The 57671-nt window shown below is 62.9% G+C and carries 51 protein-coding genes (1 of these 51 running past the window's edge); 25 read left to right on the top strand and 26 right to left on the bottom strand.

Features of this window, described 5'->3' with window-relative positions; all coding sequences use genetic code 11:
• The 7 genes from CQ12_RS21400 to CQ12_RS21365 form a co-directional block, all read right to left on the bottom strand.
• Positions 1-434 carry the beginning of a hypothetical protein gene (locus tag CQ12_RS21400; RefSeq protein WP_245310057.1) on the bottom strand. 976 nt of this gene lie to the left of the window's left edge, so only the first 434 of its 1410 coding nucleotides appear in the window; its start codon is at positions 432-434; its stop codon lies beyond the left edge, outside the window.
• Positions 435-765: 331 nt separating this feature from the next.
• Positions 766-2076, bottom strand: a complete 1311-nt coding sequence (locus tag CQ12_RS21395) for a cytochrome P450 (protein WP_057837271.1) — start codon at positions 2074-2076, stop codon at positions 766-768.
• Positions 2073-5096 (bottom strand): ATP-binding protein, encoded by a 3024-nt coding sequence (locus tag CQ12_RS21390; RefSeq protein ID WP_245310056.1) that lies wholly within the window; start codon positions 5094-5096, stop codon positions 2073-2075. Before CQ12_RS21390 ends, CQ12_RS21395 begins: the two co-directional genes overlap by 4 nt.
• Before the next feature lie 1006 nt (positions 5097-6102).
• Positions 6103-6732, bottom strand: a complete 630-nt coding sequence (locus CQ12_RS21380) for a transglutaminase-like cysteine peptidase (protein WP_057837268.1) — start codon at positions 6730-6732, stop codon at positions 6103-6105.
• Positions 6733-7062: 330 nt separating this feature from the next.
• Positions 7063-7680, bottom strand: a complete 618-nt coding sequence (locus tag CQ12_RS21375) for a PilZ domain-containing protein (protein WP_057837294.1) — start codon at positions 7678-7680, stop codon at positions 7063-7065.
• 162 nt (positions 7681-7842) lie between these two features.
• Positions 7843-8775 carry an acyl-CoA desaturase gene (locus CQ12_RS21370; RefSeq protein WP_057837293.1) on the bottom strand — a complete coding sequence of 311 codons (933 nt, stop codon included), beginning with the start codon at positions 8773-8775 and terminating at the stop codon, positions 7843-7845.
• Between the two features lie 14 nt (positions 8776-8789).
• Positions 8790-9920, bottom strand: coding sequence for an MFS transporter (locus CQ12_RS21365; RefSeq protein ID WP_245310059.1), 1131 nt, complete (start codon positions 9918-9920; stop codon positions 8790-8792).
• Between the two features lie 190 nt (positions 9921-10110).
• On the opposite strand from CQ12_RS21365, the gene CQ12_RS21360 reads away from it, so the two are divergent.
• Complete coding sequence (locus CQ12_RS21360) at positions 10111-10884, top strand: enoyl-CoA hydratase-related protein (protein WP_057837266.1); 774 nt, start codon at positions 10111-10113, stop codon at positions 10882-10884.
• Positions 10885-10973: 89 nt separating this feature from the next.
• On the top strand, positions 10974-12380 hold the full coding sequence (locus tag CQ12_RS21355; RefSeq protein WP_057837265.1) for an adenylate/guanylate cyclase domain-containing protein: 1407 nt from the start codon (positions 10974-10976) through the stop codon (positions 12378-12380).
• Between the two features lie 47 nt (positions 12381-12427).
• On the opposite strand, the gene CQ12_RS21350 is transcribed toward CQ12_RS21355, so the two are convergent.
• Positions 12428-12982, bottom strand: coding sequence for a PAS domain-containing protein (locus CQ12_RS21350; RefSeq protein WP_057837264.1), 555 nt, complete (start codon positions 12980-12982; stop codon positions 12428-12430).
• Between the two features lie 495 nt (positions 12983-13477).
• Between CQ12_RS21350 and CQ12_RS21345 the strand changes: the two genes are divergently transcribed.
• Positions 13478-14275: a rhomboid family intramembrane serine protease gene (locus tag CQ12_RS21345; protein WP_057837263.1), complete on the top strand. Its 798-nt coding sequence runs from the start codon at positions 13478-13480 to the stop codon at positions 14273-14275.
• A 190-nt stretch (positions 14276-14465) separates the two neighbouring features.
• Positions 14466-14894 carry a CBS domain-containing protein gene (locus CQ12_RS21340; protein ID WP_057837262.1) on the top strand — a complete coding sequence of 143 codons (429 nt, stop codon included), beginning with the start codon at positions 14466-14468 and terminating at the stop codon, positions 14892-14894.
• 3 nt (positions 14895-14897) lie between these two features.
• Here the strand turns inward: CQ12_RS21340 and CQ12_RS21335 are convergent, their stop codons facing one another.
• Positions 14898-15986 carry a patatin-like phospholipase family protein gene (locus CQ12_RS21335; protein ID WP_245310054.1) on the bottom strand — a complete coding sequence of 363 codons (1089 nt, stop codon included), beginning with the start codon at positions 15984-15986 and terminating at the stop codon, positions 14898-14900.
• A gap of 233 nt (positions 15987-16219) precedes the next feature.
• On the opposite strand from CQ12_RS21335, the gene CQ12_RS21330 reads away from it, so the two are divergent.
• The 3 genes from CQ12_RS21330 to CQ12_RS21320 all read left to right on the top strand — a co-directional run bounded on the left by CQ12_RS21330 (position 16220) and on the right by CQ12_RS21320 (position 21098).
• Positions 16220-17293: a hypothetical protein gene (locus CQ12_RS21330; RefSeq protein WP_057837292.1), complete on the top strand. Its 1074-nt coding sequence runs from the start codon at positions 16220-16222 to the stop codon at positions 17291-17293.
• 166 nt (positions 17294-17459) lie between these two features.
• Positions 17460-19940, top strand: a complete 2481-nt coding sequence (locus CQ12_RS21325) for a putative bifunctional diguanylate cyclase/phosphodiesterase (RefSeq protein ID WP_057837260.1) — start codon at positions 17460-17462, stop codon at positions 19938-19940.
• A 306-nt stretch (positions 19941-20246) separates the two neighbouring features.
• Positions 20247-21098, top strand: a complete 852-nt coding sequence (locus CQ12_RS21320; protein WP_157088373.1) for a matrixin family metalloprotease — start codon at positions 20247-20249, stop codon at positions 21096-21098.
• A 152-nt stretch (positions 21099-21250) separates the two neighbouring features.
• On the opposite strand, the gene CQ12_RS21315 is transcribed toward CQ12_RS21320, so the two are convergent.
• The gene (locus tag CQ12_RS21315; protein ID WP_057837258.1) at positions 21251-21814 is read right to left on the bottom strand and encodes a nitroreductase family protein; all 564 of its coding nucleotides are present in this window, start codon (positions 21812-21814) and stop codon (positions 21251-21253) included.
• 82 nt (positions 21815-21896) lie between these two features.
• The gene (gene thrS, locus CQ12_RS21310) at positions 21897-23942 is read right to left on the bottom strand and encodes a threonine--tRNA ligase (protein WP_057837257.1); all 2046 of its coding nucleotides are present in this window, start codon (positions 23940-23942) and stop codon (positions 21897-21899) included.
• 255 nt (positions 23943-24197) lie between these two features.
• Between thrS and CQ12_RS21305 the strand changes: the two genes are divergently transcribed.
• Positions 24198-25460, top strand: a complete 1263-nt coding sequence (locus CQ12_RS21305; protein WP_057837256.1) for a hypothetical protein — start codon at positions 24198-24200, stop codon at positions 25458-25460.
• A 107-nt stretch (positions 25461-25567) separates the two neighbouring features.
• Positions 25568-26683: an MFS transporter gene (locus tag CQ12_RS21300; protein ID WP_057837291.1), complete on the top strand. Its 1116-nt coding sequence runs from the start codon at positions 25568-25570 to the stop codon at positions 26681-26683.
• Positions 26684-26698: 15 nt separating this feature from the next.
• Here the strand turns inward: CQ12_RS21300 and CQ12_RS21295 are convergent, their stop codons facing one another.
• The gene (locus CQ12_RS21295) at positions 26699-27997 is read right to left on the bottom strand and encodes an alpha/beta hydrolase (RefSeq protein WP_057837255.1); all 1299 of its coding nucleotides are present in this window, start codon (positions 27995-27997) and stop codon (positions 26699-26701) included.
• A gap of 293 nt (positions 27998-28290) precedes the next feature.
• Between CQ12_RS21295 and CQ12_RS21290 the strand changes: the two genes are divergently transcribed.
• The gene (locus CQ12_RS21290) at positions 28291-29664 is read left to right on the top strand and encodes an APC family permease (RefSeq protein WP_057837290.1); all 1374 of its coding nucleotides are present in this window, start codon (positions 28291-28293) and stop codon (positions 29662-29664) included.
• Positions 29665-29666: 2 nt separating this feature from the next.
• On the top strand, positions 29667-30899 hold the full coding sequence (locus CQ12_RS21285; RefSeq protein WP_245310053.1) for a hypothetical protein: 1233 nt from the start codon (positions 29667-29669) through the stop codon (positions 30897-30899).
• 118 nt (positions 30900-31017) lie between these two features.
• Here CQ12_RS21285 and yidD read toward each other — a convergent pair whose 3' ends face one another.
• Positions 31018-31371: a membrane protein insertion efficiency factor YidD gene (yidD, locus tag CQ12_RS21280; protein ID WP_083519404.1), complete on the bottom strand. Its 354-nt coding sequence runs from the start codon at positions 31369-31371 to the stop codon at positions 31018-31020.
• 236 nt (positions 31372-31607) lie between these two features.
• Between yidD and CQ12_RS21275 the strand changes: the two genes are divergently transcribed.
• Positions 31608-32531, top strand: coding sequence for a COG3904 family protein (locus CQ12_RS21275; RefSeq protein WP_057837287.1), 924 nt, complete (start codon positions 31608-31610; stop codon positions 32529-32531).
• A gap of 120 nt (positions 32532-32651) precedes the next feature.
• On the opposite strand, the gene CQ12_RS21270 is transcribed toward CQ12_RS21275, so the two are convergent.
• Complete coding sequence (locus CQ12_RS21270; protein WP_057837254.1) at positions 32652-33101, bottom strand: iron-sulfur cluster assembly scaffold protein; 450 nt, start codon at positions 33099-33101, stop codon at positions 32652-32654.
• Between the two features lie 232 nt (positions 33102-33333).
• Between CQ12_RS21270 and folE the strand changes: the two genes are divergently transcribed.
• Both folE and hisI read left to right on the top strand, forming a co-directional pair.
• Positions 33334-34056 carry a GTP cyclohydrolase I FolE gene (gene folE / locus CQ12_RS21265; protein WP_057837253.1) on the top strand — a complete coding sequence of 241 codons (723 nt, stop codon included), beginning with the start codon at positions 33334-33336 and terminating at the stop codon, positions 34054-34056.
• 28 nt (positions 34057-34084) lie between these two features.
• Positions 34085-34513 carry a phosphoribosyl-AMP cyclohydrolase gene (hisI, locus tag CQ12_RS21260; protein ID WP_057837252.1) on the top strand — a complete coding sequence of 143 codons (429 nt, stop codon included), beginning with the start codon at positions 34085-34087 and terminating at the stop codon, positions 34511-34513.
• 21 nt (positions 34514-34534) lie between these two features.
• Here hisI and CQ12_RS21255 read toward each other — a convergent pair whose 3' ends face one another.
• The 3 genes from CQ12_RS21255 to mddA all read right to left on the bottom strand — a co-directional run bounded on the left by CQ12_RS21255 (position 34535) and on the right by mddA (position 38188).
• Positions 34535-36652, bottom strand: coding sequence for an alpha/beta hydrolase (locus CQ12_RS21255; protein ID WP_057837251.1), 2118 nt, complete (start codon positions 36650-36652; stop codon positions 34535-34537).
• A gap of 3 nt (positions 36653-36655) precedes the next feature.
• The gene (locus CQ12_RS21250) at positions 36656-37273 is read right to left on the bottom strand and encodes a TetR/AcrR family transcriptional regulator (RefSeq protein ID WP_057837250.1); all 618 of its coding nucleotides are present in this window, start codon (positions 37271-37273) and stop codon (positions 36656-36658) included.
• Positions 37274-37402: 129 nt separating this feature from the next.
• The gene (gene mddA / locus CQ12_RS21245; protein WP_157088371.1) at positions 37403-38188 is read right to left on the bottom strand and encodes a methanethiol S-methyltransferase; all 786 of its coding nucleotides are present in this window, start codon (positions 38186-38188) and stop codon (positions 37403-37405) included.
• A gap of 270 nt (positions 38189-38458) precedes the next feature.
• On the opposite strand from mddA, the gene CQ12_RS21240 reads away from it, so the two are divergent.
• On the top strand, positions 38459-39478 hold the full coding sequence (locus CQ12_RS21240; RefSeq protein WP_057837249.1) for a transglycosylase SLT domain-containing protein: 1020 nt from the start codon (positions 38459-38461) through the stop codon (positions 39476-39478).
• Between the two features lie 364 nt (positions 39479-39842).
• Entirely contained in the window at positions 39843-41018 is a 1176-nt protein-coding gene (locus CQ12_RS21235) for a DUF2336 domain-containing protein (protein WP_057837248.1), read from the top strand.
• A gap of 232 nt (positions 41019-41250) precedes the next feature.
• On the opposite strand, the gene CQ12_RS21230 is transcribed toward CQ12_RS21235, so the two are convergent.
• The 5 genes from CQ12_RS21230 to CQ12_RS21210 form a co-directional block, all read right to left on the bottom strand.
• Entirely contained in the window at positions 41251-41829 is a 579-nt protein-coding gene (locus CQ12_RS21230; RefSeq protein ID WP_057837247.1) for an Hpt domain-containing protein, read from the bottom strand.
• Positions 41830-41850: 21 nt separating this feature from the next.
• Positions 41851-42396: a response regulator gene (locus CQ12_RS21225; RefSeq protein WP_057837246.1), complete on the bottom strand. Its 546-nt coding sequence runs from the start codon at positions 42394-42396 to the stop codon at positions 41851-41853.
• Positions 42397-42534: 138 nt separating this feature from the next.
• Positions 42535-43314, bottom strand: a complete 780-nt coding sequence (locus CQ12_RS21220) for an NAD kinase (RefSeq protein WP_057837245.1) — start codon at positions 43312-43314, stop codon at positions 42535-42537.
• Positions 43315-43437: 123 nt separating this feature from the next.
• Positions 43438-45567: an adenylate/guanylate cyclase domain-containing protein gene (locus CQ12_RS21215; protein ID WP_245310052.1), complete on the bottom strand. Its 2130-nt coding sequence runs from the start codon at positions 45565-45567 to the stop codon at positions 43438-43440.
• 49 nt (positions 45568-45616) lie between these two features.
• The gene (locus CQ12_RS21210) at positions 45617-46288 is read right to left on the bottom strand and encodes a hypothetical protein (protein ID WP_057837244.1); all 672 of its coding nucleotides are present in this window, start codon (positions 46286-46288) and stop codon (positions 45617-45619) included.
• Positions 46289-46580: 292 nt separating this feature from the next.
• On the opposite strand from CQ12_RS21210, the gene CQ12_RS21205 reads away from it, so the two are divergent.
• Positions 46581-48167, top strand: a complete 1587-nt coding sequence (locus tag CQ12_RS21205) for a S10 family peptidase (RefSeq protein ID WP_083519402.1) — start codon at positions 46581-46583, stop codon at positions 48165-48167.
• Positions 48168-48318: 151 nt separating this feature from the next.
• Here the strand turns inward: CQ12_RS21205 and CQ12_RS21200 are convergent, their stop codons facing one another.
• Positions 48319-48852 carry a tetratricopeptide repeat protein gene (locus CQ12_RS21200; RefSeq protein ID WP_057837243.1) on the bottom strand — a complete coding sequence of 178 codons (534 nt, stop codon included), beginning with the start codon at positions 48850-48852 and terminating at the stop codon, positions 48319-48321.
• Positions 48853-49140: 288 nt separating this feature from the next.
• On the opposite strand from CQ12_RS21200, the gene CQ12_RS21195 reads away from it, so the two are divergent.
• The 5 genes from CQ12_RS21195 to CQ12_RS47735 all read left to right on the top strand — a co-directional run bounded on the left by CQ12_RS21195 (position 49141) and on the right by CQ12_RS47735 (position 52732).
• Positions 49141-49407 (top strand): His-rich protein BRANT, encoded by a 267-nt coding sequence (locus CQ12_RS21195; RefSeq protein WP_063799787.1) that lies wholly within the window; start codon positions 49141-49143, stop codon positions 49405-49407.
• Between the two features lie 219 nt (positions 49408-49626).
• On the top strand, positions 49627-50049 hold the full coding sequence (locus CQ12_RS21190) for a hypothetical protein (RefSeq protein ID WP_157088369.1): 423 nt from the start codon (positions 49627-49629) through the stop codon (positions 50047-50049).
• Between the two features lie 194 nt (positions 50050-50243).
• A complete protein-coding gene (locus CQ12_RS21185) occupies positions 50244-51296 on the top strand; it encodes an alpha/beta fold hydrolase (protein ID WP_057837282.1) in 1053 nt (350 codons plus the stop codon).
• Positions 51297-51597: 301 nt separating this feature from the next.
• The gene (locus CQ12_RS21180) at positions 51598-52311 is read left to right on the top strand and encodes an outer membrane protein (RefSeq protein ID WP_057837242.1); all 714 of its coding nucleotides are present in this window, start codon (positions 51598-51600) and stop codon (positions 52309-52311) included.
• 19 nt (positions 52312-52330) lie between these two features.
• The gene (locus CQ12_RS47735; protein WP_157088368.1) at positions 52331-52732 is read left to right on the top strand and encodes a hypothetical protein; all 402 of its coding nucleotides are present in this window, start codon (positions 52331-52333) and stop codon (positions 52730-52732) included.
• A gap of 98 nt (positions 52733-52830) precedes the next feature.
• On the opposite strand, the gene CQ12_RS21170 is transcribed toward CQ12_RS47735, so the two are convergent.
• Complete coding sequence (locus tag CQ12_RS21170) at positions 52831-53085, bottom strand: hypothetical protein (protein ID WP_057837241.1); 255 nt, start codon at positions 53083-53085, stop codon at positions 52831-52833.
• A gap of 571 nt (positions 53086-53656) precedes the next feature.
• Between CQ12_RS21170 and CQ12_RS43985 the strand changes: the two genes are divergently transcribed.
• Positions 53657-54046: a hypothetical protein gene (locus tag CQ12_RS43985; protein ID WP_157088367.1), complete on the top strand. Its 390-nt coding sequence runs from the start codon at positions 53657-53659 to the stop codon at positions 54044-54046.
• A gap of 87 nt (positions 54047-54133) precedes the next feature.
• On the opposite strand, the gene CQ12_RS21160 is transcribed toward CQ12_RS43985, so the two are convergent.
• Complete coding sequence (locus CQ12_RS21160; RefSeq protein ID WP_245310049.1) at positions 54134-54352, bottom strand: hypothetical protein; 219 nt, start codon at positions 54350-54352, stop codon at positions 54134-54136.
• A gap of 179 nt (positions 54353-54531) precedes the next feature.
• Between CQ12_RS21160 and CQ12_RS21155 the strand changes: the two genes are divergently transcribed.
• A complete protein-coding gene (locus tag CQ12_RS21155; protein WP_245310047.1) occupies positions 54532-55782 on the top strand; it encodes an alpha/beta hydrolase family protein in 1251 nt (416 codons plus the stop codon).
• 81 nt (positions 55783-55863) lie between these two features.
• Here the strand turns inward: CQ12_RS21155 and CQ12_RS21150 are convergent, their stop codons facing one another.
• A complete protein-coding gene (locus tag CQ12_RS21150; RefSeq protein ID WP_083519408.1) occupies positions 55864-56403 on the bottom strand; it encodes a MarR family winged helix-turn-helix transcriptional regulator in 540 nt (179 codons plus the stop codon).
• Between the two features lie 374 nt (positions 56404-56777).
• Here CQ12_RS21150 and CQ12_RS46480 point away from each other — a divergent pair.
• The coding region (locus CQ12_RS46480; protein ID WP_245310046.1) for a porin at positions 56778-57671 on the top strand (894 nt) is incomplete at its 3' end.

Raw genomic sequence — 57671 nt, 5'->3', positions numbered from 1 at the left:
TTTTGCACCCAGTAACTCGCGTCCAGCACGGAATGTGCGGCGGAGCACGGAGCGCCGAGGAACCAGGCGCCAATGCAGACGGGGCCCCAGAGCAGCGCACCCGCCAGCCAGACCGCAGCCAGCCACAAGCAGAACACCACCAGCACATAGCCGACCTTCGCGGAAATACTCGCACCGCTCCCACGCCAATAGGATCGCGGCGCCGGCTCGAGCGCCCATTCGAACTGCGGATCCTGGTATGCCCGCCGGGCGAGCGCGAGCGCGAACGACGCGCGGTCCGCACCGTGTTGGTTCGCCGCCTTCAGGGCACGCGCCTCGCGTCGTGTCCATTTAAGGAGGTCCTGCTCCTTTTGGATCTGCCGGGCCGTTCGGTCGCGGGCGCCGATGAAGCCGCCCGCGGCGATGCTGAGCCACTCCATCAGTCTGTCGAGCAATTGCCTGTTGCACTCGCTCTCGAGGGCAGGACCGCCTTCGGGCCAGTACGACCTGAAGAGCGACCACATCGCGCCGCGCGGATGATTGACGAGCCGGTACAGCATGTCGCGCGGATTGATGCCTTCCTCGACAGCAAGCTCGAGCATCAATGACGGCCGCTGGTCCGGCGAATCTGCCCGTGCTGGCAACAGCGCGATAGAGGCGAACTGAACCACCTCGACATCTCTGAAGAGAGCCTCCAACGCGGGGTATAAGTCCCCTGAATCCGAAAAGTCGATGACGTCGCTCCAGCGCGGCGCAATGATGCAGATCAGTTGCTGCCGGACCATCTTAAGCATCTCTGTCCTTTCCCGCCGGCGAGGTGAAGCGTACGCGCATGCCTGACATCAGCGCGCCGTCGTACGTGATGGCCTTGCGCTTGCGGCCCGCCAGCTGCAATTCAGGCAAGATGAGCAAGCCGATCAGGGCACTGGTCAAAATATCGACCGCGTAATCCTTGGCAGGACATTGCCGGGTGCCGTAACCGAACATCAGCCACCGCAGGCTCTGCTGATTGCCCCAATTGCGCGAGGGACAGAACTGCCGGCTGTGGCGGACTGCGTGCGGATCAAACATGGCCGCGATCGACAAAACCGTCATCCTTCCACCGCCGGAGCACGGCGCGTTCCGTCGCCCGCCCGTCTCGAATTCCGTATCGCGGGGCACGTCGCGCGCCAGCAGCGGAAAAATCGGCCGGAAGCGCATGAGTTCGAGCACATGGTCCCGCACCCTGTCGCGGAAGTTGGCGTCCTGCCAGACTGCGGGAGTCCCGAGCCGCTGGGCTTCGGCCCGCAGAGCCTTGTGAGCCTCGGGGCGTCGCAGAAGCTCCTGTACGATCAGGGCTCCCGATTGCACCGTCACCGGATGCGAAATCCAGGCTAGTCCCACCGCGTTTCGCTCAATGAATTTGAGGGAAGCCGGTACTTGCCACGCTTGTCGAATGTCATCGCTTACGCCAGAGATACGGGCACGTAGCGCATCCGCACAAAGCTCCGCCCTTCGCTGGACCCGCAATGTTGCTGAACTGCCGGCCAGCAATTGCCCCGCGACATAGCGGATCTCCATGAGATATTGCCGTTGTAGTCCGGGATCGTTGACGGCGCCATGCGCGCCCGCCGCCACCCTGTCGGTGGCCGAGTCGAACAGCGGATACATGGCGCGAAACACGATCCACATCAGGTAATCCTCAATGAGATCGAACGGTTTGTTGGTCCCTTGCTTTCTCAGATGCGCGACAAGTCGTTTGACTTCCTGATCGGCGGCGGCCGGCAGCGTCGGCGCCAGTGCGGCCAGCCGCGCGTCGAGCACGACCTTGTCGGCAGTGTAGGTGGAGCCGGGATCCATGCCGATCAGATATTCGCCGGATGCCAGGTTGGGCGCGTGTGCAGTGTTCGAAAAGCTTTGCGGTCTTGTCAGCACGCCTGTGACGGCGCTGGCGCGCGCCGCCACACCGAACCACCCGCCCACGAAAGGAAAGCGTCGAAAAATTGCGCCAAGGCCGCGCAAGACGATGATGTTACGATTCAGCCAGCAGAACAGACCATAAGAGAAGCGGCGTATGCCCGGCGGCAAAGCATCGGGTTTGGGTGCGGGGACTTTCATGCTCGATGCCGATCGTCGCGGCGATGCGCGACTGCTGCTGCCGCGCGCCTCTGGTAATAGGGCATTCCCAGACGCCGCGCCGCCTCGTAGGTTTCGATGAAGCAATCCTCCGCATCCGATGCATTGCCGGCACAGCGCAGCGTCTCGGCCAGTTCGAAAAGGGCTTCGGTCCTGTGTCCGTACTCCTCGCCGGCCTGGTCGACGGCCCTGCGTCCGACGCGGATCGCATCTTCCAGCCTTCCAAGGTTGCGATAGGCGACACCGAGGCCGACGCGCATGAAGATCTGGGCGTAGGGGCCGGCTGCATCGCAGATGCGGTCAGCAAAACCCTTTTCGAGCAGGGACGCAGCCTCGGACGCCTTGCCGTTGCGCGCAAGCGCACTACCCAGCGCCCCGGTGGAAACACCAAGCATGGTGGGCACGTTGTGCGTCATGCATTGCTGCACGGCCTCGCGCATCAAGGCCTCCGCCTTGTCGAGCTCCTCTTTCTCGATCCAGATCTGCCCTTGGACGAGGTCGATCAACAGACGTGAGTACGGGTGGTTGACCTTGGACAGAATCTCATAGGCCAGGGCGCAGACCTCTTCCCCGGCTTCGTAATCACCAAGGCGCCACAGCGTGCTGGCATGGAAGGAGTACAAGTTGATGATGGGGATGGCAGCCCATCCGGGTTGGACATAGTGCTCAGCCAACTCGGGCCCGTGGTCGGCGAGCAGGACGCGGCCTTCCGCGGCTGCCTCGGAATACCGCCCGAGCGCGTGAAAGTTCATGAGGCGTGTCTGATGCGCTCCCATCATCATGTGGCGCCGTTGCGCAAGGCGAGCCGCGTCCAGGCCCCGTGAAGCGTGCTGCAGACTTTGGCTGAATCGCCCGCGCATCCAGAGAAACACCGCCGTCTGGTTCGAAACCGATGCACGTGCGCGTTGGTCGTTCAGTTGCGCCGCGATGGTTTCGGCGCGTTCCATGTTCTTGAAGATTTCGTCGATGTGTCCGAGAGCCATCATTGCGCCGATCGCTTCCAGTCGAAGCGCGAGTTCCAGGGCCTGTGCAGCGGACTCGCTATCGGCATGGCGGGACGCTTCAATGCCCATCTCGAATAGTTGCAGGGCCTCCTGATTGGCTGAGCGCGAGATGGCGCGCGCCATCGACTTGACCGCGAATCTTGCCGCATGCTCCCATTCCTCACCCTTGAAGGCGTGATGAGCGAGCGCTGGCGCAGCATCCGCGTCGCCAGCACCTGGCTGCGAATGCAAGGCCAGGAAGGCAAGTCGATGCAACGCCTTGAGGCGGCCGCGGGTGAGGGTTCCCAGCACGACATCCCGCACCAGCGCGTGCCGGAACGCGAACGCGCGCGACTCAAGTGAACTACGCTCCTGATCGGGTGTCGTCAGCAACCCGGATGAGAGGCAAAGGACCAGCAATTCTTCCGCACGCGCAAGATCTACCCCCTGCATGGCGGCGATCAATTCTCGCGTGATGGGGTCGCCCAGAACGCTGGCGGCCTCCAGCGCCGACTTCGCGGCGTCAGGCAGCCTGTCGACACGCGCACTGATCACGGCCGCGATGGAGCCCGGGACCCGCAACTCTCCCAGCGGCTTCTGCAAACGATACGCGCCCGGGATACCTTCGAGTGATCCGTCATCGATCAGCGTGATGACGAGCTGCTCCAGGAAGAAGGGATTGCCGTCGGCGCGACGGACCAGTTCGCTCCTGACGCCATGCACGGAAGGATCATCGCCAAGCAAGGCTCGCGCGAGAGCGAGCATCTCACTGTCCCGCAGCGGCCCCACTACGTGCTCCGCGAACCACGCAGCCTGTTTCCATTGGTGTTCGAAATTCGGCCGATAACTGACACAAATCAAGACCGGCAGCCCCTGGAGCTTGGGAAGCAAGGCCTCGAACATCCGATGGCTCTCGCGATCGGCCAGGAAGACATCCTCGAGCACCAGCACGAAGGGACCCGCCTGCAGACGCCTGCGTACGAGCCACAGCAGGGCCTCGCCAATCCGACGTCGCCTTTGTGCCGGATTCAATGCCAGCCATGCTTTTGTCGGCGCGGCCAGTCCGAGCAGATCACTCACCGCTGCCAGATGTTCTGCGCCGTCGGCAGGCCACTTCGACACCAGGGCCTGCATTGCCATTTGCTTCGCTTCGGTCACGCCAGTGCGAGGCAGGCCCACCATGCTTGCGATCAGGTCAGCGGCGGTGCTGTAAGCTCTCGTGCTGGCATACCCCCAGGCCTGGGTAATGCATACGTCCAAGCCCTGGCTCAGGAGAACGCCTGTCCAATCGGCGATCAAACGGGATTTCCCGATCCCGGCATCGCCCCGTAGCCCGATCATGCACATTGTGCCTTTTCGAGAGGTACCGACGGCCGCCTCCAGCACCTGCAATGAATCTTCGCGTCCGACGAGAGGCGCCCATCGCTGCTTTCTCGTCAAAGGCGCGGCCGCCGAGCTTTCCGTCTCGACCATGATTTCGTGGAGTTCGATCCGCTCGGTCAATCCACGCACGGCGCGCGCCCCGACCGGCCGCGTGTCGATCTGCCGCGCTACCAAGCGCTGCGTCGAAGCGCTGATCAATATGCCCCCTGGGGGCGCCATCTTCTCCAGCCTCGATGCAATGTGGATAGTCTTGCCGTCCGCTCCGTAGTGCGACCACTGGTACTGTCCGACAATGCCTACCAGCACCTCACCGGAGTTGACGCCGATGCGGAACGTGGGACTGGCAATGCCACGAGCTTCGTGACCGGGTAGGGTTGCCCTCTGCATCTTGAGAGCAGCCATGCAAGCTCGCAGGGCGTGATCTTCCTGTGCCAAGGGGGCTCCGAACAATGCAACAAGACCGTCCCCGAGCAACTGGCTGATGGTGCCGCCAAAGGTTTCGACCGCGTCGACGAGATGGTCCAGCGCCTTGCCGAGATAGTCCCGTGCCTCCTCCGGGTCCACATGCTGCAACAGTGAGGTCGAGTTGCAAAGATCGACGAACAGGACGCTCACCTGTTTGTTCTCGGTCAACATCTGCGCCGTCTGCAACTTGGCGCGATGCTGTCGTCGAACGGGTGGCGCACCGCGAGCCGGTCCGCTGGGAGGCGGGAGCGGAGAAGGCGAAGGCCTGTCGGCGGCGCCGTTGAGACTGGCGCTGCATTGCGGGCAGTACTTGTGCTTGCGAGCAACGCGGGCCGAGCAAACGGGACACAAGGTCATGGCAGGGCACACTGATCGAGGGATTCAACGAAAAAACCGACGCTCATGGACATGATCATCGTCTCCTCCAGAAGATTCTCGGTCGCGTAGTCTTCTAGTTGAGATTCATCGGTAGCCTAGACGTCAAAGCGCAATCACGCGATCTCTCAACGTTCCCCGATCCTCAAACCGGATAGTGCGTTTCGGACTTCATGAGCGCGACTTCCGCATGTGAAATGGGGAAAGCTGAGGGCGTTTCCATTCGACGAAATTCGAGATGCTATTAATGAGGGTGTCTAAATTTCTATACGAACTCCGATGCCGCTAAGTGCAAGTGGACAAACAGTCCTTCTCCTTTCGCGGGTCGAGCAAGAGCCTCGCCGATGAACGTGTCTGATGAGACTGCCGTAGGCCCCTATTCCGACCGCAATACCGCCGACCATTGGCGGGTGGGGTTTGATCCGAACATGAAAGGTCCCTTGGATCAACCATCGTCAATATACGCTTCTACCAAGAATTGAAAAGAGTAAGCTGCTTGGTTGAAAAATGCCACAAGACCGATCGGTCGGGGACACCCGGGCGGTGAGTGAAAACCCAATCGGCCGGCCTTATAGCCCTTAGCCGCGGCCTCCGCCTCCTTGAGGGCCCTCCGGAACGCCGCTGCGCCCATCAAATTCGTCATTCCGCGGGCATTGATTGGCCCGCCCGTCGCGAGTCCGGTGCTAGCGGGCCCAAAAAAGTTGCGGCCAGGCTTTGGGGGAAGCCTGGCCGCGCGCGAACCGGTCTGGGACGGGGAGGGGTGGGGATGTGACCGGGTCGCGGGTTCGTAAATCCTTGTTCGTTATCGATCGCGTGACGAGGCGGTGGCGACCGCCGGGCGGCTGTCACCGAGCGAGACCCACACGTTCGGGTCGCTCTGCGACTGACGCTTGACGAAGCGGTATCCGGTCTCGGTCCAGGCCAGGACGTTTTCGTTCTGATTGTCGAGAACGAACTCGCCCTTGTCGCTCTTCACCGTCAGCACCGCGTGGCCTTCGCCCTTCTTGTCGCGCACCACCGTGATCAGCAGCGCCTCGCGCGGCCATCCGGCGTCGATCAGCATCTTGCGCTTCAGAAGCACATAGTCCTCGCAGTCACCGTAACCGTCCGTCGGCAACGACCACTTTTCGATCACACCCCAATGATCCATGTCGGTGATCGGCTTGATGGTCTCGTTGACCCACTTGTTGACCCGCAGCAGATCGCGCCACGCCGTCTGCGACATCACGATGTCGCGCGGCTGGGACGTGCCGCCGCGGCATTCGCCGGCGTTGTCGGCGCAGAATTCGACCCAGCCGATCGGCGAACGCGCGGTCTCGCCCAGGCTGGCGTAGAGGGCGTCGCCGGCCTTCGCCGAGACGCTCATCGAAGCGTTTATCCCTAACAGGATGGCGATGACCGCCAGCCCTTTCCCCTGTCCCCTGAACAACATCGTGACCCCCGTTTCTTGTTGGGACCACGTTTCGCACAAAGAATTTGCGCCGCCGCTAAGTCAGGCAAGTACATTTGACGCGAATACTAGTAAAAGGCGCGGCGAATTCGATCTATACTTGAATCGAATTCGACTAAAATTTGAAACAACTGCAATTGATTCAAATTTTACGGATTAACTCCTGTGACGCTGCAAATCGCAGGGATTGCGCCGGCAAAGGCGCCGCGCGTTAACCGACTTTGGCCGGCGCCGAACAGCTAAAAGGCGGTATCCGGCAACGCGGATACCGCCTTTGAGGCTGAAAAATCAGGGTTTTTGCCGATTGGCGCTTTACCGCGCGGTAACCGCGTCTTCGAGCGTCTCGCCAACCTGCTCGTGGACGAACTCCAGCGCGAAGCCTTCCTCGAGGTTTCGCACCACGCGGGACTGCACCTTGCCGAGCATGACCAGGGATTTCAGCGGCGGGCGGTTCTCCGCGGCGATGGCAGCACCCGACAGCGACAGGTCGATGATGCGGCAGGTCATCTTGCTGCCGTCCTCGAGCGTGAGCAGGGCGATCGGGTTGCGCGGCACGATACGATCGTGGCGGCGGTCTTCCGGCAGGTTGAGGATATCGCGGTTGGCGAGCCAGGTGAGCTGGGCGGCGAGCTTGTCGCGCTTTCGCGCGGTGGCGCCGACCGTCATGGCAAAGCCATTGTCGATGATGCGGGTGATTTTGCCCTCGACCCGGCCGATATGGTCGAGATAGGCGATCACGCGGTCGCCGACATTGCCGATGCCGGGCGCCAGCAGCGCCAGTCCGCCCGGCGACATGTTGATAATCTGGCAAGGAAATTCGCGCCGATCCGGCAGCATGTAGCGGCCGAGCAGGTGGACCTTGACGCGCTGGAAGCGCCGTCGCTCCTCGGCGGACGGGACAGTAACGGTTTTCTTTTGCGCAAACGACATCTTCGCCACCAGACAGCCGGTCCTTCGGCGTCGCAAAGACCCTAAGGCCGACAGGGTTAACGATGTGTTAGCGGTGGTTGCAGGAAGTGCGGGCATTCACGCGGCCCGCGGTCGCGGCGCGACGGTTCCGAGGTTTTTCCGCTGTCATCGCTTTTCAGGGGACTAGCCGCCGGGCGCGAACGCTGCAACGCCTTCTGCATTCGCCAAACGCCGCAATCCTGGACGGCGGGGGAGGTCGTCCGGTGTTTTGATGTTGCTCGCGAGGCCAATGGCTCCGAGAGTCTTGATCAACCACCAGCCGAGATCGATCTGACCAGGAAAGAGGCCGAGCTTCGCCGAGCCCGGAAATGCGTGGTGATTGTTGTGCCAGCTTTCGCCCATGCTGATCAGCCCGGCGATGCCGACGTTGTAGCCCTGCGCCGCCACGCCATCGATAACCCAGCTCTGTCCGCCGCTGCGATGAGAGAAGTGCCCGATCAGCCAATGACCGGTAACGCAGACGCTTACACGAACGAAGATGCCCCAGACCAGCCAACTCCAGCCGCCAATCGCGAAAAACAGAATTGCCCACGGCAATTGCTGCCACATCCACGTCCGCTCGACGAATGCATAAAATCGGTCGCCGGCGAGGCGTGGTTCGAGCCGAAATTCCGGCGGATGCTTCAGTGCCAGCCTGCAATGCATTTGCCACCACGCGTCGCGCCAGAAACCGGCACGGTGACAGGAATAATCATGGCAAGTGGACTGACGCTGCGCCCAGTCGCGAAAATCGTGCAGCCGGACCATGCCGTAGGGACCCGCCATTCCAACCAGCGTCCCGAGATAAACGCACAAATGCTCGACCCAGAGCGGGCAGTCGAAGCTGGAATGAATCAGCCGCCGGTGCATGCCGACGGAGTGCCCGAAGCAAAGGGTTACGCCGCTGGCCACGACAAACAGAATAATCGCGCTCCAGGAAATGAAGATCGGCGCAAGGATGATCGCCATTGCGGTCATGCTGCCGATCCAAAGCGACTTCACCGGCGCCCACTGCACGATACCGTCGAGCGGGTCGGTATTGTCGTCGGCAAAGATGCGTTCGGAGCCCGGCTGCAGTTGCAAGATCGTGCCTACTTCGGCGAATCCTGCTGGTTCATTAGCACAATCCGGTTGTATCCCCATAACAATACCAGACAGGCAAGCAGGGCCGCCGTCCCGACATCGAATGCCCCCGCCGCGCTGCCGGTCCATTTGGCGATGGCGCCGCCGATCGCCGGTCCAAGCATCATCACGACGAAAAAGACGGTGAAGAAAATACCCATCCCGATCGCACGCGTCTGAAGCTGCAACACGCGCGCGGGCAGGCTCATGATCGGCCCTGCGGGCAGGGCGCTGATTGCGCCGATCGCAATCACAATGGGAATCACCGCCGCGCTGCGAGGCAACATCAGCATCAATAGCGCGAACAGGACGCACCCTGTGACAAGTACCGACTGCGGCCGCCCGGTCCAATCAGCCAGAAATCCGCCGGCTATTCCGCCCAACGCCGCGAGCCACAGCACGATGCTGATGGCCGAGCCGGCCGCCGTGATCGACCAGCCGCGTTCGACCAGCAGCGTCGGGCCGAAACTGAAAATCATCGTGAAGCCGATATTGAAGACACCCCAGATCAGACCCGCGGTGATCACGGCGAAGAGGGCGCTGCGGTCGAGCCGTGAGGCGGCTGAAGCCGCGGTTGCAGCAATTGACGGCGATCGATAGCCCACAACAAGAAGCGGGATGCCGAGGCCGATCAGCGCGGCAACCGAAAGATAGGCAGCGCTGACACCATAGACGGCGCCGATCATGGGCAGGGTCAAAAGCGAGGTTGCGATGCCGACCGGCCACGAAGTGACGAAGATGGCCATCGCGGTCGCGATTTCCTTGCCGGCAAACCAGTCGGTGACCATTTTCGTCAAGATGACGCCGAGCAAGACGGCGCCACTGCCGGCGATTATCCGTCCTGCAATTTGCCAGCCCCAGGAATCCGAGACCACCATGGTGAGTTGGCCGATCAACATCACCACCAGCGCACCTGATCCGGCACCTTTGTCGCCGATCCTTTTTCCGACCGCGCCGCCCGGCAGCGACAGCGCAACACCCGGCGTGAAATAGATACCGATCAGGAGTCCGATATCGGCCAGGCTGGCATCGAATTTGGCGCCGAGCAGCGGGGCAACTGCAGCGACGCTCTGAAACTGGAGCGCTATGGTCAGCCGCACGATGAACAGCACGGCCAGAATACCCCAGCGATTGCTCAACGCTCGCTCCTCTCAGGGTAAACAATCACTGTGCCGATATTGGCACAGAGATGGCGTTTCTGTACCAGTTGATGGAGGTCCTTCGGTACCATTAGGATTACCCGTCGCGCCCGGCCGGGCCGGCCAAAATGCCTGTGAACGGAGGTACGAAATGCCGGGAGTGAAGCGTGAGCGTGATGGCAACGTCAGCCTGCTGACGTTGGATGGGCCTGAAACGCTGAACGCGATGACGCCTGATCTGTTGGGCGATCTCGCCATTGCCATCGGTGAAGTTAATGACGATCCGCAGGTGAGGGCGCTGGTGCTGACGGGCGAGGGTCGCGGCTTCTGCTCGGGGCAGAACCTCAAGGCCGCGCAGATCCTCGGCGACGACATCGCGGCCGGCGTGATGAAGTATTACTGGCCGACGTTCAAGGCGATGCGTGAGTGCCGCGTGCCGATCGTGGTCGCCGTCAACGGCGTGGCGGCGGGCGGCGGGTTCAGCCTGGCGATGGCGGGTGACATGATCGTTGCCGCGCGATCGGCGCGATTCATCCAGGTGTTCAGCCGCATCGCGCTGGTGCCCGATCTCGGCTCGACCTGGCTGTTGCCGCGTCTGGTCGGCCGGCAGCGCGCGCTCGAACTGATGATGACCAATGAGCCGCTCTCGGCCGAGCAGGCGAAAGAATGGGGACTGGTCCGCGACATCTTCGACGACGCGGCGCTGCGCGACGGCGCGCTCGAACTGGCGCGCAAACTCGCTGAAGGTCCGACGCGTGCGCTCGTCGCGACGCGCCGCCTGATCGACGAGAGCGAGCACGCCAGCTATGCCGACCAGTTCCGCCGCGAGATCGAGACTCAGGCGGAGATCCGCCTGAGCGCCGATGCGGTGGAAGGGCGCAACGCATTTCTCGAGAAGCGGGCGGCCGTATTCAGCGGCCGCTGATGTCCCTGGAGGTTATTGTCACGAGTCGTTGTTGAAGGTGTGGGGCCGAAGCAGTTTCCGCCCCGCACTCTTTCAGGTAGTATTGGCGCATGAGCGAAGCTGAGACCTTGTTTGCCGCCCTGCGTCAGTCGGCGAATGGCGACGTGGTTGAAATGCTCGAGCGTATGGTGCGGGACGCCCCGGATCATGCCTTGAACAAGATGAACGCGCTTGACCTCGCTGCCAGGGAAGGCCTCGCCGAGGAACGGGTCGTCGCGGCGCTATTGAATGCGGTGGCGCTTGGCATCTTCGAGATGACATGGAATGTCATGTGTCTGAGCTGCGCAGGTGTTCTTTCCGCCAACAAGAGCCTGAAGACGCTGGACAGGCGGCAGTATAGTTGTGCTTTCTGCGCCGCCGGCTATGAGACGACGCTCGACAACCTCGTCGAGGTAACCTTCACGGTGAGCCCGCGCGTGCGCAGGATAGCGGCCCACAGCCCCGATGGTTTGTCCGTGGCCGAATATTATCGACAGGTCTTTTGGAGTTCGGCCATCGATCTTCCGGCGGATCTGGAGAAGGTGCTGGACGAGGTCACGCTGGAAAGCGTCGACTTGCCGCCGGGAGAGAGGGCCATCCTCTCCCTGAATTTACCGGCGGGCACATTGATTGTGTTCGATCCCGTGACACATACGGCACAATTCCTCGACGTCAGCGGCGGGGAGACGAACGAACGCCAGAACCTGTCCGTGATCTTCAACAAGGTGCAGGTCCCGGTCGAAACCATCGCTTTGCATCCCGGGCCACTGCGGCTGACCCTGGAGAACCGTACCGATAGCCGTGTGCTGCCGGCGGTATGGATGGCGAACCAGGTGCTGGACAATCTCCTCAGCCGCCGCAAGCCCATTCTCACCGCGAAACGTCTCCTCACCAATCAGACCTTCCGCGACCTTTACCGGACCGACACGCTTGCCATCGGCCAACGTCTCAAGATTTTGAGCCTGACTTTCCTGTTCAGCGATCTGAAGGGCTCGACGGAGCTCTATGAGCGCGTCGGTGACCTCGTCGCCTTCGATCTCGTCGACGAGCATTTCCGGTTGCTGCAGGAGATTATCGTCTCTGAACGGGGCGCCGTCGTGAAGACCATCGGCGATGCCGTGATGGCGACCTTCGAGACGCCCGACCGCGCCATTGCCGCCGCGATCCGCATGCGCGAGGCGATGAGTGATCTCGGCGCCCAGCGTCAGCATCAGAGTTTGCGTCTGAAGATCGGCATCCATGAAGGATCATGCCTTGCTGTCACGCTCAATGCCCAGCAGGATTATTTTGGCCAGACCGTCAATATTGCTTCGCGCGTACAGAGCCTTGCGGCCTCGCGCTCGATCGTCGTGACGAAGTCGGTGGTGGACAATGCACAAACTCAGGCACTGCTGGCTTCCAACGGGCTAAAGCCGGCACTCAAACGCGTTGCGTTGAGTGGCATCGAGGACGAGGTGTCGGTCTACGAGATTTCTTGACGCTGCGGTCGCTGCGCTGGTGGTGCTGGCGAACCCGCGGTTGCCGCTTACCGCAGCCCTTCATACACCATGAAGCCGCGCGCGATCGCGAGCTTGCGCAGGGCGCGCGGGACGAACTTCTCGGGGCGGTGCAGATAGCGCCACGACGTCACCTTGAAGTCGCTGATGGTGCCGAGGTCGTTTTCGAATGGCGCCAGCAATCCGGTCAGGCTGATCGGCGCGTGCGCCCGGTTGTTGAACGGCAGCAGCAGCAACTCCAGATGCGCCGTCGTGCCGTCTTCGGACGTCGCGGTGATGCCGGCAATGGCCGCCAGCATTTCTTCCGCGACGTAAGTAACGATGTCCTCGATGTCGCGACGGCTGTCGGGGGTGAACAGCGCGGAGAAGCTCGTGTCCTTGAGGTCACGGCCGAGCAGGGCGCAGACTCGCGTCCCGGCAACACGAAACGGGTAGCCGGCGTCGTTGTCGTAGGACAGCACGAAAATGTCGCCGAGCAGCTCGCGTACCGCCCCGGGTTCGATCTCGCTGCGGTCGGGCGCCCGCGCATCGCCGCGTTTCGCATCCCAATAAGCGAAAAACTCGCGGCTCGATGGGTGTTTCATATCCTTGTCCTCGCCCCCCGGGTTGCCTGGCGAGACACTTCTGTCTCGCTTTTGCGCAACACGCCTTCCCTCGGCTGTTGTGCAGGACAGGCTTTGCAGCGTCCATGCCGCCAACGCGATTTGGCCGCGCCCGGCGCGGCTTTGCGTTGTTAACGTTAAATTAACTATGAGGTTGGCGAAGGCACGGCGGCGCGCGTAGGGTGGAACGCATCAGTCGGCGCCGGCTTATCTCTGAATTCTCGGCGCAGTTGGTACACGGGCCGCGTCAAACAGTTTGGTCATCGCGCGGGGAGGGGTGGGGATCTGATCCTTAGCTCCTGGGGCGCGAAAAGATCAACGAGACAAGGGAGGATGTTCTCAGCATCCTCCCTTTTTCTTTTGCGGTCGTGCCGCGTCCGGGGCACGGATAGGTGTGATTGTGCACTTGCACAGGGCGGGCAAAGCCGCCTATCTGAGCCAATACGCCGCGAAGCACCAGCTAAGGTCCTGGCCCCTTTGGAATCCCAGTCTTACTCATCCCCGGTCGAGCCGCCGGACGCCCCGCGTGAGCCGATCCTGACGCTGCCCGGCGCGCTGACGGCCTACATTGCGCTGATCGCGGCGATTCACTTGCGGGTGCTGCTGCCGGTGGATCTGGAGAACTGGACCATCGACGTCTTCGGTTTCATCCCGAAGCGCTACGACTCCACGCTGCTCAATATCACCTTTCCCGGCGGGGCCGGCGCCAAGGTCTGGACCTTCGTCACCTATTCACTGCTGCATGCCAATCTCAGCCATATCGGTTTCAACATACTGTGGTTGCTGCCGTTCGGCAGCGCACTGGCGCGCCGGTTTGGCCCGGTCAGGTTCTTCGTATTCATGGCGGTGACGGCGGCGGCGGGCGCTTTGGCGCATCTCGTCACCCATGAGCACGCCATCGCGCCGATGATCGGCGCCTCGACCTCGGTGTCCGGCGCCATGGCCGCCGCCATCCGCTTCGCCTTCGTGAAGGGGAGCTTTCTTTCGTTCCATCGGGGCGATGCCGATGCCGCGGCGAAAGTTCCGGCACTGTCGCTTTCCCGCGCGCTGCGCAACGGGCGTGTGCTCGGATTTCTGGCAGTGTGGTTCGGCGTCAACATCATCTTCGGCCTCGGCTCGATTTCGATCGGGTCCGAAGGCGCCAGTGTCGCCTGGCAGGCACATATCGGCGGATTCCTCGCCGGCCTGATGTTGTTCTCGCTGTTCGATCCGGTGCCGCGTGCGATGCCGCATGCCGCGGATGCTTCGTCGCCGGATGAACCTGGCCGCGTCTGATCGCCGCTTGCGGCGACGAGCGATTTAATCCATCATCCACGCAAGGTTTCAATGCAAGCTAAAGCCGCTGCCGCATAGGACAGCCGCGCTTGCCAACTGCGCCCGAAACGAAAGCGGCGCGGAACTGTTGATTGAAGACTCGCGAACAAGTCGGGCTCTCGGGGGCACGACAGGGATTCAGGAGGCGACAATGACGGTACGCACAATTCTCGATACCAAAGGCCATCACATCCTGAGCGTCGAACCGGACGCCAAGGTTTCAGCCGCGATCAAGCTCCTCGGTGAGCGCAAGATCGGCGCCGTGCTGGTGATGAACCAGGGACGTCTCGAGGGCATCATTTCGGAGCGCGACATTGTGCGGGTGCTGGGCGAGCGCGGCGCCAGGATTCTCGAGGAGCCGGTCAGCGCCGTCATGACGCGCAAGGTCGTGAGTTGCCGGGAGTCCGACACCGTCGCCGGCATCATGGAAATGATGACGATCGGCAAGTTCAGGCATCTGCCCGTGGTCGAGGACGGCAAGGTCGTCGGGCTGATCTCGATCGGCGACATCGTCAAGAGCCGCGTCCAGGAATACGAGGCCGAGCAGGAAGCGCTGCGCGACTACATCAAGACGGCCTGATCGCTATTCCTTCTCGGCCTTTTCCGCCGCCGCGGCTTCGCTCGCTGTCGTCGGCGGCACCAGAATGTGGATCGCTTCCTGGATCGAATCGATGGCGCGCTCGGCAGCGCGCGCACCATGGGCGATCAGATCGTCGGCGCGATGAAAATCGAACCAGCCGATCTTGCCGACGCGGGGTGAGATCAGAAGATCCGGCGGATCGCCGGCAAGCCGTGCGCGGGTGATGCGGTCCTGCATGATGTTGAAGGCATCGACCATCACCGAGGAGATGCCGGGCCGTCCGCCGCCGCCGAAGAACTCACGCTTCATCGTGCGCTCCGCGGAGAAGAATTTTCCGATACCGCGTTTCCGCGGCTCGGGTTCAGCCATCGCTTCCGGCATCACCGAGACCGACACGCCGGGTGTCGGGCCGTGGGAATAGATCGTCGTGGAATGCGCAAAGACGTCGCTGGAAAGATTGGCGGCGATGACGATTTCCGCGCCAAGCGCGCGTGCCGCCGACACCGGCACCGGATTGACCAGCGCGCCGTCGACCAGCCAGCGGTCTCCGACCAGGATCGGCGAGAAGATGCCGGGCAGCGCGTAGGAGGCGCGCATCGCATCCACCATCGGGCCATGCGTCAGCCAGATCTCGTGACCGGTGCGTACCTCGGTCGCGACGGTCGCGAATTTTACCGGCAGGTCCTCGATCAGGTTCTGGCCCATCGCCGCCTCGATTTCGGCCGCGAGCTTGGCGCCGCCGATCAGGCCGGAACCGTTCAGGCGGATGTCGAGATAGGAGAGGACGGTTCGCGGCTGCAGGCTGCGCGCCCATTCTTCCAGCGTATCGAGATGTCCGGCGGCATAGGCGCCGCCGACCACGGCGCCGATCGACGTTCCGACCACGACATTGGGAATGATTCCATGGGCCACCAGCGTCCGGACGATGCCGATATGGGCAAAGCCGCGGGCGGCGCCGCCGCCGAGCGCCAGTCCGATCACCGGCCGGCGGATGCTGCCGAGCCCTACCTTGTCTTTGTCTTGGGCCTTATCTTGGGCCTTGTCTTGGGCATCGGAGCCCTTTTGGCCGCGCCCCATCCAGCTGTCCAACACGCAAACTCTCCTGCGGCTGCCACGATATTCGCCACAGCGCGGCTGCGCCAGAATAGACTATCTCGATCCCGATGCATGGTTTATGCCCCGGCAAAGCTGGCCTAGGCAGGGAATGTGACTGGACCGCGACCGCAGCATCAACATGACGTGCTCGCACGGTTCCGCCATGACCGGCGGCCGGACTTTCGCCACCAAGGCTTGAATTTGCCGCGTTTTCGGTGAAAAGCATGGCCATGATTTCGGGCGGCAACGGCATCGCTGGAAACGGGCAGGGCGGACGGCCTTTCCCGGCGTTGGCGCTTGCAGTGGCGCTCGTCGCGGCGCTTTCGGTCCCGGCTTCGGCCCAGATGTTTTCAGACCGCCCGCCACCGGTACCGCCGGCCGCGGTTCCGGATGTTCAGACCGGGCCGGCCATGAACCTGGCGCCGCCCTCGGGGACCGGCGCTATCCCGACCGTTCCGCCATCGCTGAACCAGCCGACCATCGTGCCCCCCTCGATCGCCACGACCCCGCCGGCGGCCGCGCCGCAGGGGGCCTCGCCCGCAAACCAGGGGGTGCTGTCGCTGACGGCGCGTTACGGCAAGGACCTGCCGGTCATCAATGGCGGGCTGGTGTGGCGGGTGTTCGCCGACAAGCCCGACGATACCGGCACGTTCAAGCTGATTCGCGAGGAGCGCGGCGCGACCCCGAACATCGTGCTGCCGCCCGGCAATTACGTCGTCCACGTCGCCCTCGGCCTCGTCAGCGCGGTGCGGGCGGTGAGCCTGAAGGCGGAGACGGACCGCGTCGCCTTCGTGCTGCCGGCCGGAGGCCTGCGAATCGAAGGCCGCGTCGGCTCCAGCAAGATTCCGCCGAACCAGATTTCGTTCGCGTTGTACAAGGGCAGCCAGTTCGAAGGCGGCGCCGAGCGCAGCCCGCTGCTGCCGAGCGTTCCCGCCACCGACGTCGCGCTGCTCCCTGAAGGGACCTACTACATCATCTCCAACTACGGCGACGCCAACTCGGTGGTGCGCTCCGACATCCGGGTGCAGGCCGGCAAGCTGACCGACGTCACCGTCAGTCACCGCGCGGCGGTGATTACGCTGAAACTCGTCGGCGACAGGGGCGGCGAGGCGCTCGCCAACACCGCGTGGTCTGTCATCACGCCGGGCGGCGACGTCATCAAGGAATCGATCGGCGCGTTTCCCCGCGTCGTCCTGTCCGAAGGCGAATACCGGGCCATTGCCAAGAACGAAGGCAAGGTGTTCGAGCGTCCATTCAACGTCGTCAACGGCGTCGATACCGAGGTCGAGGTCATCGCGCGCTGAACGTCTACGCGTTGGACTGTCATAGTCTCTAACGCGCACTAACCATCGCACAGCTTAAAACTGTCATAATCGCCATATCGGCGTACCGCTGCCGCATTTTTTACACAGCCTTAAACCCGGCTGCATTGGATGCCCCGGGATTGAGTGCGCGTAAGCGGGGCAGGGCATGGTTGCGGCCAACAGATCATCGAGAAAATCGTCAGAGAAATTCAACACCGAGATGTTCACCGACGTCGCGGTCTTGCAGCGCAAATGGCAGGCGGCGTTGCGCCCGGGCGAGTATTTGCCTCGCTACGAAGACGTCATGCTTGGCAGTCTCGGCCGGCTTGCGGACCATGTGGTGTTGCTTCGCAACGACGACGACACGTTCGCCGTCTCGCACAGCGGCCGCTATATCCAGCAATGGCTCAATGATGATCGCTGGGACATTCCCTTGAGCGCGCTGCCGCCGGATTGCGCGACGGCGCTCGGCGAAGCCGCATCTCACGCGTTGCAGACCGGCCGCCCGTATCTCGCGGCGGCGCATTGCGTGCGCGACGGGCTGGTTCGAACTTATGATGTGCTGGCACTGCCGACGTCTTCGCGTTGGGGCGCCACCCTGGTCGGCGCCTATGTCAACGAGCGCGACGCACAATTCAATCTGCTGGATACGATCTTCTCGGCGACCGACGAGGGCGTATTGTCGCTGGCCGCGATTCGCGACGTTAATGGCAATCCGTCCGATTTTCAGATCGTTCATCTCAATCAGGGTGCGGCGCGGCTGCTGCGGAAACCGTCGACGGAATTGCTGTGGCACCGGCTCGCCACTGGAGGAAATCTGCTGTGCGGACCGGAGGTGCTCCGCCGTCTACGAGACATCATCGGCGGCGGCCACGGCGGTCAGATCGAGATCGACAGCGAGGACCGCTGTCTGCGGCTGGGCGTGACGGCGTTCGGCGACATGCTGTCGCTGACGGTTTCCGACGTCACGGCGCTGAAGCGGAGCGAAGTTTCATTCCGCCTGCTGTTCGACAACAATCCAATGCCAATGTGGGTGTTCGATGCCGAAACGACGCAATTCCTGAACGTCAACGACGCGGCCGTCCGGCATTATGGCTATCCCCGTGAAACCTTTCTGCAGATGCAACTTCGCCAGATCTGGCCGGCGGACGAATGGGCAAGCCACAGCCAGGCGCTGCAGCAGCTGGGCCACGTCTATAATTCGAGTCGCGACTGGCGGCATCTCAAGGCCGATGGCAGCGAAATCCATGTGCTGACGTTTGGACGGCGCGTCGCCTTCGACGGACGCGACGGCTATCTGGTAGCCGTCGTCGACATTACCGAACGCCGCAAGGCGGAAGCGCGGATTGTGCACATGGCCCATCATGACGGCCTGACCGACCTGCCGAACCGCGACTTCTATCAGGACGGCCTTCGCCAGGCGCTGGAGCGCGCGTCCGGCAACAGGCGCGTCGCAGTACTTTGTGTCGATCTCGATCTGTTCAAGAAAGTCAACGATTCATTCGGTCACCCGATGGGCGATCGCTTGTTGAAGTCGGTGGCCGAGCGGCTGAAGTCCGAGGTTCGCGGCGACAATCTCGTCGCCCGGCTCGGCGGTGACGAATTCGCCATCGTGCTGGCCTCCGAGGTGTCGCCGAACGAGGTGAGCGATTTTGCCGACCGGCTGATTGGCGCGTTGAGCGCGCGCTACGACCTCGACGGCATCGAGGTTATCGTCGGCGCCAGCGTCGGTATTGCGCTCTCGCCCGGCGATGGCGCGACCTGCGAGGAATTGATGCGCAATGCCGACATGGCGCTCTACCGGGCAAAATCCGATGGCGGTGGCGTCCACCGCTTCTTCGAGCCCGAGATGGACCGCCAGGCACAGAAGCGCCGCGACATGGAGCGCGACCTGCGCCGCGCGTTCGCCAGTGGTGAATTCGAACTGCACTATCAGCCGCTGGTCGATATTGCCGCCAACCGGATCAGCGGGTTCGAATCGCTGTTGCGCTGGCGCAATCCGGAAAAGGGCATGATCTCGCCGGCAGAGTTCATTCCGGTCGCCGAGGACATTGGATTGATCGTGGCGCTCGGCGAGTGGGTGCTGCGAGAGGCTTGCTCGGAAGCGGCGAACTGGCCGGACGACATCAAGGTCGCGGTCAATCTGTCGCCGGTCCAGTTTCGCAGCCGCAACCTGGTTCAGGCGGTGATTTCGGCGTTGGCGCATTCCGGCCTGTCGCCGAGGCGGCTCGAACTTGAAATCACCGAGTCGGTGTTCCTGGCCGAGACCGAAGCCAACCTGGCGATCCTGCATCAGTTGCGAGAGCTCGGCGTCAGCATATCGATGGACGATTTCGGCACCGGCTATTCGAGCCTCAGCTATCTTCGCAGTTTTCCGTTCGACAAGATCAAGATCGACCGCTCTTTCGTGAAGGACCTTGTCGAGCGCACCGATTGCGTCGCGATCGTGCGCGCGATCTCCGGCCTTGGCCGCAGCCTCAACATCACCACCACGGCCGAAGGTGTCGAGACGACCGACCAACTCGACTGGTTGCGCGCCGAAGGCTGTAACCAGGTGCAGGGCTTCCTGTTCAGCGCAGCGAAGCCGGCGTCGGAGATCGCGGAATTACTGGCTCGTTTTGGTGCGCGGGTCTCGCAGGCAGCGTAAGTGGTCGCGGGTTCAGACGAGGCCGTGCTCATCTGCGTGTAAAACAGCACAGCTCTTGCTGTTCGGCCAATCAGGCCGCAACGCACCGAAGCACGGCTTCGGCCTCGTTGGTCGCGATTCCCGCATGGGCCATCTTGTTTGATGCTCGACGCTGCAAAGCTGCGTCGGCTCGTCGCATTATTGCTTATCATTCAATGAGCGTTGTATCGCCCCACTCTCGCCAACGAGAGCCTCAGTCTCGTCAACCAGACAGCTTACGTCTCCGACACTGCGATCTTGATCTACGTCAACAGTGAAGGAGATACCATGGCGGTCGATTTCAGCCTCGAAGGCGCAAAATGGGGCTCACCCGAACTGGGCACTGCGGGTGGGACGGTCACCTGGGCCGTTGATAACAGTATCTCCCAGGCAGAACTGCAATCGATCAATGCCGCATTCGCTGAATGGTCCGAGGTTGCCAATATCCAATTCCAGCAAGTCTCGTCCACGGCCAATGCGGACATCGATTTTTCGAACAGTGCGCTCGATGGCGCCGGCAACGTCCTGGGGGTCACGGGCTTCAGCTTTACAGGAGGCCAACTTCAGAGTGCGGACATCCGGTTCGATAGCGGCGACAATCTGAGTGGCTCGGAATTTAGCCTCGTCGCGATCCACGAGATCGGACATGCGATTGGACTGGGTCACTTCAACGACGATCCCGCGGTAATGAACTCGACCGCCAATTTCGATCTCACCGGTTTGGCTCAATCCGACATCGACGGCATCGTGGCGCTCTATGGCGCCAACACCACCGACATGTCGGATGCGGGCACGGGGACCACGCCGCCCGACACCGCGACTGACACGCCGACAACGCCGACCGCAGGTGCGGACAATGGCGGCGCCGGCGGCTGTGGCGGAACCCAGACGGCTGCGGGCGATGGCGCCACGGGCACCACCATCGGCACCGGTGCAGATGCCGGCACGGGCGATGGCGCCACGGCCCATGCCTTCGGCGGTGACCTTGGCGGCCGCTTCGCCGATCTCGCATCTCTGCTGCATTCAATCCAGGGTGACCGCAGCGATGCAGCCGCCGCATCGGGCGCTGATTTGCACAGCGCGCAGCTCGCCGAATTGAGCAACGTGGCGCACCAGCATTTCGACCATCTGTGGGGTTGATCGTGCGCGCGATGGTCGCATGTCGTGACGACGCGACAATTTCCGGCGCAGAACGAGAGTTTTGCGCCGGGCATCCCGTTGAATGAAGATCAAGAGAGCTGTCTAAAGTCGCAAACAGCGAATGTGACGAACCCAAGTCTAGAACCGCACGTCTAGAACCGCGTCACGATCTCGGACAATACCGGGCGCGGACGATCCTCGGCGGGCTTTGCCGGGGTGCCGATATGAATGAAGCCGGCAAGCCTTTCGTCCGCCTTCAAGCCGAGCCCGTCGAGCACGTCGCGGTCGAATGCGAACCAGCCGGTGAGCCAGTTGGCACCGTAGCCCAGCGCGGTGGCGGCGGTGACGATGTTCATGGCGCTGGCGCCGGCGGATAGTTCCTGCTCCCAGGCCGGCACCTTGGGGTGCGGCCGGATAAAGCTCACCACGGCGATCACCAGCGGCGCGTCCATCAGCCGCCGCTTTTCAACCTCGATATCGGCGGCCGGCGCGGACGGGTTCTTCTTGGCAAACACCCGCGCGATGATGTCGCCGGCGCGCGCCCGGGCGTCGCCCTCAAACACGATGAAGCGCCACGGCGTCAGCTTGCCGTGATCGGGTACCCGCGCACCGATGGTCAGGATGGTATCGAGTTCGCTGGCAGTGGGGCCAGGGCCGCTCATCTCGCGCGGCTTTACCGAGCGGCGGATCTTCAGCAGTTCAATAGCATCGGGCACAAGGATGTCTCTCGTCGGAAATGGCTGCGCCAGAGATAGGGGCGCAGCCGGTCCAGCGGAAGCCATTTTAGATCGATTATGATCAGACGGCCACCCGCGCCCGCTTGACGTCCGGCGGGGTTGCTTCCTCGACCAGCGCGGCGAGCGCCTCGTCGGTCGGCATTACCTTCTGGCCATCGCTGCCGAGCCGGCGGATCGAAACCGAATGGGTCTCGGCTTCCTTCTTGCCGACGACGAGCAGGGCTGGGATCTTCGCCAGCGAGTGTTCGCGGACCTTGTAGTTGATCTTCTCGTTGCGCAGGTCGATCTCGACGCGCAGGCCGGCGCGCCGCGCGGCGGCGGCGACCACCTTGGCGTACTCATCGCCCTCGGAGGTGATGGTCGTGACCACGACCTGAGTCGGCGCCAGCCAGAGCGGGAAGTTGCCGGCGAAGTGCTCGATCAGGATACCGATGAAGCGCTCCATCGAGCCGCAGATCGCGCGATGGACCATCACCGGCGCCTTCTTCGAGCCGTCGGCGTCGATGTAGAACGCGCCGAAACGTTCCGGCAGGTTGAAGTCGACCTGCGTGGTGCCGCATTGCCAGTCACGGCCGATGGCGTCACGCAGCACATATTCGAACTTCGGCCCGTAGAACGCGCCTTCGCCCGGATTGATCTCGGTCTTGATGCGGTTGTTGCCGCTGGCCTGGATTTCCGCCAGCACGGTCGCCATCACGCGCTCGGCGTGATCCCACATCTCGTCGGTGCCGACGCGCTTCTCCGGACGCGTCGAGAGCTTGACCGTCAATTCGCCATCGAATCCGAAATCGGCGTAGGTCGACAGGATTAGCTCGTTGATCTTGAGGCATTCCTCCGCAAGCTGGGCCTCGGTGCAGAACACATGCGCATCGTCCTGGGTGAAGCCGCGCACGCGCATCAGGCCGTGCATCGCGCCTGATGCCTCGTAGCGATGCACCACGCCGAACTCGGCCAGGCGCAAGGGCAGGTCGCGGTAGCTCTTCAGGCCGTGCTTGAAGATCTGCACATGGCCGGGACAGTTCATCGGCTTCAGGGCAAACCAGCGCTTGTCCTCGGCCTCGTCGCCGGCCGACTGCGCCGCGAACATGTTCTCGCGATACCAGTCCCAGTGGCCGGAGGTCTCCCACAAGACCTTGTCGAGGATCTGCGGCGCGTTGACCTCGTCATAGTCGCCGGTCAGGCGGCGCCGCATATAGGCGATCAGCGCCTGGAAGATGGTCCAGCCCTTCGGGTGCCAGAACACCACGCCCGGGCCTTCCTCCTGGAAGTGAAACAGGTCGAGCTCACGGCCGAGCTTGCGGTGGTCGCGCTTCTCGGCTTCCTCGATCTGTTTCATGTAGGCGTCGAGTTCTTCCTGCCTGGCGAAGGCCGTGCCGTAGATGCGCGTCAGCATCGGGTTGTTGGCGTCGCCGCGCCAATAGGCGCCCGCCACCTTCATCAGCTTGAAGGCGTTGCCGATCTTGCCCGTCGACGACATATGCGGGCCGCGGCAGAGATCGAACCAGTCGCCCTGGAAATAGATCTTGATCGGTTCGTCGCCGGGAATGGCATCGACCAGTTCGACCTTGAAGGCCTCGCCCTTGTCGCGGAACACCTGCTTGGTCTTTTCGCGATCCCACACTTCCTTGGTGAAAGGCTTGTCGCGCGCGATGATCTCGCGCATCCGCTTCTCGATCGCGGCGAAATCTTCCGGCGTGAACGGCTCGTTGCGGAAGAAGTCGTAATAGAAGCCGTTCTCGATCACCGGGCCGATGGTGACCTGCGTGCCCGGCCACAGCGACTGCACCGCTTCCGCCAGCACATGCGCGCAGTCGTGCCGGATCAGTTCCAGCGCGCGGGGGTCTTCGCGGTTGATCAGCTCGATCTTCGCGTCGTCCGAGATCGGATCGTTGAGATCGGCGACCACGCCGTCCAGCGCCATCGCGACCGTGCGCTTGGCCAGCGAGGGCGAGATGCCCCTGGCGATGTCGAGGCCGGTAATGTCCTTGGCAAATTCGCGCTTGGCGCCGTCGGGGAAGGTGAGGGTGATCTTTTGCACGGGGTCGGCCGGTTTCAAATTAGCGAGGCCGAACTGGAATCCCGAGGCGGGCGTATTCTGGTCAGGCATGTCGATCTCCTGGAGCTCACTCCTGCGAACGAGCGCAGGTAAGCGGGAAGCAGCGGTATAGCAGGGGATTCGGCTCCTGCAATCGGGCAATATCGAGAAAATCGTGCCGAATCGTGATCACAATGAAGGATAGCGCCGATCGCTCTCACCTCACAGGAGGCCTGGTTCGCCATCAGGGATTGCCGGACTGGTGCGCATTGTTTAGCCTTGTCTATTGCGTCGTTGCTCGCCCGTTCGTCCGATTGTGCCGGTCTGATGATGTTTCGTTTTCTCGTTCTCGCAGCCCTGCTGCTGGTCAGTAGCGAATTGCGTGCCGAAACGCCGGCCGAGAAGGCCGGCTTTGCGCCGAGGCTGATCATCTACAACGCCAAGGGCCCGGCCAATTCCTGCGGTCCGGGTTGCGACCGCTGGATCGCGATCGAAGGCCAGGTCGATGAGGGAGCAGCAGTGCGTGTCAGCCGCTTCCTGCGTGACGCCAAGGACACGACGCGGCCGATCTATTTCCATTCGCCGGGCGGTTCGGTCAGGCCGTCCTATGTCATCGCCCGGATGCTGCGCGCCAAGAAGGCCGTTGCCCGCATCGGCCGCACCATTGCAACCGCCTGCGCCGGCGGAACCCAGGTCGACGCGGCCTGCCTCAAGATCAAGACGGCTGGCGGCGAGGTTGAGGCCGAACTCACGACCCGCAACGCCATGTGCAATTCGGCCTGCGGCTACCTGCTGCTCGGCGCCACCACCCGCGAGGTTGCGCCCGATGCTGTCATGGCCGTTCATAATTCCAGGCTGACGCTGGTCGTTCACGGGCCGATCCCGGCGCAGGTGATCGCCGAATACAAGCAGCGCCGCATGGCCAGCGCCGATCGCGAGCGCGCCGCGTTCGTCACCTCGATGGGTGTCAGCCGCGAGCTGGACGATCTCATCAAGACGGTCAAGTTCGAGAGCCTGCACGTCCTGACAAGGGCCGAACTCTATCGCTTCGGGATCGACAAGCGCTCGCTGCTCGAAACGCCCTGGACCTTCGAAACCGCGGTGCGCCCCTACGTCCGCAAGCTCGCTTCGGCCAGGCTGGGCGAGGGCGCGTCGTTCCGCTCGATGGAGTGGCGGCTGTTCTGCGAGAACAAGACACGCGCCAGGCTGATGTTCGTCCGGGAAGCCGATCAGGACGCCGGCAGCAATAAGGACGCGGGCAGCAACAAGACGGTGATGTTGATGGCGGGTCCGGAAAAATCCGTGGCCTTTGGAAGGTACCCCGCGCGGGTCGGCAAGTTCGAAATCTGGAGCGACATCGTTGCGCCCGAGGCCATGGAGGCGATGCTGGCCGCTCCCCGCCTGCAGATGGGCGAGCGCGCACCAGCGGCGGAAGGCAAGGCCGACCTGTCGACGTTCGACATCGATACGGTTGGCCTCGGCGCGGCGTGGACGCGGCTGCTGGCGTCGTGTCCGGCCAACAACCCGCGGCCCGCAGCGGCATCTACCATCAAAGCCGATCCGGCAGCGGCCGCCAACCCGGCGAAGTGAGCACAAGGTACGGATTCGATCGGCGGCCATGCATTTGCATGCAGTTGCATTAAATTCGGCGGGCGACTATAGGCGGCGGCGTGAAACGCTTCGCGCCCACCGCCCTGATGCTCGGCAATGTCGTCACCGGCTGCTCGGTGCTGGCGCCGGCGGGTATGCTGGTCGAACTCTCCTCCGGTCTTGACGTCTCGATCCGCACGGCAGGTCTTCTGATCACCTTCGGCGCGATCATGCTGTGTGTCGGTTCGCCGGTCACAGCGTGGCTGACCTCGAGGATCGAGCGCCGCACCTTGCTCACGGCTACGCTCGCCGTGCTGGCGCTGACCAACATTGCGTCGGCCTTCGCGCCTGACTACGCGAGCCTGCTCGGCATTCGCCTGGTCATGCTGGCGGTCGGCGCGCTCTACACGCCTCAAGCGGCGGGCACCGGCGCCCTGATCGTGCCGGTGCAAAAGCGCGGCAGCACCATCGCCTACATCTTTCTCGGCTGGTCGCTGGCGGCTGCGGTCGGCTTGCCGGCGATCACGTTTATCGCCAGCCGCTATGGCTGGCAGGCAGTCTATGTCGCCATCGGCGCGATGAGCTGCCTGAGTTTCCTTCTGCTGGCGTGGCGCCTGCCGGCTGGGCTGATGGGGGCGCCGGTCGACCTGAAGACATGGGCCGCCATCGGCCGCAACCGGATGATCCTGCTGCTGCTGTTGATCACGACCGCGCAGATGTCCGGCCAGTTCGTGATATTTACTTACATGGGCCCGTTGCTGGCGCGGTTGACGGGCGCGGGCCCGGATCCGATTGCACTGGTCTTCGCCTGCTACGGTATCTGCGGCGTCATCGGCACCGCGATCGCAACCCGCATCGTCGATTCCTGGGGCGCCTGGAAGACCTCGGTCCTGTTCACATCGGTGCTGTTCGCCGGCGTGAGTGGATGGGCGCTCAGCGCCGGCATCTATCCCCTGATGGCGGCGGCCGTCGCGATCTGGGGGATTGGATTTGCTTCCACCAATTCCATGCAGCAGGTGCGGCTGGTCGGCGCGGCACCTGCGCTTGCGTCGGCGTCGATATCACTCAACACGTCGGTACTCTACGTGGGGCAGGCGATCGGTTCGGCCATCGGCGGTTTCCTGTATGCGCGCGATCTCTTCCTCGCCAATGGCTATGTCGGGGCGGCCTTTGTCGCGATCGCCTTGACGACGGTGATCCTGACCAAACCCAAAAAGGCCTGATCCGGCGAAGGCGGTTTACCGGTTTGCGTAAGGCGCGCCGCTGGCGATCCGGGTCAAAGCCGGCGTTGCCGCCATCTTGACCAGCACGTCCTTGACCGGGTGCTCGGTCCAGGCCTGCGTCACGTAATCGCGATGGGTGACGCCGTCGGGCGTCTGCACGAACACGACGCTGCCGGGACGCAGCGGCCCATCCATGCTCTCGGTGACGGTGATGCCCTTGTCGCGGAGCATCTGCATCAGCTCGAGGTCATGCCGCTTGGTGTAGCGGGTGTACGAGGAGACGAAGAAGCTGGTGCGGTTCTTCTCGATCCAGGATGCGAACTTGTCGAGTTCGCCATAGACGGCGTCGAGCAGGAACACGCCGCGGACGCGGTTGGGGAGGCCGCCGACCTCGAGGCTCCAGGCCGTCGGCAGGAAGCCGCCGCTATAGCCGACGATCACGATCGGCATGTTCGCAAACGCCTGCGCCGACTTCGGATCGCCGTAGAGACGGGCAAGGTGGCCGGCCGATTCATCGATGAAGCGCTTCAAGCCGCCGGCCTGCCAGAACTTGCCGGCCGAGGAGTCGGCGGCGTTGACCGCCATTTGCGGCGCGAGCAGCACGGCGTTGACGCCGGAATCGGTGATCTGCTGCGGCACCAATTGCCGGTCGCGGACGTCGCGCTCCAGCGTCGCGCCGTTGCCGTGGAAGAACACCACGATCACGCCGGGCTTCCTGACGTCAAACGTCTCGGGGACATGCACCAGCACGCGGCTGTCGTTGTAGGTCTCGTCCTGCCAGTAAACTTTGCCGCCATAGCTGCGGTGGCCCTTGCGGTCGCCCTTGGTGATGTTGAGGAATGGCTCGTCGGAGCGCGGGTTGTTGCCGAAATAGGGGAAGGCCGAAGACTTCATGCTGACCAGCGTGGTCTGCTCTTCGCGCTCGGTGCGCGACAGCGTCAGCGTTGGCGTCAGCGATGCTACTCTCACAGGTTCGGTACGAACGGTACGCGGCGGCGTCAGCGCGACCTGGTGCTGGACCTGCGGCAGGCTTTCGCTTGCAGTCGGGAAACGGTCGGCGAATTGCGGTCCGGGGAAACGCTCGTCGAACGTTTCAGCCTTGGACTTCGCTGCCCGCGATTTGGCGCCATCGGTGTTTGCCGCCAGCATGCCGGCGCTTGGCGCCTTGCCGCACTGAACGAGCACAAAGGATAGCGGCACGATCAGCGCAGCCAGGGAGATCCAATGCCATCGCAGGACTCGGCGCGGCACGGCAGATAGCGCCGACCGCATGGCGCGACCAATTGCTTGGAATTTCGGATTAGCTCCGACCATCCACCCCAATGTCCCAAGATCCACCGTCAACCGGGGTTAAGTTTGCACGCGGCGACGTTAAGCGTCCGGAAAAACTCCCCACGTCCGGAAGCTTGAGGAGACCACCCAATCGTGTCGCGATTGTGGGAAGGTCACGATGTTTTCGCAATCGGGTAGTGGCACGGGGGCCGTGGCGGTACCATCGAACCTATTTTGCGTCTCAATTTAAACCCTTGTTAACACTGCTTGAATTGCGCGGCGTCAGCCTGCACGATGCAGCTCTCGGCTGCGGGCGCTTGAATATGGGGTCCGAGATGGCAGCATCACAAACGGGAAGCCCGGCTTGGCCTGGCTCGCTCACCAGTAGTGGCTCCGGCGTTTCGGTTCTGGTGGCGGTGGCCATCGTCGTCGCCGACATGGTCGGCGTCGGCGTCTTCACCAGCCTCGGTTTTCAGGTCAAGGACATTCCGTCAGGCTTTTCGATCCTGTTGCTGTGGGCGGTCGGCGGCATCGTCGCGCTGTGCGGCGTGTTTTCATACGGCGAACTCGGCGCGATGTTTCCGCGCTCGAGCGGTGAGTACAACTTCCTCGGCCGCGCCTATCACCCCGCTTTTGGTTTTGTGGCGGGCTGGGTGTCGGCGACGGTCGGCTTCGCCGCGCCTGTCGCACTCGCCGCCATGGCCTTCGGCGAGTACGGCAAGTCGGTGCTGCCAGATGCGCCGCCACTGGTGCTGGCGGTCGGCGTGGTCTGGCTGGTGTCGCTGGTGCAGCTTACAGGCATGCGGCACTCCTCGACCTTTCAGCTGGTCGCGACCATTCTGAAGGTCGTGTTGATCCTGGCCTTCCTCGCCTGCGGTTTCGTGATCGGCACCGCGCAGCCGGTGTCGTTTGCGCCGTCGGCTTCCGACTTCACCTATGTCGTCAGTGCGCCGTTCGCGATCAGCCTCGTGTTCGTGATGTATTCGTTCTCGGGCTGGAACGCGGCAACCTACATCATCGGCGAGGTGAGGATGCCCGAGCGCAACGTGCCGCGGGCGATGCTGATCGGAACATCGATCGTGCTGGTGCTGTATGTCGCGCTCAACGCGGTATTCCTGCATACCGCGCCGATCGACAAGCTCGCCGGCCAGATCGACGTCGCCCGCATCTCCGGCAGCTATATCTTCGGCGAATTCGGCGGCCGCATTGTCGGCGCGATGATCTGCTTCGGGCTGATCTCCTCGATCAGCGCGATGATGTGGATCGGGCCGCGCGTCATGATGACGATGGGCGAGGATCTTCCGGTGCTGCGCTCGTTTGCCCGCCGCTCCGGCAATGGTGCACCGGCCAATGCCATCCTGTTTCAGCTCACGGTCGCCAGCCTGATGCTGTTCACGCGCAGCTTCGAGGCGGTGCTTGAGTTCATCCAGTTCGCGCTGCTGTTCTGCTCGTTCTTCACCGTGCTCGGCGTGATCAAGCTGCGTATCACGCATCCCGATCTGCCGCGACCGTACCGCGCCTGGGGGTACCCGGTGACTCCTGTGGTCTTTCTGCTCGTGACCGGTTTCATGATGTACTATCTTTTGGCCGAACAGCCGCTGCGGTCGATGCTGAGTATCCTGATCATGTGTTCCGGCCTGCTGATCTACGCTGTCTTCCGCAAGCGGGCGGATCAAGGCCCTGTGGCTGTCTCTGCGGGGCCCGAGTGAACATGCTGCATTCACTGAGAATGGCGACGCTGGCGGCCTTCATGCTGCTGGCGGCTGTCGCTGCCGGTCACGCCCAGACTGCAACGGTGGACGACACCGCGAAATTTCTCGCGGGCATGATGCCGGCGGCGGACTCGCCGCTCGCGCCGCTCACCAGGGAGCCGGCCTGGCAGCGCCATGCCAAATTCTTCGACGGCGCGTTCGCCCAACTCGAGCAGCGGCAATTGTCAAAGATCCGCGCCTGGGCGGACACCAACCTCGCGGCGCCCCGGCCGACCATGTTCTACATGTTCTCAGGGCCGGACTTTCTCTACGCAAACGCGTTCTATTCGAAGGCGTCGACCTATGTGCTGAGCGCGCTGGAGCCGGTCGGCTCGGTGCCGGACCTGACGCGACTGCCACGCGGCGGCATCGCATCGGCGCTCTACAATGTCGAGCGTTCGCTCGGCTCGATCCTGCGCTTCAGCTTCTTCATCACCAAGGACATGAAGACCGATCTGCAGGCGGGGCAGGTCAGCGGCACCTTGCCGATCCTCTACGTGTTCCTGGCGCGCTCGGGCATGACGGTGAAGAGCACGAGTCCGATCTCGCTGGACGACAAGGGCGCGGCGTATTCCGCCGGCGAGAATCCCGGGCCGAATGCCGTGCGAGGCGTGCGTATCATCTTCGCCGGAGACGATGGGCAGGAGAAGACGCTGTATTACTTCTCGACGGATCTTTCCAATTCCGGTGTGCGGGCGAGCGGCTTCCTGAAATTCTGTGAGACGCTCGCACCCGGCAACAGCTTGATCAAGAGCGCGTCCTATCTGCTGCATTCCGGCAATTTCACCACCGTGCGCAACTTCCTGCTCAACAACAGCGCCACCATCATCCAGGACGATTCAGGAATTCCGCTGGCGTATTACAGCACGAAGAAATGGCGCCTGTTTCCGTTCGGCCGCTATCTCGGGCCGATCGACGAGTTCCCGGGTCGCTACCAAGAATCATATGCGGCAATGTTCCGCCGCGCGCAGCCGATCGATTTCGGCATCGGCTATCGCTGGCGCACGCCGGAAACGAACGTGCTGCTGTCGGTGAGATTGCCCGACGATGGATCGCCCGCCATCGACGCCACAGCGTCGGCCGAGGCGGCGCCGCCACCATCGCGCCCGCGCAGGCCACGGCCGCCGGCGGATATAGGGCCGCGGCCGTTCTGGCCGCAGCAGCCGCGGGGCGGGTTTTTCTTCTGGCGCTAGAGTGTGATGACACTCTGACTTACTGATTTGAGCATGATCTCCGCGCAAACGCGTTCACGTTGGTCGCGAGGGAAAGCCGCTGTCCACTTTTCCGGATCATGCTCTAAGCGAGGCGCACTCACGAAGGATTGACTCCGCGCCAGCGTCCGTAGCGCCACGGCAGATACCATCGCGCGCCCGGTGGTGCCGTGAGCGGCACGTTGTCGATGCCGGACGTCCCCCACGGGTGGCAGCGCAGCAGCCGCGCCAGCGTCATCCAGCCGCCGCCCCACAAACCAAAACGCTCGATCGCTTCGTCGCCATACATCGAACATGTCGGCAGATGCCGGCAGTTGTAGCCGACCAGGAGCGACAGCGTGTGCCGGTAAATCCAGATCAGCGCGCGCCCGGCGTTGCGCGGCAAACGGGACAGTCCGTTGGCACAATCCGTGCAGCGCTTGTGTGATGACGGTGACTGATCTGCGGGCGCCATGGAGCTATGTACGTAGTTTTGCGGGAGTTCCCAAGCAAGGAACCTAGAACGTGCAGATATTTACGCCACACTTCGCAACTATCGCACCGCAAGATGCCGGAGCAAGCCAAGGTATTATGGACGACACAGGACAGGACAGTTACCGTTTTGACGACGCTTCGATGACAGAATCATCCCGCGTTGAAGAGGGGCCATTGCCATCGCCCGTTGACGGCGGCTTGGGGGAAGGAACCAAATTGAAGTTTGCAAGGTCGCTGAAATTTCGCGGCTGGGCGCTTCTCGGCGCCACCGCCTTTTGTCTCGCTTTGCCCGGTGCGATCACGACGCTGGGCAATTCGGCGCATGCCGGCGGCGTCCTCGAAGAACGCAAGCAGCCGATGCACTTCAAGTGGAACGCCTGCCAGCCCGATTGCAGAGGCTGGGTCTCGGCCGTCGGCATCGTCACGTCGGATAGTCCGCGGGAGTTCGACGAGTTCGCCAAGAACCGCCAGCTCGCCGGCGCGACCATCGTGCTGGATTCCAGCGGCGGCTCGGTCAACGATTCCATCACGCTCGGCCGGCGGTTCCGCAGCCTCGGCGTGTTGACCACCGTCGGCGCCACCGTGCGCACGCAAACCCCGAACGGCGTGCGCACGAGCGTGACGCCGGAAGCCTATTGCGAGTCGATGTGCGTGTTCCTGCTGCTGTCGGGCAAGACCCGTTACGTGCCGCCGACCGCGCATGTCCGCGTCCATCAGATCTGGATGGGCGACCGCGCCGACGACGCCAAGGCCTCAAGCTATACCGCGCAGGACCTGATGATCGTACAGCGTGATATCGGCCGGCTCACCAAGTACACCTTCGACATGGGAGGCACCGGCGATCTGCTGTCGCTCGCCCTCAGTGTGCCACCGTGGGAAGATCTGCACGAATTGTCGCGCGGTGAATTGCGCCTGAGCAATCTCGTCACGACCGATGCGCTCGCCGACGTGTTCCCGCAGGACAATTCGGTGCCGATGGCCGAGGCAAAGCCGGCCAAGCCGCAGGATCGCTTTGTCAGCTCCGCCATGGAGGGTGAGGCGCAGCCGCAGCCGGGCAAGTCGACCAAGACCGCCGAAGCCGCGGTTCCGACCGGCGGCAATGCGACCGCGCCGGCGCAACCGGCCCAGCCGCAGAAGTAAGTTTCAACGGAGTCATTCCGGGGCGCGCACAGCGCGAAACTTTGGTGCGTACTTACGCACCAGAGAACCTCGAGATTCCGGGCCTGGTCCTTCGGACCATCCCGGAATGACGACCCACGCTTACGCCTGCGCCGGCTGCTTGGCCTTGGCTTCAATCTGGCCGATGGCGTCGACTACGGCGTCGAAGGTAAGCAAGGTGGAGGCGTGGCGGGCCTTGTAGTCGCGCACCGGCTCGAGCAGGGCGATATCGGCCCATTTGCCCTGCGGCGGACCGCCGTTTTCCTTCAACATCTTGCGCACGGTTTCTCGCAACTCACGTAACTCGTCAGCCGTCGAGCCGACCACGTGGCTTGCCATGATCGAGGAGGAGGCCTGTCCCAGCGCGCAGGCTTTCACGTCATGGGCGAAGTCGGTGACCACCGGGCCTTCCATCTTGAGGTCGACCTTGACGGTCGAGCCGCACAGTTTGGAGTGGGCGGTGGCACTGGCGTGGGGGTCGGGGAGGCGTCCGAGACGCGGAATATTGCCCGCAAGCTCGATAATCCGCTTGTTGTAGATGTCGTTCAGCATAGATCCGGGTCCCGGGCTCGGCCATGCGAGCGCCCTTGGCGGCTGGGTTTCACCGTCCTATATATGGACAGGAACGGCGGAAAAACAGCCCGGCCGTTTGCCGAGGGCGGCCCGACATGAAACCTGTCCGGCCGCCAGCGTGTTGTGGATGGGACTCAGGCGCCCGGCGGCAAAACCGCCCCGTCTGCCCGGTGACACTCCGGTCTTTGTGGGCCGGTCGAACGGAGAAGACATGGACGCATTGATCAAATCCATCCGCCCTGGCAAGCCTTCTGACGCCAAGCCTTCCGAGGTGAAGTCGCCCGATATGGCGCCGGAAACCCGCCCCGCAGAGCTCGATCCCGCCGAATTCCTCGCCGCTGCCGTCCGCGCCGACCTGCCGCGCCCGTCGCGCGCCGAGGCCGAACATGCCGTGCAGACGCTGCTGAGCTATATCGGCGAGAACCCCGGCCGTGAGGGACTGTTGGATACGCCGCGCCGGGTGGTCGAAGCCTTCGACGAACTTTATCAGGGCTACCACCAGTGCCCGGCCGAAGTGCTGGACCGCACTTTTGGCGAGACTGCCGGCTATGACGATTTCGTTCTCGTCCGCGATATCGAATTCACCTCGCAATGCGAGCATCACATGATGCCGTTCTACGGCAGGGCGCATATCGCCTATACGCCGGTGGAGCGGGTGGTCGGCCTGTCGAAGCTCGCGCGCCTGACCGACATCTTCGCCCGCCGACTGCAGACCCAGGAGCACCTGACCGCCCAGATCGCGGCTGCGATCGACGAGGTCCTGAAGCCCCGCGGCGTTGCCGTGCTGATCGAGGCGGAGCATACCTGCATGTCGGTGCGCGGCGTCGCCAAGCATGGCGCGATGACGTTCACCAGCCGGTTCACCGGCATGTTCCGCGACAACCCGGCGGAGCAGCAGCGTTTCCTGTCCCTGGTGCGAGGCCCGAACCGGTAACCTCGCTGAAATCTAAGCGAGGACTACCGTGTCCACATCCGCAACGATCAATGAGCGCGAAGAAGGGCTGGCCTTCCAGCCCAAATTCGACGCGTCCGGTCTCGTCACCTGCGTGGCGACCGACGCCGCCACCGGCAATGTGCTGATGGTCGCGCACATGAACGACGAGGCGCTGCGCAAGACGATCGCGACAGGCGAGGCCTGGTACTTCAGCCGCTCGCGCAATGCGTTGTGGCGAAAAGGCGAGACGTCGGGTCAGACCCAGCGCGTGATCGAGATGCGCACCGATTGCGACCAGGACGCGGTCTGGATCCGCGTCGAGCAGACCGGCGCTGCCTGCCACACCGGACGGCTTTCATGTTTCTATCGCAAGGTCGATACCGCCGACGGCGGTACGCGCCTGTCGTTTGTGGATGCGGACCGGCAGTTCGATCCGAGCACGGTCTATCGCAAATAGCCGGCGTCGGTTCCAGGCTGGTCATGCCAGCAATTCACCGATCATAGCGGCTGCGCGTCTCGCGCCGTCGGCTTCGACCGGTTTCGGTTGATCCGGCCTCGACACAGCCGACACCATGGCGTCGGCAATCATGTCGGGGGTGGACGAAGCAAAGTCCATTTGGATGCCCGCGCCATAGCGGCGAAGGCGGTGGGCGACGTGAAAGTTCTGCTCGAAATGGTTTCGCAGCGGAAAATAGACAAACGGCGTCCCGGCGGCAGCGAGTTCCATGCACGTCGTTAGCCCGCCCTGGACCAGCGCCAGATCACACGCGGCAAGATGCCGGTCGAGATTGGCGACGAACGACCTGATCTCGACACCCTGCGGCGCACCCAGCGACGCCGTGTCGATGCGCGGACCCGCGACCACCACCATGCGTAATGCCGGAAGCCTGGCCTTGACGATCGGATAGGCCTGCAGCACCCGCTTGATCAGGTGGGCGCCGATCCCCGAGCCGCCGACGGTGACGATGCAAACCTGCTCGCCGTCCCGATAGCCGAGCGCTTCGCGAAGAGATTGGCGGCTGCCGAAGGTCTGGGGGTGCTCGCCGATGACGTAGCCGGCGAAATCGAAATGTCTCGGCACCCAATCGCGCATCAACGGCAAATCCGCGCCGAACGATAGCGGTGCGATGTCTTCAGGGCTGCCGACGAAAATCGCCCGATCGCGCACGGCGGGGTGCCGCTCGATATGTTCAATCATCTCGGCATTGTAGTCGGCGGTCAGCAGCGCCTCATGCTTGCCGCCGGACGGCATCGGCACGTAGCCGACGAAGTCGGTCAACCAGGCGAGTTTTGCCTTTTTCAGCTCGGGGTGTTCATGCCAGTAGTGATCGATATCCCAGGCTTCGTCCGCGATCACGATGTCGTAAGCGCCTTGTTCGACGGCATCCTGGAAGATCATGAAGTTCTTGATCAGCACCTCGTCCATGCGGCGAAGCGCCTGGAAGCAATGCAGTTCGTGTTCGCCGCTCTCCAGCTCGATATGCCGCGTCTCGCTCGCCAGCCTTGCACTGAGCGGATGGACATGCTCGTTGCCGGCCTCGAGCAGACGCGTGACCGGATCTTGCGCCAGCCAGTCAACGCTGAGATCGGGGTGAAGCTTGCGCAGTTCGCGCGCGATGGCGATGTCGCGGCGGCCATGACCGAGGCCGATCGGCGAGGAGAGATAGAGCGCGCGCTTCTGCCCTGTGCTGCGCCGCAAGGTTTCACGCGTCCGCGGGCGCATCATAAGGCGGCGGTCGATAAAGTCGTTGATCAGCGCGTTTGATTTTGCCGGATACCGCCCGAGGGGGTTATGGCCGCCGCCTGCAATCGCTTCGAACTCCGCGCCGCTGACTTCGGCGTGCGCGGCCTTTGCGCGCGCGCACGGCTGGATCTGGTCGTTGTCGCCGTGGATGAACAGCACCGGGCAGCGGATGCTCCGATACATTTCCGCGCTGACATCGAACCCGGGAAGCACGTTTCGCGCTTCCACCGTCTTGATCAGGGTCGCTCCGTCCGTTTCGGCGGCCCAGCCAACCCCGTCCTCGATCTGCTTGGTGGAATGCGGCTCGCTGCAGATGTTGCGAATGAAGAACTCGGCGAAGTCGGGATAATCCTTAAGCCAATAGTCACGGTTGAACTTGTCCCAGCCTTCGTAACGGTCTCGATCCGCGAGAAAATGAGAGGCCGCAAGCCTTTCGTGCTGCGCAGGCCCGATGGGCGAGACGGTGCCTGCGAGGATGGCTGCCCGCACGCGTTCGGGATGATAGGCGGCGAGGACGGAGGCGAGCAGACCACCGAACGAGAGTCCGATCAGGATCGCTTGACCGACGTCGAGAGCATCCATGACGGCGAGCGCGTCCGCCAGGTAGTTGTCGAGCGTGTAAGCGGCGACATCGTGCGGCCGGTCGGATTTGCCGTTGCCGCGACCGTCATAGGCGATGCAGCGGAAGCGTTCGCTGAAGTAGGGCAGTTGCGCCTTGTAGATTCGCGAGTGAACGATGCTCCAGGGCGGGATGAACAGGATGGTGTCAGGCGCATCGCCGTAGATTTCGTAGGCGAGATTTACGCCGTCGCGGGTAACCAGACCGCTACCGTCCGGCAGTTTTGCGCGCATGCTTCACCTCTTGTCTGACGAGGTTCCTTCCGCAATCCGGATCAGGTCGCCGACGCGACGAAGCGACGCCCGTATCGGCGAGCCCTTCTTCTCCAAACCCAGCAGGAACAGGCTTTCGCCGCCGATGAAGCTGGAGGCGGCGATCGCGCCGACTTCCTCCGCCGAGAACGGGCCGAGCGGGCCGATCGCCTGCTCGGTTTTCCGTGCCAGGCCCACGATCAGGTCGACCCAACCCATGATGCCGGCCCGGATCACCTTGGCTACCTCCGCATCATGCCAGCTCACGGCAATCAGTTCCTGCAGCACCCGCACGTAGCCCGAGGCGATATCCTCATCCAGATAGTCACAGGCGCGGTCCCATTGCGCGGAGAGTTTCAGGGACGGATCTTCGAACAGCCTGTTCTGCCGATCGAGCAGTTGCGCATTGAGATATTCAAACAGCTCCAGGACCAGGTTCTGCTTGGATCCGAAGTGATAATGGATCTGGCTCAACGGCACGCCTGCTTCTGCCGCGACTTCGCGGGTCGACAGTCCGGCATAGCCGGCGCGGCGCAACACCTTCTTGGCAGCTTCCAGCAGGCTGGTGCTGGTCTCAATCTTCTTCACTGCCGCGCGTGCCATAGTGCCTCGTGATGTGATCGATGTGCGCCAGGACGCTACATGAAATCCGGCCGAAATGGCCAGCTTCGCCGTTTCGGTTCTGCCTGTCGGAACACGGGTGCCCGACGTCAAGCCGTGCACCAATGCTTGTCATCCTACCTTCGCCTTGTGTCGTGGCAGCGGGATCAGCATGGACACTTGCTGCCGGTAGCGGCGGTATTGGTCGCCGAACAGCGCAATGAGATCGCGCTCCTCCAGCCATATGCCGATCAGGATGTAGCCGGTGGTGGCGATGGCGAATACGAGATGACCGACCGTCATTGTCGGCGTTGCCCAGAACGCAAGCAGGAAGCCGAGATAGATCGGGTGCCGCACCGCCTTGTAGAACATCGGCGTCTTGAACTCAGGCGGCGGCAACTCGCGGCCGAGCAGGCGCGCCAGCACCTGACGCAGGCCGAACAGCTCGAAATGGTTGATCATGAAGGTGCTGGCGAGCACCACCGCCCAGCCGATCCAGGAAATCGTCTCGAGGAAAACTGCCGCAAGCGGATCGGTGGCGGACCAGACGATCTCGGTCATCGGCCGCCACTGCCAATAGAGCAGAAGCAACGCGAGGCTGGCGAACAGCACGAAGGTCGTGCGCTCAACCGACTGCGGCACGATTCTGGTCCACCAGCGCTTGAAGGCGGGCCGCGCCATGACGCTGTGCTGGATGGCAAACACGCCAAGCAGGAGGGCGTTGATGATCAGGGAGGGAACGAGGGGCCCGGCCGTGCCGCTGTCAATGGTCTTCGGGACCGGCAAGTTGCCGACGAAGGCGATCGCATAAAGGAAGGTGCCGAGAAACAGCACGTAGGTGAGCGTGCCGTACAGCATCGCCATCAAGCCGCCGGTGATGGTCTTTGCAGGCGGTGAGAGCAGGGCATGGTCTGTCATGGTCTTGATCCTCTCTGGGAAGATTGCGGAACCTCATGCGCTTCGGTGGTCGCGGTTGGCCGGAACTTTCCGTCCTGCCGCGTCGGCAAAATGCCGTCTCAATATATCAGTCGGTCGAACGACCGAAAAGTTCACATCCCTTTTTGTTGGAAATGCGGCCCTTAACCCGTCATTAACCATAATTGCGGCAGTCTCGACCGCGTACAGGCCCTGATTGCCAGGGCCTTATGAGCCCGCGCGAGGTTTCGCGAGGAGCGGGGCAGCGGAGACATGGCGGTCGACACCACAAGCGCCACGGCTGCGGCAAGTGTCGATCCCACGCGCGCGCGGATCGCGGGCTCAATCAGGCAGGCGGCCTCGACCACCGGCGCCAGCTTCGAATATCTGCTCGCCACCGCGAAGATGGAATCCAATTTCAACCCGAAGGCCGCCGCCACCACCTCGTCGGCGCGCGGGCTGTTTCAGTTCATCGACCAGACCTGGCTCGGCACAGTGAAGGAGGCGGGACCTCATCTCGGCTACGACAAATATGCCGACGCCATCACCAAGAATTCCGACGGCCGCTATTCGGTCGACGACCCCACCGCGCGCGCCGCCATCATGCGGCTGCGCGACGATCCCGAAGCTGCTTCGGCGATGGCGGGGGTGCTGACGCAATCCAACAGTTTCAAGCTGACCGGCAAGATCGGCCGCCGGCCGACTGATGCCGAACTCTACATGGCGCATTTCATGGGCGTCGGCGGTGCCGGCAAACTGATCCAGAGTGCCGAGGACAATCCGAATGCCTCCGCCGTGCGGATGTTTCCAAACGCAGCGGCGGCCAACCAGTCGATCTTCTATGACCGCTCCGGGCAGCCGCGCAGCGTCTCCCAGGTTTATTCGGTGCTGAGCACGCGCTACGCCGCCGCCGCCAATTCGCCAGTGACGCAGACGGCGATGGCGGCCGCCGGCGGCGACTTGCCACGGCGCGTCACGGTGGCGAGCAATGCTGCGCCAACGGCAACCGCAATCGACAACGCGGCGTATCTTTCGAGCTTCCCGGATCAACGCGCGGTGACGCCGGTCGCGGCAAGTTCGCAAACCGCCTCGGCATCGACCGACCCGATCTTCCGCTCGCTGTTCCAGGCCGGCGAACGCGCCCAGCCGATCTCGCCGGCGGTGCAGGAATTGTGGGGCAGCAATTCATCAGTTGCGTCGGCGAGCGCGGTCTTGTCGAACCATAAGCCCGAGGTCCGCGCACCCGGCCGGCTCGATCTGTTCAGCGACCGCAATGGCACGTTCTCAAGCTAGGCCGGCAGAGGACGTTGTCCGGATGAAATCCAGGATACGTAGGCTTTCGGACCCGCCTGTCACGATGGGGTTGCCGGATTTTATCGTCCACTCGCGTCAAGCCTGAGTTGTTCACCGGAAAACACGAAGCAGTTTGGTGATGGAGCAGGGCTCCTTCGCGGGATTCTTCGCCGGATGTGTCGGGCGAGGAAAGGATCCATTATTGCGACGCGGTCCCAAAACCTTAACGAGGCGTTGCCTCGCTCTTAACAAAACGTCAATAAAACCAGCCGTTTATGGTGAACCCTTTGTTAAGCGTCATGGTTTATTTTTTCTAATAGTGGCATCGCGTTCCGGTGTCGATTGAGGTTGCGTAGCCAGGACCATGATTGTTCGGCAGTTCATCAGTTGGATTCGTACCGCTCCGGCAGGCGAGCGGGCAGAGGCCACGCGGGCGTTGGCGCGGGCCTGGTTGATTTCAGATCTCTCCAACGACGATCGCATCGCCGCCGAAGGCGCGCTTCTGATGCTGCTCGATGATCCGTCGCCGCTGGTCCGCCAGGCGATGGCGGAAGTCTTCGCCCGCAGTTCGGACGCGCCGGCCGCGATCGTGCAGGCGCTGGCGCTCGACCAGCCCTCGATCGCGCTTCCCGTCCTCGAACATTCGCCGCTTCTGATCGATGCCGACCTCGTCGACATCGTCGCCACCGGCAACAGCGACATGCAATGCGCCATCGCGCGCCGCCTCCATTTGCCGCCGTCGGTTTCGGCCGCGATTGCCGAAGTCGGCTCGGCGGCCGCAGCCCTCGAACTGATCGAAAACGCCTATGCCGAGCTGGCGCCGTTTTCCTGGGACCGCATCGTCGAACGTCACGGCCATCTCGCCGCGATCAGGGAATCGATGCTGGTGCTGGAAGGGTTGCCCGCCGCCACCCGCGCGGCGCTGGTCGCCAAACTTTCCGAGACGCTGGCGCAGTTCGTCGTCGCGCGGAACTGGCTGAGCGCGGACCGGGCAGGGCGGCTGGCCAGCGAGGCGCGCGAGCGTTCGGCTGTAAACATCGCGGCGCGCTCACGCGGCGAGGACATGGCCGGGCTGATACGGCACCTGCGCGCGACCGGGCAATTGACGGCGGGCCTGATCCTGCGCGCGCTGTTGTCGGGCAATCTCGATCTGTTCGATGCTTCGCTCGCCGAACTGGCCGATTTGCCGCTGGCCCGCGTCACCGCGCTGCTGCATGACCGGGGCGGCGCCAGTCTGCAAGCGCTCTTGATCCGCGCCGGCTTCCCCGAATCGACGTTCGGCGCCTTCCGCATCGCGCTCGAGGTCAGCCAGGAGACCGGCTTCGTCGATACGGTCGGTGGTGCCGCAAGATTGCGCCGCCGCATGGTCGAGCGCGTGCTGACCTATTGCGAAACCGACCGCAAGGCCGCCGAGCCGCTGTTGATCCTGCTGCGACGCTTTGCGACCGAGTCCGCGCGCGAGGAAGCCCGCATGTTCTGCGAGGAACTGGTCGCCGACGAAGCGTTCGTGCCCCCCGTGCGCGATCTGATCGCGGCGTAAGACTCGAAATTTGTAGGGTGGGCAGAGCGAAGCGTGCCCACCATTTCTAGCAGCGCAAGAATGGTGGGCACAGCGCAAGCGCGCCTTTGCCCACCCTACGTTTTCTGGCCGCGGCGTAGTTCTCTGTTTCAACGTCATTGCGAGCGAAGCGAAGCAATCCATCGTTCCGCATATGCGGCGCGATGGATTGCTTCGTCGCTTACGGTCCTCGCAATGACGGGGAGGGAGCTGCTTACTCCGCCGGCACGATGCTCGGCGCCAGGATCGCTTCGAGATGCTCGGGGCGGTCGCGGTTGACCTTCAGCAAAAATTCGTCCGCGACGCCGCGGAGTTGCTTGCTGAGCTTGCTCGCCGTTGCGGCGGTGTCGAGCTTGGTGCGCTCGCGCACGATCGCCTGAATGGCGTTGATGTGGTGGGTGATCAGCTCGGGTGGGACCTGATCGAGGTCGGGCGCGTGCTCGATGATGCGGCACAAGCTTTCAGCGGCAGCGCCCGCGGAAGGGAAGCCGAAAGTGGCGGCGTCGCCCTTGATGTCATGGGCGGCGCGAAACAGTTCTTCGCGGTTGTCGACGGTGAATCCGTCGCGGAGGATGACCGCATGCGCGGCCGAGAGCCGGTCGGCCTCGATCGCCATCCAGGTCTTGAATTCGCCGGACAGCCCCGCAAGCGCCTTTTCCGCGCGGCCGACGGGATCGTCGAGATCGGATTCGGGTACGCGCAGCAGCACCTTGCGTAGCGGATTGGGCTGCGTGATCACGTGGTGATCGGCAAACGATTTGACCTGTATCGTCCCGGGCTTTTCTTTCGCCATGATGGTCTCCCCAGGGTCGCGCTAGACGTTCGAACGCGCTTTGTCGAGCAGCGACGGCTGCTGCATCACTTCCACCTCGCCGCCGACGCGGCGCTCCGGGCCGATATAGGTGTTGGTGGTGTTGCGCCGCCGGTCCGGGCCGAAATAGGTCTTGGTCTTGATGAAGGGACGCGGGCTGGCGACGACGTTGAGGATACGCTGATAGAGGCCCTTGGCCGAAATCGGCTTGGCCAGAAACTCGGTGACGCCGGCATCGCGCGCGACCGTCACGCGCCGCTTCTCCGAATGGCCGGTCAGCATGATGATCGGCGCGTAGGGATTGCCCTTGGATTCCGGCTGCCGGATCATCTGCGCCAGTTCGAGGCCGTCGAAGATCGGCATCGCCCAGTCGGTGATGACGATGTCGGGCACGTAGTGGCTGTACATTTCGAGCGCGGTGGCGCCGTCCTCGGCCTCATAGACCTCGCGTGCGCCGAACGAATGCAAAAGCGTCCGCAGGATGCGGCGCATATGCGGATTGTCGTCGCAAATCAGAAATCGCAGCTTGTTGAAGTCGATGCGATACATGGTCCGGCCCGGCCCAGCAAAACGGTATACTGGCGTTAACCATATCGCGGCGGCCGTTAAGGAATGGTTGCGAAGCGGGCCGATTAGCCTCGTAGGGCGCCATTTTCAGAGAGAGATTCAGTTCCACGCCCGATGGCGTCAGGACCCGAACTGCTCGCGCAAAATGCGTTCCTCGAGGCTGTGACCGGGGTCGAACAGCATCCGCATCGAGATCGTCTTGTCCGAGAGCACCTCGACACGGCGGACGTCGCGCACGTCGTCATGGTCGGCGGCGGCGGCGACCGGGCGCTTTTCGCCCTCAAGCACCTCGATCACCACGAAGGCGGAGTTCGGGAGCAGGGCGCCGCGCCAGCGCCTCGGCCGGAACGCGCTGATCGGGGTCAGCGCCAGCAGCGCGGCGTTGATCGGCAGGATCGGGCCTTGTGCGGAAAGATTGTAGGCGGTCGAGCCTGCCGGCGTCGCCACCAGGATGCCGTCGGCGATCAACTCCGCCATCCGCTCGTGTTCGTCGATCAGGATGCGCAAATGTGCGGCCTGGTTGGTCTGGCGGAACAGCGCGACCTCGTTGATGGCGTGATGCAGATGCACCGCGCCATGCACGTCGGTGGCGCGCATCAGCAGCGGGTTGATCAGCGATTCCTTCGCCGCCGCCAGCCGCGTGTGCAGATCATGCGTGGTGAATTCGTTCATCAGGAAGCCGACGGTGCCGCGATGCATGCCGTAGATCGGCTTGCCCGAGCGCATATGGGTGTGCAGCGTCTGCAGCATCAACCCGTCGCCGCCGAGCGCCACCACGACGTCGGCATCGGCGGCAGCATGTTTGCCGTAAAGCTTGGTCAGTTGCGCCAGCGCTGCCTGCGCCTCGGCGCTTGCGCTCGCGACGAAGGCGATCCGGTCGTATCGCTTGGAAGTGGCCATCGGACGACGAACTCATAGCTGGCGCCGGATTGCGCCGCGCTCGTCTATACACCTTGTCGGGGCTTGTCGAGATGTCCGGAGCGCTCTTTCGCGCCGGTAACGTAAACCGGCGGTCATCGGACGTCATTTTTCCTGCAAGGTCCGGATCGGGTCCCAGTCCGGGCCCGGCGGGTTTAGGGCCAATTCCCGGGCCCGCGCGGCAAACAGCGCCGCCGGGCGGTCGATATCGGCCGATCGGCCGAAACACTCGGCGGCGCGCTCGAATTCGCGGGCCCGCCAGTGCGCCAGCCCGTTGGCATAGTTGGCGATCAACGTCCGCTGCGCGGGCGTCAGCCCGGCCTCCAGCGCCAGCAACTGGTAGATTTTCAGTGCCTGGGTGCGTCCCTTGACCCTGATGGCGTCGAGTTCGCGCCAGGCGAAGGTCTCTCCGGCCAGCGCAACCGTGGTCTCCGAAGCGATCACGGTGGTGCCGTAGAACTTGTTGGCGCCCTCCAGCCGCGACGCCAGGTTCACGGCGTCGCTCATCACCGAGTAGTTGAAGCGGCGCCGCGATCCGAAATTGCCGACCAGCGCCTCGCCGGAATTGATGCCGATCCGCTGCGCCAGTTTGTATCCCTGGAAGAGTGGAGAAGACGCGTTGAGCTCGGCAAGCTGCTTGCAGCAATCCAGCGCAGCGCGCGCCGCGTTGGCGGCATGATCGGGATCGTCGGCCGGCGCGCCGAACACCGCCACGACGGAGTCGCCGATATATTTATCGACATAGCCGCCATGGCTCTCGATGACGTCGGTCATCGCCGACAGATATTCGTTCATCAGCTCCATCAGGCCGTCGGGCGACATCTTTTCCGCGATCAGCGAAAACCCTTCGATGTCGGAAAAGAACACCGTCACGTTGCGGGTCTCGCCGCCGAGCTCCGGCAATTTGCTCGACGACAGCATGCGGTTGATGACGTGCGGGGCGAGATAGAGCGCAAAGCTCTTTTGCAAGAGGCGGCGGTCCTTGTCGGCGACGACGAAGCGGAAGCCGATGGTGGCGGACAACGCGGCTAGGCTTGCCAGGAACGGCTCGACCACCGGCAGCGCCAGCGCGTGGTTGAAGGCGATGGTCGCAACCGCCACGCCAAGCATCATCATGCCGGTCCAGGCTGCGAACGCGATAACCGGCCGAAACCGCCAGGCGGCCGCCGCGGCGAGCGCGGCAACGAGCGTCGCGATCAGCAGGCGGGGGATCGGACCGGGTTCGATCACGCCATTGCGCATGATCAGGTTGTTGACCGCCGTGGCATGGATATAGACGCCTGCGATCATGCTCTTCTTGAAGCTGGCTACGACCGGCGTGCTCTCAGTCGTGCAGCGCGGGACGCGCGCGCCTTCGATGCCGGTGGCAAAACGCTTGGAGGTGAAGCGGCGGTCCTCGATGTCGAGCACGGTGCCGAAGATCACCACCTTGCCGGCGAACCAGCGCCGGAAATAATCCTTGTCGTTCTTGACGGCGCAGGCCCGCAGATCGGCAAAGGTGAAGGTCGGAATATCGTCGCCGCCGCCTTCGAAATTCAGCGTCATCGTATTGGGTACACGGCCCGGAACCTGGTAACCGGCCAGCGTCAGCCTGCCGCGCTCGTCGAATTCGGGTGCCGCGCCCAGCGCCCGCGAGGCCAGCTCGACCGCCATCGTGGGCACCCTCGTGTCGTTGACGGCAAAACTCAGCGGCATGCGCCGCAGGATATCGTCGCTGTCGATGTGGACGTTGAGGGGGCGGATGTTCTGCTGCTGGCGAACCGCGACGCGCTGTCCCGGCGACGGCCGGACCGGCTGGTTGCCGCCGAGGACCTCTCCCAACACCACCTTGCCGTTCGCCGACGCACCGGCCAACGCGCGAAGAAAGTCGCGGTCGAATCCGCGGACCTTCTCGCCGAGCGTGCCTTCGCCGAACGGTATCTCCGACTGCTCGATCGATTTCGGGATCACCATGTCGAAGCCTGCGACCTTGGCGCCGCCTTCGAGCGTCGCCGACAGCACGCGGCCGATCTCGCCGGTCCATGTCAGCATCGGCGCGTCGTTGAACGGGGCGGTGCGCAGGCTCTCCTCGTCCATCGCGACGACGACCGCCGGCGACGCGGCTGGATCCTGCCTTCGGCCGAACACATCCCAGCGCAGTGCGGTGAGGATATCGATGGAGAGCCCGCGGATCGGCCGGGCCGCGGGCGAAACCGACGCGGCGGCGCAAATCAGCGCGATGGCCGCGATCGCCATCCTGTTGCGCGCGCTGCGCCGTATCCTCAAGCTGGAAGGTCCGGCACGCCTATTCCATCCGCAGCAGACGGCCGACAATGGGCGTCGCGCCAGGCTTGGCCTGCTCATCGACGCGGAACACGATCTTCGACGACTTGAACGAAGCGGCGTAGAGGCCGCCAGGCGCGAGCGCGACGTTTTCGCTGGCGAAGTCGACGAACCGTCCCTTGAGCTGCGTGCCGCCCAGACTGATCTCCTGACGCTCATCCGGCACGTCGAGGCGGCGAATGACCAGCTTGCCGCGTCCCTTGGCCTCCACCAACGGCGAGGCGCCGTAAAGCGTGAGCTGCGGCTGCGGCAAGGACGCCGCCTTGTTGGCGTCGACGCTGCGCAGCACGGTGGCGGCGACGCCGCTGGTCTCCCGCGTCGTCACGTTCGCCTGGTTGGCATCGCAATTGGTCTTCTCGGCCTTGACGTCGGCGAGGTGAACGGCGCTCTCCTCGGTGCCGACGACGACGGTGCCGGCGCCACTGATCGTCTCGCGCCGGCATGATTTCAGGTAGCTGAGAATGACGGAGCCGCCGTCGGCGATCTTGATCACGGCCTTGGGCGTCACATAATCCATGAACTCGGCGCCGGTAACCTTGCCCTGAACGTCTTCGACGACTGCGACCGGCGATTGGGCCAACGCCGGAGAAGCCAGCGCCAGCAGGCCGAGACAGACAGCGATCGTAGGTTTCATCTTTTGGGACCCCATTGAAAAGCGCAGGTTCATTAGTCGTGCCAGCGCCAGAATGGTTTCATGTATGGATCAAAAATACCCCGCAAATACGCCCGGGGAACCGACCGATAGCACCTAACGGCCGGCGGGGACAACCAGCGGACGTAGCGACCAGTTTCTCACGGGATGCTGTCGGGATTGTGATTTTCGGGGAGGTTTCTCCGTGTTGTGCACCACCGCTCCATTGTCGCAGTCTTGCGTCAGAATCCGCTGGACGCGGTTGAATAGCGGGGCGCGCGCAGGGAGCAATGGCATGGCTTTTCGTTTCACGGCGGCGCGTCCCATGCGTCTTGCCGCCATCCTTCTGGTTGTCTTTTGCGTAGGTAGCGCGCGTGCGGAGGAGGCGAGTTCGCCCACCTCGCAGCAGCCGGGCGCAGCTACGCCGTCACCTTCGCCATCGGGCCAGAAGGGTGGAGCAGGGCGAGGTCCCGCCACGCCGCCGCCGTCTGCGGCCGAGCAGCACCGCCTGCCGCCGGATTCGACCACCAGGCAGACGCTGGCGCTGCCCGGCCGCACGCTCAACTTCACCGCTACCGCCGGCTCGATCCGGCTGTTCGACGACAAGGGCGAGCCGCAGGCCGATATCGCCTACACCTCCTACCAGCTCGACGGCGCCGATCGCGCCGGTCGGCCGGTGACGTTCCTGTTCAACGGTGGCCCGGGCGCGTCGTCGGCCTGGCTGCAGTTCGGCGCGGCCGGTCCCTGGCGGGTCTCGATCACGGGCGAGGGCGCGGTGTCATCGGCGACGCCCGATCTGTTGCCCAATGCCGAGACCTGGCTCGACTTCACCGATCTCGTCTTCATCGATCCCGTCGGCACCGGCTACAGCCGCTTCGTTGCGACCGGCGAGGATGCGCGCAAGCGGTTTTACTCTGTCGACGGCGACGTCAGCGTCGTCGCGCTGGTGATCCGGCGCTGGCTGGAAAAATATGACCGCTTGCAGTCGCCGAAATTCGTCGTTGGCGAAAGCTATGGCGGCATTCGCGGACCGAAAATCGTACGCAATTTGCAGACCCAGCAGGGCGTCGGCGTGCGCGGACTGATCCTGGTTTCGCCCTTGTTCGACTACCGTGACTTCTCCGGCTCGAGCCTGCTGCAATACATGAACACGCTGCCGAGCATGGCGGCGGTGGCGCGCGAGGCCAAGGGAGAAGGCAAGAGGCCGGTGACGCGCGCCGATCTTGCCGACGTCGAGCGCTATGCGCAGGGCGAATTTCTGACCGATCTCGTCAAAGGACAGGCCGACAAGGAGGCGACGACGCGGCTTGCCGACAAGGTGGCGTCGTTGACCGGCATCGATCAGGCGGTCAGCCGCAGGCTGGCCGGCCGTTTTGAAATCGGTGAATTCCGCCGGGAGTTCGACCGCAGCAACGGCCGCGTGACCGGGCGTTACGACGCCTCGGTTTCGGGCCTCGATCCCTATCCGGATTCGAACTACTCGCATTTCGGCGATCCGTCCGGCGATTCCCTGATGGCGCCGCTGACCAGCGCGGCCGTCGATCTCACCACGCGCAAGCTCAACTGGCGTCCCGATGGTTCGTATCACCTGCTCAACGAGGCCGTGTACAGGGCCTGGGATTTCGGCCGTGGACCGGCCGAGTCGGTCTCACAGGTGCGCCAGATTCTGGCGCTCGACCCGAAAATGAAACTGCTGGTCAGCCACGGGCTGTTCGATCTCGCCACGCCTTACTTTGCGTCGAAGGTGATTCTCGACCAGTTGCCCGCCTTTGCGCGATCGGACCGGGTGAAACTCGTCGTCTATCCCGGCGGCCACATGTTCTATTCGCGCGACGGCGCACGCCAGGCGTTTCGTACGGAAGTCGAGAAGGTGATGCAGTGAGCGCAAGATAAAACCGGCGCAGTTTTCCAACTGCGCCAGTTGTTTGTGTGCGTCATTGCGAGCGAAGCGAAGCAATCCATTTCACGGCATAACGGATAGATGGATTGGTTCGTCGCTTCGCTCCTCGCAATGACGCGGAGAGACGAACTCCTCAGTAAACCAGTCCGGTGCCCGGCGCCTTTTCCAGCGCGGCGGCGAGCGAGCGATATTCTTCGCTCGAGGTGCCCGTGAGCTGAGCGATCTTGTTCAGGTGAAACTGTGCCTGATCGCGGTTGCCCTGTTCGACCTGCCACAGGCCATAATATTGCCAGGTCTTGACGTGGTTCGGATCGGCCTTCAGCGCGCGCTCATACCAGATCTGCGAGACCTTGTAGTCGCCGAGTTGACGATAGGAATAGCCGATCAGGTTAGCGACGGCGGCGCTGTCGTCGTGGCCGAGCGCCTTCAATTGCGCGATCGCCGCAGCATAGTCGTGGCGCTCATAGATCGTGGCGTAGGCGGCGCGATAGCCGTCGGCAAAAGCGGTCTGTTCGCTGCCGGGACGGACTTCGCTGGATTTCTTCTTCTTCGGCGGCGGCGGTGGATCGTTGTCGGGCGCAGCGTAAACGACGGTAACGACAGGGGCTGCCGCAAGCGTGAGCGACAACATTGCGAGAGTCAAAAGCCTGATCGCTAACTTATTCATGCATTTCTCCTGATGGCCGGCCCGGCGATCCTACACCGAAGCCCGTTGATGTGAACACCTGGCGGTCGAGAACATTCCCGGGTGCCTTTTCACCGCGATTCCGCCAATTTTCACCGGCGGCCCGTCGTCAACGGACATGACGAAGATGTCATTCAGATGAACGGAGTCCCAAAGCTCGATTCAGGAGGGGTTCAGCGCGCGGCCGCTAGCGTCGCTTGCATGATCGGCGGCCCGGCCGTTCGACCGGAAGTGCCCGCGGGTCCCAAGGAGAAGGAAAAGGAGATAACCATGCTCAAGACCATTTCCGCAGCGCTCGTTGCCGTTTCCGTTCTCGCCGCGCCTGCATTCGCCGGCACCCCGGGCAAGAGTGCGCCGGCGCATGTCATCAAGGCGGAGCAGGGCAAATCGAAGGCGCTGAACGCCAATGCCAAAATGGGCCGCCATCACAAGCACTATCGGCATCATCGCCACCACAAGCACATCGGCGCGCTGAAGACGCATGCGAGGCCGCACGTCGCGGTCAAGCACGTGACGCCTTCCGCGAAGCGCAGCTGAATCTGATTCGCCGGCGCGCGCTTCGCCCCCATTGCCCCCCGCGCCTGCGAATGTCAGGCCAGCCCACGCGCCATTTGCTTTGCCAATGGCCGTGGGCTGGCGCGCGCTCAATTTTTCGGGAGCTATGTGAGGGGATAGCCGAGTTGCGAATTCCATTCCGCCGCCGATCGGTCTAAGAGACGGCGATCAGGCAGGGGAAGAGTTCGCTTGAAAGTTTGCTTGGAGCGTTCAGTCAAAATCGCGGCGATGATGCTATTGCCGATCGCGCTTTCGGCCTGCGCGGCCAGCGACGAGAGCAAGCCGATCACGTTTACCGACGATCGCGGCGTCTCCAGCCAGCCATTTCCCAAGAATTACCGCGCCGAAGTGCTGGCGTTTCTGAAGACCTATCTCAACAATCCCGTCGGCGTGCGCGATGCCGCCATAGCCGAGCCGGTCGAGCGCGTCATCGGCGGGCGCCAGCGCTATGTTGCGTGCGTCAGGTTCAGCGCACGCGAATCCGAGGGCGGCTACCGCGAGCCGCGCGAACGCGCCATCCTCTTTGTCGATGGGCGGCTTGACCGCATTATCGAAAACGCCGTCGAGCCCTGTGCCGGAGTGGCCTACGCGCCGTTCGCGGAACTGGAGAAAATGACGCGCTAGATTCAAGCGCGTTGCCCGGATTTGTCCCGGCAGCGGCCTGGTGCTCCTTGGTGGCTTCCTGCGCCTCGCAGCCCACACGAGAGTGTGATGGTGTGTGTCGCATTCGATTGGATCGGAATGATTGACATGGCGCGGGCGGATTAATTATATCGTATCCGATTTAATCGTATAAGATGCAGAAGGAGCAAGATCCCATGTCCGAACCCATCCCTGACCGCCGCCGCTTCCTTGGCGCCGCTGCCGTAACCCTTGCTGCTGCACCGTTCGCCCTGAGTGGCCGCCTGTTCGCCCAGTCAGGCGACGCCAAATCCGGCGCGGGCGCGGTCAAGCCGGGTGCCCACACCTCCTTTGCCGCGTTGAAGCAGATCGACGCCGGCGTCCTCAATGTCGGTTACGCCGAAGCCGGGCCCGCCGATGGTCCCGCCGTCATCCTGCTGCACGGCTGGCCCTACGACATCCATGCCTTCGTCGATGTGGCCCCGGTGCTGGCATCGGCAGGCTTCCGGGTGATCGTGCCGCATCTGCGCGGCTATGGCACGACGCGCTTCCTCTCCGCCGATACGCCGCGCAACGGCCAGCAGGGCGCGCTCGCCCGTGACGTGATTGCGCTGATGGACGCGCTCCGAATCGAGAAAGCAGTGGTGGCCGGCTTCGATTGGGGCGCGCGGACCGCCGACATCGTCGCCGCCATCTGGCCGGAGCGCGTCAAGGCGCTGGTCTCGGTCAGCGGCTACCTGATCGGCAGCCAGCAGGCCAACGCCAAGCCGCTGCCGCCGTCGGCCGAACTGCAATGGTGGTACCAGTACTACTTTGCGACCGAGCGCGGCCGGCTCGGCTACGAGAAATACCGGCGCGAGTTTTCCAAATTGATCTGGCAGCTCGCCTCGCCAAAGTGGAATTTCGATGACGCCACTTTCGAGCGGAGCGCGGCATCGTTCGACAACCCCGACCACGTCGCGATCGTGATCCACAATTACCGCTGGCGGCTCGGTCTTGCCCCGGGCGAGGCCAAATATGATGAGCTGGAAAAGCGGCTGGCCGAGTTTCCGGTGATCTCGGTCCCGACCATTACCCTCGAAGGTGACGCCAACGGCGCGCCCCATCCGGACCCCGGCGTCTATGCCAGGAAGTTCACCGGCAAATATGTCCACCGGCCGCTCACCGGGGGCATCGGGCATAACCCGCCGCAGGAAGCCCCGCAGGCGTTTGCCGATGCCGTCATCGAGGTGGCCGGTTACCGAGGGTGAGGGAAGATATAACCGCCGGCGGCCACCCGGCGCCGGTGGCGTTCCCGGGGCGGAACCGTGAACGAATTCCGATCACTTTTCGGCGATGCTTGAACCTTGCCTTATTCATCCCGGACATCACCTAAGTAGGAAATCCCCCGGTTAACCTCGAAAAAAACCTTACATGCGAGGGAACTGGAAGGCTTTGTTGCTCTGTCGTCACAGCAGCGCGCCGTCGGGTCGCAGGCCATGCCGCAAAGCAACCTAAATGAGGTCACGTTGTTTGGATTGGTATCCGCAACGTTCGTAACGGGGATAGTCGATGAAGAAGATTCTGCTCGGCGCTGCCGCGCTGGCCGCCATCGCGGCTCCAGCCTTTGCGGCCGACATGCCGCCGCGCCCCTACACCAAGGCGCCGGCCTATACCGCGCCGCAGGTTGTCTATAACTGGACCGGATTCTATGTCGGCGGCCACGTCGGTGGCGCCTTCGCAGGCGGCAACTCCCTGCAGAGCAACGACGCCCGCTTCCTTGGCGGCGTGCAGGCCGGCTTCGACTATCAGTTCGCGCCGAACTGGGTGCTGGGCGCCGAAGCCCAATATAGCTGGCTGTCCAGCGGCGGTAATAATGGCACGGTATTTCCGGGCGGCACGGTCGTGACCTCCAACAACGACCAGCTCGGCTCGGTGACCGGCCGGCTCGGCTACACCTGGGGCCCGGCGCTCCTCTATGCCAAGGGCGGTTACGGCTGGCGCGACGGCAACAATCTCGGGGTATCGGTGGCTGGTGTGCCGGCGGGCTTCACCACTAATGGCAACCGCAAGGACGGCTATACCGTCGGCGGCGGCCTCGAATACATGTTCGCCCCGAACTGGTCGGCCAAGGCCGAGTACCAGTATTACAATTTCGGCAGCACCACCTTCACCTCAGGTCCCGCCGATATCACCGGCCGCAGCTTCCGCGACGACGAGCACACCGCCAAGGTCGGCGTGAACTACCGGTTCGGTTGGGGTGGCCCTGCCGCTTCCAGATACTGATAGCGACCGAGGTATCAAAATGCACAAAGGCCGGCTTCATGCCGGCCTTTTTTGTTTTGGCGAACGACGCGGCGAGCGCGTGTCGACTGCCTTTGGCGGTCGCGAAAAAAATTTCGCGCTGCATGCAACTTTTCGTCACGATCCGATATTATGGTTCCGGCCGGCTGGTGGGACAACGAACATGCGTGCTTTTGCGTTAGGGCTGATCATTTCCGCGGCGGTGTCTCCGTGCCTTGCCCAAACTGTCCTGAAATCCGAACCGCTTATCCTTGCTCCCTATGAAATCGCCTTCGTGCAGGATCCCTCATGCGGGGCCGGCAAGGTGCGCAAGGTAACCGGCGCGATCAGGGGACTGCAGCGGCGCAAGGCCTGTGTAACCCTCGCTGCGGAGCAGGCATCGCTGGCCTCGGCGACGCCGTAAGATCCGATTTCCGCCTCGGATGTCGTCCCGGCGAGCGGGACCCACAGGCCGAGGCCGGTCGCTTGTCTGGTGTCCGGCCGTTCTTACGGATGCCAACCTTATGACGCCAACTGCAATTCCGTCTGTGCGTCGCGCTCGGCGTCGGCCTTGTTTCGGGCCGGGTCTTCATGCGGCTCGAGCTGGCACGGCTTGATCTCGTAATCATGGTCCAGCACCGGACGGGGGCGGGCGCTGCCTTGCTCGGAGACGACATCGACCACAAGGCCGCTCTTCTGGGCAATCTTCCAGACATCGGCGGCGGTGGGATAGGCCTTGCTGAGCTTGGCATCGTTTGAGAACAGCGCGTAGGGCATTGTCGGCTCCGGTAAAAACGGTCAACGCGGAAGCCAGGTCCGGGTTTCAGGCTTGGCTGCCATGCCGCCATTCCACAGATTGTTTCGGGAGCAAATTGGCTCGCTTCGGCCCATTTTCGTGGAGTCTCTGAGTCTTTAACGAGCCGTAAATCCCCGGAAAAAGAATCCCCGAGACTCCCCGGCCAGAATCGCCGGATGGTTCCGGCCATGAGAACGAGCCTCCAGACCTCCTGCCAGCGTGTTCAACTCACGCTGACTGTCTGCCTGCTGGTCGCCTGCGCGGCCAACATGGCGCTGGTCTATGCCTGGCTCTGAGGTCGCGCCGGTCGGGAATGTTGTTCGGCGTCTTCAAGTCTACTTCGCCGGCCGCGTCGGCTGCTCGCTTTCTTTGATAGCTGCGTGCACCTTTGCCATGGTCGCGCTGCAATAGGCCTCCCGCTCGCGGCTGAACCGCTCCTGATGAGCGCGGAAATTAGCCACCCGCGCCCTGATCTCGGCTTGGAAATCGACTCGGAAATCGTCTCGCAGGTCGAGACGGGCCAGCGGGGCGGGCCTTGATAGCTCTCTCGGCATGTCCATTGGCGCGGCGACGGCGGGCGTCGTCTCCGGCAACACAGTCTCGACGGCACGCAACGGCATGGAGGGCAACGGCATGTCGGACAATGGCATGTCGGGCAATGGCATGTCGGGCAATGGCGCGGCCGCGCGGGCGGGTTCGAATATCTCGACGGCGGGCAGGGCAACCGGCGGCATGATCGCCCTCTCGGCCTCCGGCATCTTGCCGGTTACCGATTGCACAAACGCCATCGTCTGCGCGATCAGGAGATCGCGTTCCTTCATCCATTTCATGAAACACCTCGGCCCAAGCCACTCCATCAAACAGCTTTTGTGGAATCAAGCGGCCGCGGAGGTAACGGTGGATAACACCGTTGCTTTTGCGCGCGAGGTGACAAAACGGTGACAGTTCGGTTGGCTGGCGTGCATACGCGCCGCGCTGATTGACGATGTCACTCTTAGCAAGCGCGGGTCGTTTAAAGCCGGCGCTGGACTAACGTTCGCGGGGATTTGTGTTCGGGACGAAGGGTGCGCCGATCACGCGGACCGGCGGCTGGTCGCTGACATAGATGATCCGCTTGTCGGCCGCTTGAGCTTGTTCGACGCGGGCTATTCGATCGGCGAGCCGAGCCGGCTTTTCGTCGAAGCCGAGCAGCATCACGCCGCCAGCAATTGCCACGCTGACCAATGTGACGGCAGCCAGCAGAACCATGTTGCAGTCTTCTTCGCGAATTCTCATGGGAAGAAAACGTAATGGATCGGCCGTGGTTCCGCGTGCGTCAGCGTTACGCGGAGCAGGGGCGCAATCCGAGAATCATGCTCGAATTACACTCTTAACGAGCGGGTAGCTGCCGAGCTTTTACCGGTTGCAGGCCTGGTTCCGATGATGAGTTGCCCAACAAAATTGCGGGGCGGGGCGTCGGCTGGCGCCGGGCGATTATCCATATGTATGCTTGCAGACATATAACGGTTGCATTTATACCACAGGATAAAATCGGCAGGTTGAGCTGCCGCTGTGCGGATTCTGTTACTGACATGAAAGTTCATTTTGGGGCCGGAGGTTGGGTTCAATGGCCTGACTACGAAGACTTCTCGATCGAGTTCATGAAGCTGCTCGGTATGGCTCAGGAAGGCGGCTCGTTGATATCGGAATGCTTCCTTGCCGCTGGCCGAATTGATCCAAGCGATGGCGGCGAGTCCTGGTATCGGGAATGGACGAGGATGGCGGAAGCCAATAATGCGCGCGCCAACGCTTCCCTGGAGCAGGGTCATGTACTGACCGCACAAAGCAATTGGCTCCGCGCCATCAATTACTATCAAGCGTCAGCGTTCGCATTCGATATCGCCGATGAGAGGCAGCAGGCCGCAATCGAGGCCATGCGAACCTGCGCCCGTCGCTACATCTCGCATTTGACGCCTGCCGGCGAGATCGTGGCGATTCCCTGGCTGGAAGGCCACACGTTCGAAGGCTATTTTTTGCCGGCGGCCGCAACTGGTCGAAGCCCTGCCGTCATATGCATGGGCGACCCGGGGCATCGCAAGGAGGAATATCTCTTCAAGGTCGCGCGCTACGCGCGCGAGCGGGGAATGTCGCTGTTGGCGGTGGATCTGTTTGGCTCGGACGCGAGCGCCAAATTCGAAGACGTCGTCGGCCGCCCCGACCTGGAAACGTCGATCAGCCACGTAATGGACTACCTCGCGACGAGGGATGATATCGACGAGCACCGGATAGGAATTCTGGGCGACGGCGCAGGATCTTCCTTCGTGGCGCGCGGCGTCGCTCTCGACAATCGTTTCGCCGCGGCGGTTTGCGACGGTGGAATCTGGGATATGCAGGAGCGGGCTTTTTTGATGGACCGTTTCCCGTCGGGCAACTCCGGGAATGCAGGACCTGGCGGCGTCAGGTTCGGGCGAAAATTCCGCTGCCCGATCCTGATTACCTTGGGCGCGGAGGGCTGGCTCGAAAGCGACCACGCGACCAGTCTGTTCGAACGGTTGAAGGTCGATCAGTCCGACATTTCACTAAAAATCTTCGAAGGCTCTGAAACCGCTGCCGCGCAGGGGCATAGCGACAATCCCACGCTCGCCAACGAGTTCATTTTCGACTGGATGGCCGATCGCCTCAAGGTGGCAACGAACTGACCCGGACCGCAGGGCCGCGTTAGATAAAACGGGGTGACGCTTCGAAGAAAAAGCACCCCGCGTTAGTCGGGCCGCAGCTATTCATATGCCTATGGCAACCCTCAGGCTGGCCTTCTCAAGGCGGTCCTTCAGTGCCGCGAGCTTGCTGGTAAACTCGCTGAGTTCACGGTCGCTGAACTCCGCGAAGATGAAATTGTTGAGCTCTTCCTGCTGAGCAGCCAGGCTTGCGATGTGTTTATAGGTCCTGTCTGTCAGGGACATCTGCACGACCCTGGCATCTTCCTCCGATGCCTTCCGGCGCATGAAGCCTTTCTTCTCGAGCATTTTCGACTGGGTCGTTACGAAGGACGGGTCAACGTGGAGCATCTTTGACACCACCTTCACAGATACGCCCTCTCCCTGGTCCAGATCGGCCAGGGCCATCAGGATCATCCATTGCGGGCCGCTGATGCCGAGGGCTTTTGCCCAGAAATAGCGAATCTCCTGGAGGTGCACGTTGATGGCGGCAATCTCCCAGGCGAATTGCCGGGCGATGTCGTGATTCTTCCCGCCGGCCTCATTCGATTCTCCGCGTTTGGCGCGGTTCGACGAGTCCGATCCCTTGCGTGGGTCCTGTTTCATGGCTGCGTCCCGTCCCAAGGTCTACGGGAAGCAGCTTAGCAGATTTAATAACGAAATCATCCAATTGGAGTGGTCTTCAGACACAACGTCGCGCCCCCGGCGGTGTTGCCGTCGCGACACAGTCGTGTCGGATAGAGATAACTGAGTTCATAAAGTATTTTGATTACGTAAGTTGCGCATGCATAGTTCTTGAGACGGTCAGGGGGGTCCTCGATCGTTCCGTTTTGGTGGTTCGCTTAAGTCCCTCGCGTTCATGCGGGTGTGTCCGAAGGCGCGAAGCGACTGGAGCGGTTTTTAAGGACGAGGGCGGGCTGTCCTCTGGGGGATCAGTCAGGTCCGCCCTCGTTCTACAGAGAGCAACTTGGAGGTTTAACATGAATATGATCAAGAGCCTTGTTCTCGGCTCAGCGGCGGGTCTGATCGCCATGAGCGGGGCACAGGCGGCGGATCTTCCGGTCAAGGCCAAAGCGGTCGAGTACGTGAGGATCTGCTCCCTGTATGGTGCGGGTTTCTTCTACATCCCGGGCACCGACACCTGCATCAAGCTGGGTGGTTATCTGCGCGTTGACACCACGTTCAACGGCGGCGTCTACGGCGGCCCGTTCTATAACGGCGACGGCGGCCAGGGCAATCGCTACCGCGATTACTTCCTCTCCCGTTCTCGCATGGCGCTGACGGTTGATACCCGCACCGCCACCGAATACGGCGTTGTCCGCACCTTCGGTCAGGGCGACTTCCAGTTCCAGAACTTCGGAACGACCAACCCGGGCACTGCCACGACCACGGGCGCGCCGCTCAACAACGCGCTGCTCTCGACGGCTGGCGGCGGTTACGTCGCGGTTGAAATGGTGTTCATCCAGTTCGCTGGTTTCACCTTCGGTAAGTCGGCTTCGGCCTACGCGACGCCTTGGAACGGCTATCCGGGCAACAACAACTCGTACTTGATGGGCGGCCCGGACTACGTCACCGGCGTCAACAACATCCAGTACACCGCGCAGTTCGGCAACGGCGTGTCGGGCACCATCGGTCTCGATGATCCGTCCGTCTTCAACCGCACCGCTGTCTGGAATCTGGCTAACGGCATCAATGTCAACGGCACCGGCACCAACACCTACAGCGGCGTTCGTGCTCCCGACATCGTCGGTAACATCCGCGTCGACCAGGCTTGGGGTCTGTTCCAGATTTCAGGTATGGCTCACCTCGTGAGCGCCACCTACAACACCGTCGGCGCCGGCGGCGCTCCGACCAACCTGTCGGAAATCTCCGGC

This window comes from Bradyrhizobium jicamae, assembly GCF_001440395.1.
Taxonomy (GTDB): domain Bacteria; phylum Pseudomonadota; class Alphaproteobacteria; order Rhizobiales; family Xanthobacteraceae; genus Bradyrhizobium; species Bradyrhizobium jicamae.
This window is presented reverse-complemented; position numbering and strand designations above follow the sequence as displayed.

Coding starts and splice junctions, on each gene's coding strand:
- CQ12_RS21395 (WP_057837271.1), bottom strand. CDS start 2,076: ATGAAAGTCCCCGCACCCAAACCCGATGCTTTGCCGCCGGGCATACGC.
- CQ12_RS21355 (WP_057837265.1), top strand. CDS start 10,974: ATGAGCGAAGCTGAGACCTTGTTTGCCGCCCTGCGTCAGTCGGCGAAT.
- CQ12_RS21250 (WP_057837250.1), bottom strand. CDS start 37,273: ATGGCACGCGCGGCAGTGAAGAAGATTGAGACCAGCACCAGCCTGCTG.
- CQ12_RS21285 (WP_245310053.1), top strand. CDS start 29,667: ATGCTGCATTCACTGAGAATGGCGACGCTGGCGGCCTTCATGCTGCTG.
- CQ12_RS43985 (WP_157088367.1), top strand. CDS start 53,657: ATGTCCATTGGCGCGGCGACGGCGGGCGTCGTCTCCGGCAACACAGTC.
- thrS (WP_057837257.1), bottom strand. CDS start 23,942: ATGCCTGACCAGAATACGCCCGCCTCGGGATTCCAGTTCGGCCTCGCT.
- CQ12_RS21350 (WP_057837264.1), bottom strand. CDS start 12,982: ATGAAACACCCATCGAGCCGCGAGTTTTTCGCTTATTGGGATGCGAAA.
- CQ12_RS21185 (WP_057837282.1), top strand. CDS start 50,244: ATGTCCGAACCCATCCCTGACCGCCGCCGCTTCCTTGGCGCCGCTGCC.
- CQ12_RS21390 (WP_245310056.1), bottom strand. CDS start 5,096: ATGTTGACCGAGAACAAACAGGTGAGCGTCCTGTTCGTCGATCTTTGC.
- CQ12_RS47735 (WP_157088368.1), top strand. CDS start 52,331: ATGCACAAAGGCCGGCTTCATGCCGGCCTTTTTTGTTTTGGCGAACGA.
- CQ12_RS21170 (WP_057837241.1), bottom strand. CDS start 53,085: ATGCCCTACGCGCTGTTCTCAAACGATGCCAAGCTCAGCAAGGCCTAT.
- CQ12_RS21255 (WP_057837251.1), bottom strand. CDS start 36,652: ATGCGCGCAAAACTGCCGGACGGTAGCGGTCTGGTTACCCGCGACGGC.
- folE (WP_057837253.1), top strand. CDS start 33,334: ATGGACGCATTGATCAAATCCATCCGCCCTGGCAAGCCTTCTGACGCC.
- CQ12_RS21320 (WP_157088373.1), top strand. CDS start 20,247: ATGGCGGTCGATTTCAGCCTCGAAGGCGCAAAATGGGGCTCACCCGAA.
- CQ12_RS21150 (WP_083519408.1), bottom strand. CDS start 56,403: ATGAAACAGGACCCACGCAAGGGATCGGACTCGTCGAACCGCGCCAAA.
- CQ12_RS21160 (WP_245310049.1), bottom strand. CDS start 54,352: ATGGTTCTGCTGGCTGCCGTCACATTGGTCAGCGTGGCAATTGCTGGC.
- CQ12_RS21305 (WP_057837256.1), top strand. CDS start 24,198: ATGATGTTTCGTTTTCTCGTTCTCGCAGCCCTGCTGCTGGTCAGTAGC.
- CQ12_RS21270 (WP_057837254.1), bottom strand. CDS start 33,101: ATGCTGAACGACATCTACAACAAGCGGATTATCGAGCTTGCGGGCAAT.
- CQ12_RS21380 (WP_057837268.1), bottom strand. CDS start 6,732: ATGTTGTTCAGGGGACAGGGGAAAGGGCTGGCGGTCATCGCCATCCTG.
- CQ12_RS21325 (WP_057837260.1), top strand. CDS start 17,460: ATGGTTGCGGCCAACAGATCATCGAGAAAATCGTCAGAGAAATTCAAC.
- CQ12_RS21300 (WP_057837291.1), top strand. CDS start 25,568: ATGCTCGGCAATGTCGTCACCGGCTGCTCGGTGCTGGCGCCGGCGGGT.
- CQ12_RS21220 (WP_057837245.1), bottom strand. CDS start 43,314: ATGGCCACTTCCAAGCGATACGACCGGATCGCCTTCGTCGCGAGCGCA.
- CQ12_RS21290 (WP_057837290.1), top strand. CDS start 28,291: ATGGCAGCATCACAAACGGGAAGCCCGGCTTGGCCTGGCTCGCTCACC.
- CQ12_RS21295 (WP_057837255.1), bottom strand. CDS start 27,997: ATGGTCGGAGCTAATCCGAAATTCCAAGCAATTGGTCGCGCCATGCGG.
- CQ12_RS21240 (WP_057837249.1), top strand. CDS start 38,459: ATGGCGGTCGACACCACAAGCGCCACGGCTGCGGCAAGTGTCGATCCC.
- CQ12_RS21235 (WP_057837248.1), top strand. CDS start 39,843: ATGATTGTTCGGCAGTTCATCAGTTGGATTCGTACCGCTCCGGCAGGC.
- mddA (WP_157088371.1), bottom strand. CDS start 38,188: ATGACAGACCATGCCCTGCTCTCACCGCCTGCAAAGACCATCACCGGC.
- CQ12_RS21195 (WP_063799787.1), top strand. CDS start 49,141: ATGCTCAAGACCATTTCCGCAGCGCTCGTTGCCGTTTCCGTTCTCGCC.
- CQ12_RS21210 (WP_057837244.1), bottom strand. CDS start 46,288: ATGAAACCTACGATCGCTGTCTGTCTCGGCCTGCTGGCGCTGGCTTCT.
- CQ12_RS21340 (WP_057837262.1), top strand. CDS start 14,466: ATGACGGTACGCACAATTCTCGATACCAAAGGCCATCACATCCTGAGC.
- CQ12_RS21230 (WP_057837247.1), bottom strand. CDS start 41,829: ATGGCGAAAGAAAAGCCCGGGACGATACAGGTCAAATCGTTTGCCGAT.
- CQ12_RS21180 (WP_057837242.1), top strand. CDS start 51,598: ATGAAGAAGATTCTGCTCGGCGCTGCCGCGCTGGCCGCCATCGCGGCT.
- CQ12_RS21225 (WP_057837246.1), bottom strand. CDS start 42,396: ATGTATCGCATCGACTTCAACAAGCTGCGATTTCTGATTTGCGACGAC.
- CQ12_RS21205 (WP_083519402.1), top strand. CDS start 46,581: ATGGCTTTTCGTTTCACGGCGGCGCGTCCCATGCGTCTTGCCGCCATC.
- CQ12_RS21200 (WP_057837243.1), bottom strand. CDS start 48,852: ATGAATAAGTTAGCGATCAGGCTTTTGACTCTCGCAATGTTGTCGCTC.
- CQ12_RS21375 (WP_057837294.1), bottom strand. CDS start 7,680: ATGTCGTTTGCGCAAAAGAAAACCGTTACTGTCCCGTCCGCCGAGGAG.
- yidD (WP_083519404.1), bottom strand. CDS start 31,371: ATGGCGCCCGCAGATCAGTCACCGTCATCACACAAGCGCTGCACGGAT.
- CQ12_RS21215 (WP_245310052.1), bottom strand. CDS start 45,567: ATGGCGATCGCGGCCATCGCGCTGATTTGCGCCGCCGCGTCGGTTTCG.
- CQ12_RS21360 (WP_057837266.1), top strand. CDS start 10,111: ATGCCGGGAGTGAAGCGTGAGCGTGATGGCAACGTCAGCCTGCTGACG.
- CQ12_RS21330 (WP_057837292.1), top strand. CDS start 16,220: ATGATTTCGGGCGGCAACGGCATCGCTGGAAACGGGCAGGGCGGACGG.